This is a genomic window from Corynebacterium sp. MSK044 (assembly GCF_030232825.1).
Classification (GTDB): Bacteria; Actinomycetota; Actinomycetes; order Mycobacteriales; family Mycobacteriaceae; genus Corynebacterium.
This window is the reverse complement of sequence record NZ_JASPJJ010000011.1, coordinates 1-56,942: the sequence shown is the minus strand read 5'-3', so window position 1 is coordinate 56,942 and position 56,942 is coordinate 1. Positions and strand designations below refer to the sequence as shown.

The 56,942-nt window shown below is 59.7% G+C and carries 57 protein-coding genes and 1 pseudogene (1 of these 58 running past the window's edge); 23 read left to right on the top strand and 35 right to left on the bottom strand.

Translation table 11 applies throughout. From position 1 onward, the window contains the following. The 5 genes in view from QP994_RS07755 to QP994_RS07735 are tightly spaced (at most 54 nt apart) and all read right to left on the bottom strand, a layout consistent with a single transcriptional unit that may run on beyond the window. A protein-coding gene (locus QP994_RS07755) for an ATP-dependent helicase (RefSeq protein ID WP_284866015.1) crosses the window boundary here: on the bottom strand, positions 1 to 2,346 show its 5' portion. The gene continues 981 nt to the left of window position 1, outside the view; the window shows 2,346 of its 3,327 coding nt (coding positions 1–2,346); its start codon is at positions 2,344 to 2,346; the stop codon falls past the left edge of the window. 34 nt (positions 2,347 to 2,380) lie between these two features. Further along, positions 2,381 to 5,542: a PD-(D/E)XK nuclease family protein gene (locus QP994_RS07750; RefSeq protein WP_284866001.1), complete on the bottom strand. Its 3,162-nt coding sequence runs from the start codon at positions 5,540 to 5,542 to the stop codon at positions 2,381 to 2,383. Between the two features lie 3 nt (positions 5,543 to 5,545). Continuing rightward, complete coding sequence (locus QP994_RS07745) at positions 5,546 to 6,277, bottom strand: hypothetical protein (protein ID WP_284865999.1); 732 nt, start codon at positions 6,275 to 6,277, stop codon at positions 5,546 to 5,548. Positions 6,278 to 6,302: 25 nt separating this feature from the next. Continuing rightward, positions 6,303 to 7,181 (bottom strand): DUF3152 domain-containing protein, encoded by an 879-nt coding sequence (locus tag QP994_RS07740; RefSeq protein ID WP_284866013.1) that lies wholly within the window; start codon positions 7,179 to 7,181, stop codon positions 6,303 to 6,305. 54 nt (positions 7,182 to 7,235) lie between these two features. Continuing rightward, positions 7,236 to 7,460, bottom strand: coding sequence for a DUF3107 domain-containing protein (locus tag QP994_RS07735; RefSeq protein ID WP_284865997.1), 225 nt, complete (start codon positions 7,458 to 7,460; stop codon positions 7,236 to 7,238). Between the two features lie 103 nt (positions 7,461 to 7,563). Here QP994_RS07735 and QP994_RS07730 point away from each other — a divergent pair, with 103 nt between their 5' ends. Next, on the top strand, positions 7,564 to 8,868 hold the full coding sequence (locus QP994_RS07730; protein ID WP_284865995.1) for a DEAD/DEAH box helicase: 1,305 nt from the start codon (positions 7,564 to 7,566) through the stop codon (positions 8,866 to 8,868). Continuing rightward, the gene (locus QP994_RS07725) at positions 8,865 to 10,091 is read left to right on the top strand and encodes an Rv3212 family protein (RefSeq protein ID WP_284855442.1); all 1,227 of its coding nucleotides are present in this window, start codon (positions 8,865 to 8,867) and stop codon (positions 10,089 to 10,091) included. The genes QP994_RS07730 and QP994_RS07725 overlap by 4 nt, the downstream gene beginning before the upstream one ends. Here the strand turns inward: QP994_RS07725 and QP994_RS07720 are convergent. Continuing rightward, positions 10,088 to 10,579 (bottom strand): hypothetical protein, encoded by a 492-nt coding sequence (locus tag QP994_RS07720; protein WP_284865993.1) that lies wholly within the window; start codon positions 10,577 to 10,579, stop codon positions 10,088 to 10,090. The two genes, QP994_RS07725 and QP994_RS07720, sit on opposite strands and share 4 nt — an antisense overlap. Positions 10,580 to 11,125: 546 nt before the next feature. Here QP994_RS07720 and QP994_RS07715 point away from each other — a divergent pair. Both QP994_RS07715 and QP994_RS11235 read left to right on the top strand, forming a co-directional pair. Continuing rightward, positions 11,126 to 11,383: a WhiB family transcriptional regulator gene (locus QP994_RS07715; RefSeq protein WP_034664433.1), complete on the top strand. Its 258-nt coding sequence runs from the start codon at positions 11,126 to 11,128 to the stop codon at positions 11,381 to 11,383. Positions 11,384 to 11,512: 129 nt separating this feature from the next. Next, positions 11,513 to 11,587 carry a 50S ribosomal protein bL37 gene (locus QP994_RS11235; RefSeq protein ID WP_095066802.1) on the top strand — a complete coding sequence of 25 codons (75 nt, stop codon included), beginning with the start codon at positions 11,513 to 11,515 and terminating at the stop codon, positions 11,585 to 11,587. Between the two features lie 281 nt (positions 11,588 to 11,868). Here QP994_RS11235 and QP994_RS07710 read toward each other — a convergent pair whose 3' ends face one another. Beyond that, on the bottom strand, positions 11,869 to 12,117 hold the full coding sequence (locus QP994_RS07710; RefSeq protein WP_284855444.1) for an anti-sigma factor: 249 nt from the start codon (positions 12,115 to 12,117) through the stop codon (positions 11,869 to 11,871). Continuing rightward, complete coding sequence (locus tag QP994_RS07705; protein WP_284865991.1) at positions 12,117 to 12,722, bottom strand: sigma-70 family RNA polymerase sigma factor; 606 nt, start codon at positions 12,720 to 12,722, stop codon at positions 12,117 to 12,119. Before QP994_RS07705 ends, QP994_RS07710 begins: the two co-directional genes overlap by 1 nt. Positions 12,723 to 12,750: 28 nt before the next feature. Between QP994_RS07705 and ybaK the strand changes: the two genes are divergently transcribed. Continuing rightward, complete coding sequence (gene ybaK, locus QP994_RS07700) at positions 12,751 to 13,221, top strand: Cys-tRNA(Pro) deacylase (protein ID WP_284865989.1); 471 nt, start codon at positions 12,751 to 12,753, stop codon at positions 13,219 to 13,221. On the opposite strand, the gene QP994_RS07695 is transcribed toward ybaK, so the two are convergent. Beyond that, complete coding sequence (locus QP994_RS07695) at positions 13,179 to 13,853, bottom strand: SOS response-associated peptidase (protein WP_284865987.1); 675 nt, start codon at positions 13,851 to 13,853, stop codon at positions 13,179 to 13,181. The two genes, ybaK and QP994_RS07695, sit on opposite strands and share 43 nt — an antisense overlap. Positions 13,854 to 13,888: 35 nt before the next feature. On the opposite strand from QP994_RS07695, the gene aroA reads away from it, so the two are divergent. Next, positions 13,889 to 15,163 (top strand): 3-phosphoshikimate 1-carboxyvinyltransferase, encoded by a 1,275-nt coding sequence (aroA, locus tag QP994_RS07690; RefSeq protein ID WP_284865986.1) that lies wholly within the window; start codon positions 13,889 to 13,891, stop codon positions 15,161 to 15,163. Then, positions 15,156 to 16,220, top strand: a complete 1,065-nt coding sequence (gene rsgA / locus QP994_RS07685; RefSeq protein WP_284865985.1) for a ribosome small subunit-dependent GTPase A — start codon at positions 15,156 to 15,158, stop codon at positions 16,218 to 16,220. The genes aroA and rsgA overlap by 8 nt, the downstream gene beginning before the upstream one ends. A 230-nt stretch (positions 16,221 to 16,450) precedes the next feature. On the opposite strand, the gene QP994_RS07680 is transcribed toward rsgA, so the two are convergent. Both QP994_RS07680 and QP994_RS07675 read right to left on the bottom strand, forming a co-directional pair. Continuing rightward, positions 16,451 to 16,945, bottom strand: coding sequence for a DUF6912 family protein (locus QP994_RS07680; RefSeq protein ID WP_284865984.1), 495 nt, complete (start codon positions 16,943 to 16,945; stop codon positions 16,451 to 16,453). After that, positions 16,945 to 17,355 (bottom strand): HAD-IA family hydrolase, encoded by a 411-nt coding sequence (locus tag QP994_RS07675; RefSeq protein ID WP_284866011.1) that lies wholly within the window; start codon positions 17,353 to 17,355, stop codon positions 16,945 to 16,947. Before QP994_RS07675 ends, QP994_RS07680 begins: the two co-directional genes overlap by 1 nt. Positions 17,356 to 17,488: 133 nt before the next feature. Between QP994_RS07675 and QP994_RS07670 the strand changes: the two genes are divergently transcribed. After that, complete coding sequence (locus tag QP994_RS07670; protein ID WP_284855451.1) at positions 17,489 to 17,923, top strand: hypothetical protein; 435 nt, start codon at positions 17,489 to 17,491, stop codon at positions 17,921 to 17,923. Between the two features lie 60 nt (positions 17,924 to 17,983). Here QP994_RS07670 and secA read toward each other — a convergent pair whose 3' ends face one another. From secA to QP994_RS07625, 9 genes are all read right to left on the bottom strand, one after another. Further along, positions 17,984 to 20,545 (bottom strand): preprotein translocase subunit SecA, encoded by a 2,562-nt coding sequence (gene secA / locus QP994_RS07665; protein WP_284865982.1) that lies wholly within the window; start codon positions 20,543 to 20,545, stop codon positions 17,984 to 17,986. Positions 20,546 to 20,744: 199 nt separating this feature from the next. Further along, complete coding sequence (gene hpf, locus QP994_RS07660; protein ID WP_284855453.1) at positions 20,745 to 21,419, bottom strand: ribosome hibernation-promoting factor, HPF/YfiA family; 675 nt, start codon at positions 21,417 to 21,419, stop codon at positions 20,745 to 20,747. Between the two features lie 110 nt (positions 21,420 to 21,529). After that, positions 21,530 to 22,009, bottom strand: a complete 480-nt coding sequence (locus QP994_RS07655; RefSeq protein WP_284865980.1) for a ComF family protein — start codon at positions 22,007 to 22,009, stop codon at positions 21,530 to 21,532. A gap of 166 nt (positions 22,010 to 22,175) precedes the next feature. Beyond that, positions 22,176 to 23,966 carry an LpqB family beta-propeller domain-containing protein gene (locus tag QP994_RS07650; protein WP_284865978.1) on the bottom strand — a complete coding sequence of 597 codons (1,791 nt, stop codon included), beginning with the start codon at positions 23,964 to 23,966 and terminating at the stop codon, positions 22,176 to 22,178. Between the two features lie 192 nt (positions 23,967 to 24,158). Then, positions 24,159 to 25,823: an MtrAB system histidine kinase MtrB gene (mtrB, locus tag QP994_RS07645; protein WP_284855539.1), complete on the bottom strand. Its 1,665-nt coding sequence runs from the start codon at positions 25,821 to 25,823 to the stop codon at positions 24,159 to 24,161. Between the two features lie 3 nt (positions 25,824 to 25,826). Then, positions 25,827 to 26,510 carry an MtrAB system response regulator MtrA gene (gene mtrA / locus QP994_RS07640; protein ID WP_284855456.1) on the bottom strand — a complete coding sequence of 228 codons (684 nt, stop codon included), beginning with the start codon at positions 26,508 to 26,510 and terminating at the stop codon, positions 25,827 to 25,829. Positions 26,511 to 26,557: 47 nt separating this feature from the next. Continuing rightward, the gene (locus QP994_RS07635) at positions 26,558 to 27,184 is read right to left on the bottom strand and encodes a dTMP kinase (RefSeq protein WP_284855457.1); all 627 of its coding nucleotides are present in this window, start codon (positions 27,182 to 27,184) and stop codon (positions 26,558 to 26,560) included. 39 nt (positions 27,185 to 27,223) lie between these two features. Continuing rightward, positions 27,224 to 28,672 (bottom strand): adenosylhomocysteinase, encoded by a 1,449-nt coding sequence (gene ahcY / locus QP994_RS07630; RefSeq protein ID WP_284865976.1) that lies wholly within the window; start codon positions 28,670 to 28,672, stop codon positions 27,224 to 27,226. Between the two features lie 69 nt (positions 28,673 to 28,741). Beyond that, entirely contained in the window at positions 28,742 to 29,092 is a 351-nt protein-coding gene (locus QP994_RS07625) for a DUF4259 domain-containing protein (protein ID WP_284855459.1), read from the bottom strand. A gap of 168 nt (positions 29,093 to 29,260) precedes the next feature. Between QP994_RS07625 and QP994_RS07620 the strand changes: the two genes are divergently transcribed. Next, positions 29,261 to 30,007 (top strand): hypothetical protein, encoded by a 747-nt coding sequence (locus QP994_RS07620; RefSeq protein ID WP_284855460.1) that lies wholly within the window; start codon positions 29,261 to 29,263, stop codon positions 30,005 to 30,007. On the opposite strand, the gene QP994_RS07615 is transcribed toward QP994_RS07620, so the two are convergent. Then, positions 29,987 to 31,393 (bottom strand): phosphomannomutase/phosphoglucomutase, encoded by a 1,407-nt coding sequence (locus QP994_RS07615; protein ID WP_284865974.1) that lies wholly within the window; start codon positions 31,391 to 31,393, stop codon positions 29,987 to 29,989. The two genes, QP994_RS07620 and QP994_RS07615, sit on opposite strands and share 21 nt — an antisense overlap. A 66-nt stretch (positions 31,394 to 31,459) precedes the next feature. Beyond that, positions 31,460 to 31,930: a DUF3499 domain-containing protein gene (locus tag QP994_RS07610; protein WP_284865973.1), complete on the bottom strand. Its 471-nt coding sequence runs from the start codon at positions 31,928 to 31,930 to the stop codon at positions 31,460 to 31,462. Between the two features lie 96 nt (positions 31,931 to 32,026). Here QP994_RS07610 and QP994_RS07605 point away from each other — a divergent pair, with 96 nt between their 5' ends. Continuing rightward, on the top strand, positions 32,027 to 32,518 hold the full coding sequence (locus QP994_RS07605; protein WP_284865971.1) for a metallopeptidase family protein: 492 nt from the start codon (positions 32,027 to 32,029) through the stop codon (positions 32,516 to 32,518). A 75-nt stretch (positions 32,519 to 32,593) separates the two neighbouring features. On the opposite strand, the gene QP994_RS07600 is transcribed toward QP994_RS07605, so the two are convergent. From QP994_RS07600 to QP994_RS07590, 3 genes are all read right to left on the bottom strand, one after another. Then, positions 32,594 to 32,884, bottom strand: a complete 291-nt coding sequence (locus tag QP994_RS07600; RefSeq protein WP_370687010.1) for a WhiB family transcriptional regulator — start codon at positions 32,882 to 32,884, stop codon at positions 32,594 to 32,596. Positions 32,885 to 33,187: 303 nt separating this feature from the next. Beyond that, complete coding sequence (manB, locus tag QP994_RS07595) at positions 33,188 to 34,276, bottom strand: mannose-1-phosphate guanylyltransferase (protein WP_284855464.1); 1,089 nt, start codon at positions 34,274 to 34,276, stop codon at positions 33,188 to 33,190. 100 nt (positions 34,277 to 34,376) lie between these two features. Next, positions 34,377 to 35,279, bottom strand: a complete 903-nt coding sequence (locus QP994_RS07590) for a glycosyltransferase family 2 protein (protein WP_284865970.1) — start codon at positions 35,277 to 35,279, stop codon at positions 34,377 to 34,379. A gap of 105 nt (positions 35,280 to 35,384) precedes the next feature. Here QP994_RS07590 and QP994_RS07585 point away from each other — a divergent pair, with 105 nt between their 5' ends. Both QP994_RS07585 and QP994_RS07580 read left to right on the top strand, forming a co-directional pair. Then, entirely contained in the window at positions 35,385 to 36,989 is a 1,605-nt protein-coding gene (locus QP994_RS07585) for an LCP family protein (protein ID WP_284865968.1), read from the top strand. A 20-nt stretch (positions 36,990 to 37,009) separates the two neighbouring features. Continuing rightward, positions 37,010 to 37,687: a TIGR03089 family protein gene (locus tag QP994_RS07580; protein WP_284865967.1), complete on the top strand. Its 678-nt coding sequence runs from the start codon at positions 37,010 to 37,012 to the stop codon at positions 37,685 to 37,687. Positions 37,688 to 37,690: 3 nt separating this feature from the next. Here the strand turns inward: QP994_RS07580 and QP994_RS07575 are convergent, their stop codons facing one another. Genes QP994_RS07575 through QP994_RS07565 form a run of 3 tightly spaced genes read right to left on the bottom strand, consistent with a single transcriptional unit; the run spans position 37,691 to position 39,924 of the window. Then, complete coding sequence (locus tag QP994_RS07575) at positions 37,691 to 38,143, bottom strand: YdcF family protein (protein ID WP_350338201.1); 453 nt, start codon at positions 38,141 to 38,143, stop codon at positions 37,691 to 37,693. Positions 38,144 to 38,158: 15 nt separating this feature from the next. Then, a complete protein-coding gene (gene purE, locus QP994_RS07570; protein ID WP_284865963.1) occupies positions 38,159 to 38,659 on the bottom strand; it encodes a 5-(carboxyamino)imidazole ribonucleotide mutase in 501 nt (166 codons plus the stop codon). Between the two features lie 47 nt (positions 38,660 to 38,706). Further along, positions 38,707 to 39,924 (bottom strand): 5-(carboxyamino)imidazole ribonucleotide synthase, encoded by a 1,218-nt coding sequence (locus QP994_RS07565; RefSeq protein WP_284865962.1) that lies wholly within the window; start codon positions 39,922 to 39,924, stop codon positions 38,707 to 38,709. A gap of 358 nt (positions 39,925 to 40,282) precedes the next feature. Here QP994_RS07565 and budA point away from each other — a divergent pair, with 358 nt between their 5' ends. Next, positions 40,283 to 41,008, top strand: a complete 726-nt coding sequence (gene budA / locus QP994_RS07560) for an acetolactate decarboxylase (RefSeq protein WP_284855471.1) — start codon at positions 40,283 to 40,285, stop codon at positions 41,006 to 41,008. Here budA and QP994_RS07555 read toward each other — a convergent pair. From QP994_RS07555 to QP994_RS07540, 4 genes are all read right to left on the bottom strand, one after another. Beyond that, positions 41,005 to 41,943 (bottom strand): nucleotidyl transferase AbiEii/AbiGii toxin family protein, encoded by a 939-nt coding sequence (locus tag QP994_RS07555; RefSeq protein WP_284865961.1) that lies wholly within the window; start codon positions 41,941 to 41,943, stop codon positions 41,005 to 41,007. The genes budA and QP994_RS07555 overlap by 4 nt on opposite strands. Continuing rightward, on the bottom strand, positions 41,936 to 42,832 hold the full coding sequence (locus QP994_RS07550) for a type IV toxin-antitoxin system AbiEi family antitoxin domain-containing protein (protein WP_284865960.1): 897 nt from the start codon (positions 42,830 to 42,832) through the stop codon (positions 41,936 to 41,938). The genes QP994_RS07555 and QP994_RS07550 overlap by 8 nt, the downstream gene beginning before the upstream one ends. A gap of 73 nt (positions 42,833 to 42,905) precedes the next feature. Then, on the bottom strand, positions 42,906 to 43,343 hold the full coding sequence (locus tag QP994_RS07545; RefSeq protein ID WP_284865958.1) for a hypothetical protein: 438 nt from the start codon (positions 43,341 to 43,343) through the stop codon (positions 42,906 to 42,908). A 10-nt stretch (positions 43,344 to 43,353) separates the two neighbouring features. Then, positions 43,354 to 44,085 carry a biotin--[acetyl-CoA-carboxylase] ligase gene (locus QP994_RS07540; RefSeq protein ID WP_284865957.1) on the bottom strand — a complete coding sequence of 244 codons (732 nt, stop codon included), beginning with the start codon at positions 44,083 to 44,085 and terminating at the stop codon, positions 43,354 to 43,356. Positions 44,086 to 44,313: 228 nt separating this feature from the next. Here QP994_RS07540 and QP994_RS07535 point away from each other — a divergent pair. Then, positions 44,314 to 45,612 (top strand): annotated as a pseudogene (locus QP994_RS07535) (hypothetical protein). Positions 45,613 to 45,659: 47 nt separating this feature from the next. Here the strand turns inward: QP994_RS07535 and QP994_RS07525 are convergent. Then, positions 45,660 to 46,163, bottom strand: a complete 504-nt coding sequence (locus QP994_RS07525; protein ID WP_284855475.1) for a roadblock/LC7 domain-containing protein — start codon at positions 46,161 to 46,163, stop codon at positions 45,660 to 45,662. Beyond that, positions 46,154 to 46,804, bottom strand: coding sequence for a hypothetical protein (locus tag QP994_RS07520; RefSeq protein ID WP_284865954.1), 651 nt, complete (start codon positions 46,802 to 46,804; stop codon positions 46,154 to 46,156). The genes QP994_RS07525 and QP994_RS07520 overlap by 10 nt, the downstream gene beginning before the upstream one ends. 170 nt (positions 46,805 to 46,974) lie before the next feature. Here QP994_RS07520 and QP994_RS07515 point away from each other — a divergent pair, with 170 nt between their 5' ends. From QP994_RS07515 to QP994_RS07475, 9 genes are all read left to right on the top strand, one after another. Next, the gene (locus QP994_RS07515) at positions 46,975 to 47,349 is read left to right on the top strand and encodes a hypothetical protein (RefSeq protein ID WP_284855477.1); all 375 of its coding nucleotides are present in this window, start codon (positions 46,975 to 46,977) and stop codon (positions 47,347 to 47,349) included. 81 nt (positions 47,350 to 47,430) lie between these two features. Then, entirely contained in the window at positions 47,431 to 47,679 is a 249-nt protein-coding gene (locus QP994_RS07510) for a hypothetical protein (RefSeq protein ID WP_284865953.1), read from the top strand. A gap of 140 nt (positions 47,680 to 47,819) precedes the next feature. Next, the gene (locus tag QP994_RS07505; protein ID WP_284865952.1) at positions 47,820 to 48,953 is read left to right on the top strand and encodes an ATP-binding protein; all 1,134 of its coding nucleotides are present in this window, start codon (positions 47,820 to 47,822) and stop codon (positions 48,951 to 48,953) included. A gap of 82 nt (positions 48,954 to 49,035) precedes the next feature. After that, a complete protein-coding gene (locus QP994_RS07500; protein WP_284865951.1) occupies positions 49,036 to 50,388 on the top strand; it encodes a DUF7373 family lipoprotein in 1,353 nt (450 codons plus the stop codon). A 5-nt stretch (positions 50,389 to 50,393) separates the two neighbouring features. Further along, on the top strand, positions 50,394 to 50,819 hold the full coding sequence (locus tag QP994_RS07495; protein WP_284865949.1) for a DUF488 domain-containing protein: 426 nt from the start codon (positions 50,394 to 50,396) through the stop codon (positions 50,817 to 50,819). A 199-nt stretch (positions 50,820 to 51,018) separates the two neighbouring features. Beyond that, positions 51,019 to 53,058 carry an ATP-dependent nuclease gene (locus QP994_RS07490; RefSeq protein WP_284865948.1) on the top strand — a complete coding sequence of 680 codons (2,040 nt, stop codon included), beginning with the start codon at positions 51,019 to 51,021 and terminating at the stop codon, positions 53,056 to 53,058. A 133-nt stretch (positions 53,059 to 53,191) separates the two neighbouring features. Next, positions 53,192 to 53,362, top strand: a complete 171-nt coding sequence (locus QP994_RS07485; RefSeq protein WP_284865947.1) for a hypothetical protein — start codon at positions 53,192 to 53,194, stop codon at positions 53,360 to 53,362. 3 nt (positions 53,363 to 53,365) lie between these two features. Further along, on the top strand, positions 53,366 to 54,286 hold the full coding sequence (locus QP994_RS07480; RefSeq protein ID WP_284865946.1) for a restriction endonuclease: 921 nt from the start codon (positions 53,366 to 53,368) through the stop codon (positions 54,284 to 54,286). Positions 54,287 to 54,503: 217 nt separating this feature from the next. Beyond that, entirely contained in the window at positions 54,504 to 56,360 is a 1,857-nt protein-coding gene (locus QP994_RS07475; RefSeq protein WP_284865945.1) for an AIPR family protein, read from the top strand. Positions 56,361 to 56,697: 337 nt separating this feature from the next. Here QP994_RS07475 and QP994_RS07470 read toward each other — a convergent pair. Beyond that, the coding region (locus QP994_RS07470; RefSeq protein WP_284865944.1) for a DNA/RNA helicase domain-containing protein at positions 56,698 to 56,942 on the bottom strand (245 nt) is incomplete at its 5' end.

Genomic DNA, 56,942 nt, shown 5'->3' with positions numbered 1-56,942 from the left:
AACCTTGGCCGACGCGGTGACAATGAGGCGCTTGGCGGCGCGGGTGACAGCGACGTAGAAGAGTCGCGCAGACTCCTCACCCAAGTCCTTGCGCTTCTGATCCAGGTATTCCTTGGTCAGATTCTGAAAATCGGAACGGGTGTCCGCGTGCTCAAATGCATCGAAGGAATCATCCGGCACGTACGGAACTTGGCCGAGGAAGGTAGCCACGGTGGAGCCGTAAGTTTTCTCATCCGCGTGAGCCACGGCAACGGTGTCCCACTCCAGGCCTTTGGCCTTGTGTGCCGTCAGGATATGCACGCGATCCCCACTGGTCACCACAGCGCCAGGTTCCAAACCATCTTCGTGTTCGGCGGCCAAGTCAAGGTAGTTCAGGAAACCTTCCAGGTCCGATCCGGGGTAGGAGAACACCACTTTGGCAAAGGCATCAAGGTGCACCGCGCCCGTGGGGGAATTGCGGGAGAGCACTTCCGTGCGGATGCCAAACACCGAGATGATGTCCGCGAAAAGATCGGGCAACCGCTTGCCCAGGCTGTACTTGCGCAGGTGGCGGAGTTTCGCGGAGAGTTCCTGCAGGCGCACAAGCCCTTCTTCGCTGTAGCGATCTGTCTCACCCAGATCCGCAACCGCATCCGCAAGACCCACGTGACGTTCGTTTTCACCCTTGGTGTTTTCCGCATCCGCAATGAGCTCAGCCAGCTGAACTTGTAGGCGTTCACGCGCGTCCGCATCGGGCCCCAGTTCATCCGTGGCACTGCCATGACGGCGCCCACCGGCGAGGTTCACGGCGCGTTGGGAGAGTGCGCTGATGTCCTTCAGCCCAAGACCGCAAGCCGGGCCGGCAAGGATCCGCAGCGCCGCCGTGGAGTCCTGCGGGTGCACGAGCATACGGGCAACGGCGACCGTGTCGGCGATCTCCGGGACTGTGAGCAACCCGGCTACACCCACGATTTCATAGGGCACACCGCGCTGTTCCAGGGCTTCTGCAAAGCGTGCGGAGTGCCGGTTCTTGCGCACCAGAATCGCGGATTCCACCGCTTCACCCGCGTTGATTTTCTCGGTGTAATCAGCCGTGATCGCATCAGCAATGGCGTCTACTTCCTCCTCTTCGGTGGCAAAGTAGCCGATTTCCACCTGGCCGGGGCTCGCCTCCGGCTTGGGTTCCAGCGGTTCCACTGCTCGTGGCGCACCATCGGGGGAACCAAGCACCGCATCGGAGACAGAGTTCGCCAGGGCCAGAACCTCCGGCGGGTTACGCCAGGATGTGGTCAGCTGCGCTTTCGGTGCCGGGCTTCCATCGGCCAGCGGGAAGTCCTCCACAAAAGCAGCCAAGTTCGCTGCGGTGGCTCCACGCCAACCGTAGATCGCCTGCATCGGGTCACCCACGGCTGTGACGGTGAGTGGATGTGCGTGGCGTTCAGGATCATCGGCGTTGTCCCCGAACAGACTGCGCAGCAGAACGCGCTGGGCGTGGGAGGTGTCCTGGTACTCATCCAGCATGATTACGCGGAAACGGTCGCGTTGGGATGCCCCGACGGCCGCGTGCTCACTAGCGAGCTTCGCCGCCACGGACATTTGCTCATTGAAGGTCACCACACCACGAGCACGCAGCTCCGCGGCGAGTTCCCCGGCCAGCTCCGCGTAGGCTGTGCGGATCTGCTGGGTGTCCACCCACTTCTGCACGTCTTTGTTGTAGTTCTCCCGTGCTTTACCGCGCGGGAGGGAAGCCAGGTTATCGATGAAGGCTGTTGCCTCCTCCTTGATGCGCTCTGGCGGGTAGACCTCATTGCCCATGGAAGTAACCAATGCCAAGAGCGTGTCCACGACCGTGTCTACCGTCGGGTTTTTGCTCACCCCCTCTAGCAGTGCACCGGCGTGATTGGACACCACATCCCAGGCAATCGAATGGAGTTCCGCAGCCGTGATCAAGCGCGCATCCGGCTCAACCGGCACGAGCAGACCGTATTCACGGATGAGGGAGCCCGCATAGGAGTCATAGGTGGATACCGTTGGTGCGATCGCGGTGAGGTTTTCAGCCAGCTGCCCCGTCGGGTCCAGGCGGCGCACCAATTGATCATTAGCGGCAAGGCGTTCCAGGCGCTTACGGATACGCTTGCCCAGTTCTTGCGCTGCTTTGCGGGTGAACGTGAGACCGAGGACTTCTTCTGGGCGCACGTAGCCATTGGCTACCAACCACACCACGCGTGATGCCATGGTTTCGGTCTTACCAGCTCCGGCACCAGCAACCACGAGCAGTGGTCCGGGTTCAGCGCCGATGATTGCTGCTTGTTGATCGGTCGGCGGGAACGCATCGCCCAAGTATTTTGAGAGTGTGCGTGGTGGCATCGGGGTTGCCACGGTATGTGCTGCGTGTCCTGCGTTAACCACGGGTGGTCACCTCTCCTTCGGGCTGTGCGGGGCAAATGTTTTTGATCTGGCAAAAATCACAGTGAGGGCCGGTCACGGCACGTAATTGCGGTCCAGTCATTTCAGCGGGCAGAGGCTTGATCAGTTCCGTGAATTCAGCGCGCTGTTCTTCATCCTTGGGTGCCTGCGTCCGGGTTGTCACGCTGACCGTCTCCGCCGCGGGGTAGACCAGGGTGCCGCCACCAACGGTCAGCGGTGTTTCCCCTTCGGCTGCGGTGACCACTGCCCCATCACGCCACACACCGTGGGACAAGGCCAGCTGGTAAGCAAGCAGCTGTGGATGCTCCTCAATCTCCTTGTTGGAAACCGCGTACTTGGATGTTTTCAGATCCACCACGTGTACGGGGGCAGCGTCATCCGTGACGTCGCCTTCACGCTCCAGCCGGTCAATGCGGCCGCCAATCACCACACCAGGGGCGACTTCCACGTGCACCGGCACTTCCACGCCGAGCACGTCGAAGGTCCCGCGGGTGTCAGCGACCCATTTCGCTGCTCTATCCAGCATCTCCTCAAAGGCAGTCAGGTCATTCGCTCGCTTCCACTCAGGCACGTCGAACAGTTCGGTGTACGCCGTGATCGTGTCCGCGCGGGCAAGTTCAGGGTCAGCGCCACGGCCGAGTGCCTCGAAGAAGTAGTGCACGAGCGTGCCACGGGTCATTGCATCCGTGGATGTGGCCGTGATGTCGCGCTCCAGCACATTCCGCATCGGACACTGCAGCAACCCCTCAATCCGTGAGGGAGAGAGGCGACTGGGTGGATCCATCGCTTCGCTTGTCGACGGATCCCTCACCCCCCACCAATCCCCCGGATCCGCCCCCGGAATGCCTACTTCCGCCATGCGCACGAGCTGGCGTGCAGCCTGGCGGGCATGCTCCTCATCAGCCTCCGGGTCGGTGACAACGCGGCGGAGTTCCGCAATCACATCCTCGACCGCCAAGACACGCACGCGGACATAGCTATACGGGTCTTCCTCATCGGCGGCGTGCTCGGCCTGCGGCGTGTTGGGAATGTCCGCCTCGTCGGGCACAACCATCGTGCGGATTGCACCAGACTGGGCAGCGAAGGCCTCCACGAAGCGGGAAGGCTCGACCACTTCGTCGCCGTCCGGGCAGTCCACGGCGGTGACCAGCACGTTTTCTGTTGCACGGCTCACCGCCATGTGGAACAGGTGGTTTTCTTCTTTAAGGCGGTCCGCGGTGTGGGACACCGGCGTAGCCGGATCAATGCCTTCGTCCACCAAGTCAATGAGGTCTTCTTGGCGCATGAGCGTGCCGGTTTCACTCAACGTGGGCCACGTCAGTTCCTGCACGCCACTGACAATGACGCGGCGGAATTCCCTGCCAGCGGCACCGTGTGCGGTAAGCAATGGCACGGCATCTGGCACTGCGGTACGGCGGTCGCGCACACCGGTGGGCAGCTCTTGTTCCTCAATGTGGGCGATGAAGGAATCAATCGTGGCGGTGGGGCGACGTTCGGTGAAGTCTCCCGCCGCGTCAAACAGAGACATCATCGCGTCCAGATCACGGTCCGCCTGGGAGCCACCGGCGCCACCGCGCAAAGCAATGGCCATGAGGCTGTCCGCCAGCTTCGTCGCCGACCACACAGCCCACAGAACTTCCTCAACGCTGCCCCCAGCTTCCACTTCCGCACGCCCAGCCTCGAGCACGCTGCGCATCCGGGTGAGAATATCCAGTTCCCGCTGCGTCAGCATTGAACCAAAGTCCGGCAGTTCCCTGCGCTGGTTAAGCAGCTCACGCAGAGTGTCCTCAGCGCGTGCTTCGGGCTGCCAGCGGCGCAATCCCCGCAAAAGACGGCGCAGGGTCACTGGATCCACACCACCCACCGGGCCGAGGAGGAGCTGGCGCCATTGCGCCATACTCAAGTGCTCCTTGTCATTGCCATCACTACGCAGCGCGCGCAGGCCCAACAGCATGGCCATGACAATTTTCTGTTCACTGAGCACAACGTCAGTGGGGTTCACTGCGACGGGGACACCGGCCTGCAACAGGGCGCGGCGCAGTGGCTCAATCATGCTGGCGGAACGAACAATCACGGCCATGTCACTCCATGGCACGCCATCACCCAGGTGAGCGCGGCGCAGAGCATCCACCACGGTGGCGTGGTTGAGTGCCTCCGACGGGGCAATGGCCACGGCCGCGGCCGGGTTGCGGCGTGTGGCGCCGAGGTCCACCACGTTCACGTCCATGCCGGTCTGGGCGTGAAGATCGCGTTCAAAATTGGCAAAGAAAAGCGGGGAGGCACCGCGGAAACGGAACACGGATTGTTCCAGGTCACCGCCAACGACAGCGAGGTCCGCCTCGGCGATCAAGCGGGACACCAACTGTCCCGAGGCAGGATCCAGGTGCTGGGCATCATCCACGATGACGGTGTGCCACGTGCGTGGCAGCGGCGCGCGCAGCACTTGATCCACGAGCTCTGAGGCGGAGTAGCTGCGGGCACCGTAAAGAGCCATCACATCCTGGTACTCCGCAAGGAAGTCACCGGCAGCGCTCCAGGTGGGAATGTTGTGCTGCTCCCCCATCTCTTTGAGCTGAGCTGGTGTGAGCGTGCGCTCCACCGCGCGCAGCAAAAAGTCGCGCAACTGGCGGGCAAAGCCCACCATCGGCAGCGCCGGACGGAGCTCTTCCGGCCATGAACCCCCACCGTCTTCCACGTGGCCCTGGAGGAGTTCGCGGATGGCAAAATCCTGCTCCGCACCAGAGATCAAACGGATCTGGTTACTTTCACCACCGTCTTCCGGTTCGGCTGCACGCAGGAGGGCAAACGCGAGAGAGTGAACGGAACGCACGATCGGTTCATCAGCCACAAAACCTAAGGTGGCTAGTTTGTCCGATAACTCCTGGCGGACGCGCGCACCGGATTCCTTAGAAGCAGTGATCACCACCACCCCATTGGGGTCCGCACCAGCGGCAATACGGTCAGCAGCCGTGTCAATGAGGAAGCTCGTCACACCCGAGCCGGCTTCACCGGTGACCTTCCATATGCCGGAATCCGGCAGATCAACAGGCCACGTGCGGTCACGCACCGTGCGTTCACGGCGGACAAGGTAAGCCCGTGGGTGAGGCGGTAGCGCGGGTGTCTGCGGGGAATTCATGCCCTACAGTGTTGCACCTCGGTGCGACATCAGGAGGGAACCCACCCGATCAATATTCGAACTAACGTTCGCTTCTGCCCCGAATGTCATAGCCAGGCTCGTGCGATACTCCAGCGCCCGCTCGCACAAAAACAGCAGGTCCGGGATGTGGGACCAGCGGTTTAGCACGGCGTCGTCGACGGCGTCGGCCAAAAGGCCGTCGATAAGCGTGAGCGCGGCGCTGTACCCGTGCGGGCGGGGACCTTCTGCAGGCACAATGTCTGTCAATGCGGGTGGCAGTGAGCCATCAAAAATGCAGCATCCAAAGAAATCCGCATGGCTGAGCTGGCCACCCTTGACATATTCGGGGTGCGCAGCCCACACGGCACGGTCGGCGCGCGCCCAGGCATCATCGCGGTCGAGTGCGGGGGCAGGAAAGTAGGCCACGGCTTCATCGAAACGCAGGGCCGCGGCAATCGCTTCATCCACGCGGTGACCCGGCTCCCCCTCCACGAAATCGGAGGCACGGTAACCGGCGACGGTGAAACGGCCATCCGTCGTCCGCACGGGGCGCACCACGCGCACTCCTGGCACGGTGACTTTCTCCCGCAACTTGGACGACCATGTGGCATGCGCGGGTGCTTCCGCAATGACCATCCGGCCAAACCGTGTGCCATTGCCCCACTCCGGGCCGAGCGGGCTGGGGTGCGAATCATCGGCCTGGAACGACGTCAGAACATGTCCGGGAATAGTCATCACTTTTACGGCCCTCCTACAGTCTCTACAGCACCGCCGGACGCGGGTATGGCCACGGGTTCGCGCGACACGTATCGTCGTTTTGTGGGTAGACCTCGTCCGGGTTGAGGTCATAGAGCTCCTGGTTATTCAGGCTGAGAGTCTGCTGCATCATGATCGGCGCCAAATCCCCGTTGGCTGGGCACGGCTCATGCTCCGCATAGCCCAGCGCGTGGCCCACCTCATGGTTGATCACGTACTGGCGGTAGCTGCCTAAATCCCCCTGGAAAGGTGCCGCGCCACGCACCCAGCGGGACTCGTTGATGAGCACCCGGTCCCCGTCAACCTCATTGAAAATGCGGCACGACGTTTCCAGCCCCAAGTCATCACCGCAGGTGGAGCGGGCTGTTCCCACGGAGATCAACTGGATGCGTAGATCCGGATCTTCGTCCGAACCCACGTGTTCAAAACGCACATTCGGGTCATTCGTCCAGCCGCGCGGATCCGCCAAAGTGGCATCCACCATCGCGGCAAACGCGTCATCCCCGCCATAGCCGCGGGTATCAATGCCGTCTTCCACCTCAGTGGCAAAACGCACAACCTGCTGGTGGCCTTCACCAATCTGCATGCCAGTGGCCCCCACTGGGCGGAAGGTCCCCTCCCCCTGCTCCGTGTACGGCCCCCCTGGTGGCAGCTCGGTGATACCCACCTCACCGATCGGCATATCCTCCACGGTTTTACGCACAGAGGAACCCTGAACCTCTTCCGGCGCTCGGGACTTACCCACGGTCTCCCCCGCCGGCGTTGTCACAATTGACCACACCACAAGCGCCGTCACCACAACGAGCACCGGAATGGCGTAGGCACGCCAACCGTAGGTGCGCACAAAATTCTGCAATGCGGAACTGGAATGGTTTCCGCTCATGCGCACCTCGGGTTCATCGGGGCTGTAATCCATAGGGCCAAACCTATCGCGCTTTTAGCCAGAAAAGCCGACAGCGCGCGGGGTGGAGTTACCCAATTCGACATAGAGGATGCGCTCCGTACGCACTACATACTTCATGCCGCGCTCGTCTTCGAGCGTGACGGTGGGTGTACCGGATTCAATGGCCCTAGTGATGTGGTCCGAAATCTCGTCCTGGCCTTTCGGCGAGGTGATGGAGAGTTCACGGTGGCTATCTGCCAGACCAATCTTGATTTCCATTGCGGCTATCTCACTGTCCTTTGCTCTATACAGCTCTATACAAATGCTCTACACAAACTGTGCAATAGGCACATTGTAACGGTGGGCGGTTAAGATGTTCACCGTGCCCGATCGCTTTGAACAGTCACCGCCCTCATTCGCCGCGCTTGGCGTTGCCGCGGAGATTGTGGAGGCCTTAGCGCGTAACGGTATGACGCATGTGTTCTCCATCCAGGAGCTCACGTTGCCCATCGCGCTGGAAGGCCGTGATCTCATCGGCCAGGCCCGAACGGGCATGGGCAAGACGTTAGCTTTTGGAGTCCCACTCCTGGATCGTGTTTTTGATGATGCTGCGATCGCCGAGCTTGACGGCACCCCGCGCGCCCTCATCATCGCCCCCACGCGTGAGCTCGCCGTCCAGGTGGGTGAGGATCTCGCGCTCGCCGCACAAGATACGCCTGTTCGCTTATCGACGATTTATGGCGGCCGCCCCTACGACGAACAAATCAACGCCCTGCAGGCTGGCGTTGATGTTGTCGTGGGCACCCCTGGCCGCCTGCTGGACCTCCACCAGCGCGGTGATTTGGATTTGAGCCAGGTGGCCATCCTTGTCCTCGATGAGGCCGATGAGATGCTCGATCTGGGCTTCTTGCCCGACATCCAGAAGCTCTGGGGTGCGCTGAACCAGCCAGTTCAAACCATGCTGTTCTCCGCGACCATGCCAGGCCCGATCCTCGCTTTGGCGCGATCGATGATGAACAAGCCAATTCACATCCGCGCTGAATCCACCGAGTCCTCCCAGGTCCATGACACCACCAAGCAAGTGGTGTTCTGCTCCCACAAGATGGACAAGCCCGAGGTGACCGCGCGCATCTTGCAGGCCGACGGCCGCGGCAAGACCATCATCTTCACCCGCACGAAGCGCACCGCCGCTGATGTGGCCGAAGACCTCGCACGCCGCGGTTTCGCCGTCGGCTCGGTCCACGGCGACATGGGCCAGGAAGCACGCGAGCGTTCCCTCGATGCTTTCCGTTCCGGTGACATTGAAATCCTCGTGGCCACCGACGTTGCCGCCCGCGGTATTGATGTTGATGACGTCACCCACGTAATCAACTACCAAACCCCCGACGACCCCATGACCTACGTCCACCGCATTGGCCGCACCGGCCGCGCTGGACGCACCGGCACCGCGGTCACACTCGTCGGCTTTGATGAGACCCACAAGTGGAAGCTCATCAACGACGACCTGAACTTGGACATGCCCGAACCTCCATCTTGGTTCTCCACCTCCCCCGAGCTTTTCGCGGCCCTAGACATCCCCACCGACGCCGGCCCCACCGTCGGCGCCCCGCGCCCCGTTCACGGTCTGCGCCGGAGGAAGCCTCGCAGTGAGCAATCTTCTGCCCGCCCCCGGAGGCGCCGCCGATGAGCACCAACAAGCCTCTACGCCGCACCCGCGGTGACCTCATTGCCACCGCCGTTATCACCACCGTTTGCCTCGTAGCCCTGCTCATCGCCTACTTCACAGCACCGATCCGCCAGGACCACCTCTCACCAGCAGCCGAGGAGCTCACCGATGCCGGCGCCCTCGCTGCCGTGCCAGACACCCTCACCGAATCTTTCACCCTGCCGGACACCTCACCACAGGCGCGCCCGCTGATTGTCAACGGCGTGATTATCACCTACAGCGACGGCACCATCACTGGCACCACACCAGACGGCACCGAGCAGTGGACGTATAAGCGCAGCGCTGAACTCTGCGGCATGGCCGGTGCCTGGGGCAAAGTCGTGGCCGTGTACCGCACCAATGTTGGCTGCGGTGACGTCGTGGGCATCAATGCACTGACAGGCCAGTACGCCAACACCCGCTCTGCGGGAAACACCCAGGCAGCAACCGTCTTTTCTTCCAATGACCGCGTGGGCATCCTGGGTATTGACCGTGAATATTCGCGCACGGAGCTCTGGCGCTCCGACCTCGTCCGCACCGTCGAATACGGCGATGTCAAAGCCCCGCAAGAACCCGATATGCAGCCACACCCTGGCTGCACGCTGACCTCCGCGCTGACGCGCACGGAACTCCTGGCCATCACCGAGACCTGCGAGGATGGCACGTGGCTGCGCTTCCAGGACACGACCCCGGAGGATTCCCGCAAGCCTGAGATGCACGAATCCGTGTCTATCCCCGAGGGGGCTTACCTCGTGGCCATCAGCCAAGACGGCGCTGCTGTGTACGATCCGGCGGCTTCTACCGTGACGTCCTACTCACAGGACGGCGCACAACTTCACAGCTCTCACGTCCCCGCGTCCAATCTGCTGGCAGACTCCCCCAGCCGGATTCTTGTGCCACAGGTCGCTGATCTCCCCCACAACATGACATACTTCGACGGCCACAATCTACTGCTCCTCGACCCGTCGGAGCTCGCCGTCACCACCATCTACCAGGGTGCTCTCGGCACCGGCGTGGGTGTGGGTGACCGGCTGCTCTACCCCACCGCCGAAGGTGTTGCCATCGCCGACTGGAACGTCGACCACCCCGAGCACACCATCCCCGTTGACCGCGCCGGTTACAGCGGGCCGGTGGCGTTGGGGTCGGCGGGTGCCACGATCGTCGAAAAGCGTGGCGATACCGTCGTTGTCCTCGACGCTTCCTAGAGCTGCCGTGCGCGACGCTCGTCGAAGCTTGCGGTTGCCCAACTTGTGGACGCCGGATGCAACGCACACCCCAACGCCAGCAACCCCGCGAACAACGTGATCACACCAAGCGTGGTTGCACCGCCACTGAACATGTAGACCGAAATGCCCAGGAGCAGCACGTTCAGGAACACAATGAGGCTGCGCCCCCACGTATGACCGCGCAGAATGCCCACGGCGCCGGCGAGCATCGGGCCGAACACCAAAAGCACGAAGATCGCGGTGCCAACACCCACAAAGGCAAACGCCGGGGTATCGGATTCCACCAACGTCTCATCCGTGCCCATCTGCGCCTGTGTGATGGCGAAGTACACGCCACCGGCAATAGCGACGACGCCCTCAAGGATCGCCACAATCGCCGCGACCTTCATCGGCGCCGGGACCGTCCCCACGACAGGAACGCCGGCGGTTGTGCTCTTTGATTCAGGATTAGAAGCGTTAGAACTCACGCACATCATCCTATGGGTTGATAGTGATTTGACGAACTCCCTCCCCCTCCCCCTATCGCCCCACCGCCCCAAAAGTGCAGTTCAAGCAGTTTTCAACACAAACACTTTCCCGACGGTTGACCCCGCTGCCCCCTCCAAAAAGCCTTAAATATGCGCCAATGAATATGAATTGCATCACAATTTGGCTTCTACCCCTAGCGGAGTGTATGTAAACGTGCCATTATTCACGGGTAGCAAAAACAAAGAGCTGGTTACCCAGCCACCAACTCCAGATCACCACGGAGTTAACATCCGGTAAACGGAAGACGGGTCCCGCAACCATCGGGAAGTACCGCCCACATCAGACCGGATCCGCTCAACTTTTCGCACGACCATTCATCACCGGGAAAGCCCCGCGTATTTCACGCGCCTGCCCCGTTTATTGAAGAGCCGTGAGCAAAGCGCGCCGTGGTGTGCCCCGGAGTGCGGTTAGCACCACTTGTTCCACCCCGCTTAACGGCAGCGTTTAGCGCTGCCACGCACCCAGACTTTAAAGGAGACCTCATCATGGATTGGCGCCACGAAGCAGTATGCCGCGACGAAGACCCCGAACTGTTCTTCCCGGTTGGTAACTCCGGCCCTGCACTTTCCCAGATCGCACAGGCCAAGCTGGTCTGCCACCGCTGCCCCGTTACCTCCCAGTGCCTGAAGTGGGCACTCGAGACGGGCCAGGACGCCGGCGTGTGGGGCGGTCTCTCCGAGGAGGAGCGCCGCGCCCTCAAGCGCCGCAACAAGCAGCGCAACCGCCAGCGCGTCACCGCCTAATTCCTTTTACTTGTGCCTAGGCGGGCATCGCCCCGCCTAGGCTGCCGATTTCCATCGCACCTGCCCACCCCGATACAGTGATCAGACAGAGTATTTACTGTCCGTTCCATCTGGCCCAAGGAGGTCGTTATGAGCAAGCGTGGTCGTAAGCGCAAGGACCGCCGCAAGAAGAGCGCTAACCGCGGCAAGCGTCCCAACTCCTAAGCAGAGTTAAACAGCGAAGCACCCCTTCACCTGGTTGTCCAACCGGGTGGAGGGGTGCTGTCTTTGCCGGGCTAATGGAGGTGAAGTAGGGGTTAAGTAGCAGGAACCTGTCTGGACCCCGCCAAAACATAAACCCCAATAAACGTTTTCAAATAAACCAGGATGGGCCACCAGCTTCTTACGAAAACTGATGCGCCCACCTGGTTTATTTGAGTTCATTTATTGCAGTTGATTTATTGCAGTTCATTCATCACGGTTTGTCCCCCCGAGAAGCCAAACCCCTACTTGTAATAGGTAATGGAGATCGACCGCACGATCCGCTGCCGCAGCTGCTCCGGCGCCTGGTCCTGGCAGTTGCACCGGCGGACGATCTGGCGGATCTCCATTTCGGTTTTCAGCCGGGCAAAATTCTCGGGGCAGGTTTGGATGATGGCGCGGATTTCCTCCACGCGGGCCTGCGGGGTGTCGGGGTCGAAGAATTCGCAGAGCAGCGCTTGTGCACGGGTTGGTTCGATGTTGCAGTCACCCATTATTTCTGCTCCTCCAGGCCAGTGCTCTGTTTGTCGGTGCTGTCCAGGCCGATGCCTTGTTCGTTCGCTACATCCTTCAACAGTTCGCGGAGTTGTTTTCTTCCACGGTGGAGGCGGGACATGACGGTGCCGATGGGAATGTCCAGCGCTTCGGCGATTTCCTTGTATGCCAGGCCTTCGACGTCGGAGAGGTAGACGACCATGCGGTAGTCGTCGTTAAGCGAGTTCATGGCGTCCGCAATGGCTGCGTCCGGCATGTTGCGCAGGGCTTCGACCTCCGCGGATTGCAGGCCGGTCGAGTCGTGGGAGCTGGTGGTGTACAACTGCCGGTCGGTCACATCCTCAGCAGAGGTTTCCAGCGGGCGGCGCTGCTTTTTGCGGTAGGTGTTGATGTACGCGTTCGTCATAATCCGGTACATCCACGCCTTGAGGTTGGTCCCCTCTTTGAAGGAGCCGAATGCGTTGAAAGCCTTGAGGTAGGTTTCTTGCACGAGGTCTTCAGCGTCTTGCGGGTTGCGCGTCATGCGTAGCGCACCGCCGTAGAACTGGTCGAGGAGCGGTAGCGCTTCTTCGCTGAAGCGCCGTTCAAGGTCGTTGTCGGCCATGTGGGTCATTCTAGCTAGGCTTGCCGGCATGGCTGCGAAGACTCAAGCACTTGCTGTTTTGGACGCTGCGGGCGTGCCCTACGAGCTCCTGGAGTATGCCGCGCACACGGATCATTTCGGGGATCATGCGGTGGCTGAGCTGGGCATTGATCCTGCGGTGACGCTCAAAACGCTGGTCATCCACCATGAGCGGGATTTCGCGGTGTGTTGCGTGCCGGTGGCGGGTCAACTCGCCCTCAAGAAAGCGGCGAAGGCGCTCGGATGGAAGAACGCAGAAATGGCCGCACCCAAAGATGCGCAGCGCGTCACGGGCTACATCGTCGGTGGTATTTCCCCGCTTGGCACAAAGCAAGCACTTCCAACGCTTGTCGACGCCTCCCTCGCCCCCTCCCCCACCATCTACGTCTCCGCCGGCAAGCGCGGTCTGACTGTGGCGTTGAACCCGCAGGATTTGGCTCAGGTGGTGGGCGCTTCCTTCGCCCCGATCAGCTCCGGATAGTCATTGCGCACGTTGCCCACCTCGCTGGCAGCGGGGCGCCACTCTAAGTCCGAGGCCACCCGCGACGGGTGAATGAGTTCCAATGCCTCCTCAGGCGTGCCATGCACCCACTGCTCCACCTCATCCGCTCTCAAGAACAGTGGCAGGCGGTGGTGCAACCACGCCATGTTCTCGGTGGCATCCGTGGTCACCATGGCGGTGGACAGCCTATCCAGGCCCGTGTCCCACAGCGCTGCCGCGTAGAGCAGCCCGTCGTGAGGGGTGACGTAGTAGGGCTTTTTACCCTTCCCTTCCTGCTTCCACTCGTAGTAGCCATCGAGCACCATGAGTCCCCGGCGCGCCTTGAAGGCTGAGCGAAACGAAGGTTTTTCCGCCACCGTTTCCCCACGCGCGTTGAACAGGGGTGCGCCGGTGTCGTCTTTCTTCCAGGTGGGAAGGAGGCCCCACCGGGCGGCGTCGATAAGCGCTTCGGTCTTGTCTATGCGCACGAGCGGCACTTGCTGGGTGGGCGCGATGTTGTAGCGCGGCGGCGGGGTGCCGTCGGGAGCGTGGACTGCGGTGATTCTGGACAGCGAGCCCACGGCTTCCAACAGTTCGTCGCCGGTGGTGAAAAGAACGAAGCGTCCGCACATGTCCCCCATTATGGCCCGCCGGTATGCTTGGCCGCATGACCTCCCATTTGTGGCCCGCCCCGTTCCATCCTGATCCGTTCGTGCACACCCAGGTTGTGCCCGGCTCCAAGTCGATGACCAACCGCGCGTATGTGCTCGCCGCGTTGGCGCACCGCCAGTCCACGATCATCGGGGCACTCCACTCGCGCGACACGGACCTCATGCGCGCCGCCCTGTCCAACATGGGCGTCGTCTTCACGGAAGAGGCCGAGCGCATCACCGTCACACCCGGTGAATTGGTGGGTGCCACTGTGGATTGCGGATTAGCTGGCACCGTCATGCGGTTCGTGCCCGCCGCCGCTGCGTTTGCTCAAGGCCCCGTGCTTATCGACGGCGACGCTCAAGCCCGCTCCCGCCCCCTCACCACCGTCCTCGACGCCCTGCGCCACCTGGGTGTTTCTGTGGACGGCAATTCCCTACCGTTCACCGTCAACGGAACCGGCAGCGCCCCTGGCGGACGCGTGGAAATTGATGCGAGCTCCAGCTCCCAATTCGTCTCCGCCCTCCTCCTCGCCGGCGCACGCTTTGACCGTGGTCTGACCGTGGTTCACACCGGTGGTCGCCTGCCCTCCATGCCCCACATTGAGATGACCGTGGACATGATCCGTGAGGCCGGTGTCAAGGTTGATGTCAAACAAAACGAATGGACCGTTCACCCCGGCCCCATTAGCGGCAAAATCTGGGTCATCGAGCCAGACCTGTCCAACGCCACCCCCTTCCTCGCGGCCGCAGCCGTCACCGGTGGCTCAGTGAGCATCCCCTACTGGCCACAGAAAACTACCCAGGCCGGTGACTTCATCCGCCTCATCCTCGAGCGCATGGGCTGCGAGGTCGAACTCATCGCCGATGGCCCCTCCTACACGCTGACCGTCACGGGGCCACCGCGTGGCCAGCTGCAGGGCATCACCCTGGACATGAGTGACATCGGGGAGCTAACGCCAACGGTGGCGGCGTTGGCAACGCAGGCGACACAGACAAGCATGCTCACCGGTATCTCCCACCTGCGTGGGCACGAGACCGACCGCCTCGCCGCGCTGAGCCAAGAGATCAACAAACTGGGCGGTAAGTGCGAGGAGCTTCCGGACGGCCTCCGCATCACCCCCGCTCCCCTCCACGGCGGCGTATGGCACTCCTACGCCGATCACCGCATGGCCACCGCCGGTGCCATTATCGGCCTGACCACCGAGGACGTGGTTGTCGAAGATATTGAGACCACCTCAAAAACCCTCCCCGGTTTCGCCGACATGTGGACAGGCATGGTTAATGGCTAAACGCGCAGGCAGGGATTTCTCCAGCTACGACGAATCCGACGTCAAAGTCCGCCCCGGCAAAGGCTCCCGGCCCCGCACTAAGGACCGGCCCAAACACGCTAACGCCGTCGTCGGCCTGGTAATCACCAAAGACCGCGGCCGGTGGGGCGTCGTGCTGGAAGACGGCACCCGTGTGGTGTGTATGCGTGCCCGCGAGTTGGGCCGCACCTCCATCGAAGTCGGCGACCGCGTCCGCGTGGTGGGTGACACCAGCGGGCGCAAAGACACCCTCGCCCGCATCGTCGGCCGCGAAGACCGCACTTCCGAACTGCGCCGCACCGCCGATGACACGGACCCCTATGAGCGCATCGTTGTCGCCAACGCCGACATCCTCCTCATCGTCTGCGCAGTGGCCGCCCCACCTCCGCGCACCGGGTTCGTCGAACGCGCCCTCATCGCCGCCTTTGTCGGCGGCGTCACCCCTGTGGTGTGCCTGACTAAATCCGACCTCGGCGACCCCGGCGCCTTCGAACAGGAACTCGTCGACCTCGACGTGGATGTCCTCCACACCGGCATCGCAGACGACCTCGACCCCTTGTTGGGCCGCATCACCGGCCAACTGTCCGCCGTCATCGGCCACTCCGGCGTAGGCAAATCAACCCTGGTCAACCGTCTTGTCCCGTCCGCCAACCGCGAGACCGGCGAAGTCTCCGGCGTAGGCAAGGGCCGCCACACCTCGACCCAGTCTGTGGCCCTGGAGCTGCCGGGTAAGAGTTCTGGCGCTGGTTCTGGTTCAGGGCCCGAGCACCCCGGCTGGATCATCGACACCCCTGGTATCCGCTCCTTCGGCCTCGCCCACGTCTCCCCCAACGACGTGCTCGATCCCTTCCCCGAACTCGCCGAAGCCGCCGAGAACTGCCCCCGCGGCTGCACCCACGCCGGCCCACCTGCAGATCCGGAGTGCGCCTGGGACGACCTCACCGCCCGCGATGGCCAGGACTCCGTGATCGGCCGCCGTGTTCAGGCTGTCCGCCATCTACTTGAGGCGCTCCGTATCAACGAGACCACCTACGACTAGAGCCCCTCACCGGCCCCAGGCCCCCACCGGTCCCGAGCCCCTCACGCGACTAACCGCGTGTAAAACTTTACATTGTAGCGGTAACTATCAAGTGGCATAAATCCACTACCAGGGGTTTTAGAAACTCCCCATTTTAGCGATGCATCCGTTTACACACGCCCAACCATGAAAGGTCCGGAAAGACCCAAAACGGGCCCCACCCAGGCCAAAGCCAGACCCAAACCCGGCTTCTACATCAACTCCACCAGGAACGGCAGCTCGGTCGGGTCATAGAACGCCATGTAGTTGTCCTGGGCATCACCGACAGCGAGTTCGGCGTCTTCGTCGCCGAGGTCGGCGGCGTCGATAAGCTCGACGGCACGGCGGGTGGCGGGCTCAGCTTCTTCGATGTCGATGTGAATGGCGGCCACATCCTCAAGCGCGATGGGGCCTGAGACTTTGACCACGGATTCGCCCATGTCAGAGTGCTCCACGGCCTCCACATCCGCTGAGATGACCACCCGGCGGTGGGGATAGTCGGGTTCGTCGCCGATGGCGAGGAGGCGGAGAGAGGCCAAGGCTGCGTCATCAAACGCGATGAGCTCAATTTCTTCCTGGTCCCCGGAGGTGAAAAATGCGACGAGGGCGGGCGTGGCGGCGAAGCCCCAGCCACTGCGGGCGTGGATTCGCCCGTCGGCGTTGAGTTCCTTGAGCATGGCGTATGTCGCCGGAACGTACACGCGCATTAGAACTCGCCCTCGATGCCGAAGAGGGATTGGATTTCTACGACGGTGCGGTCAAACGCGGTATGCAGGATGCCGATCATGCCGGATTCGACGGCACCGCGGACGTTGAGGATGTCGTCGTCGATCATGGTGCATTCGTTGAGGGGCACGCCGATGGCGTCGGCGGCGGCTTGGAATGCGGCGGTTTCGGGTTTTTCGGCCCTCACTTCGCCGGAGAGTACGACGGCGTCGACGTGGCCGCGGAATTCCCACTCGCGGATGGGGTCAGCTTCGTCGCCGCCGGGGACGTTGGAGAGGATGCCGGTGGCAATCCCGGCCGCGCGCACGGCGGCGAGGAGTTCTTGCCAGCGGCGTGCGTCTTCAGCGTCGCCGTCGAGCACACCCGCGTAGTCCAGAATCAAGCCTTGCATCTTCATTTCCTCCAGCATTTTTGCTTTTCGACGTTCATTTCCCAGCCAATCCGGCCCAGTCCTGGCACAATGATACCTAGCCATTGACCCGCCTGCCTTGAGGAAAACGTTCTGCTTTCCAAGGAGGCAATAAGTGTACTATCCCGTTCCCGGCCATTCGCACCTCAAAGTCCTGGTGCCAGATGTTCCAAAGCCGGTTGATTCGCGCCCGCTGGGGCGCTCCCCAGGCCGTTTATCCCAGGCCGCCTTGTCCGGGAAGATTGGTGGTCCGGCGCCCGATCCTTCTGAGCTTGCCGCGGTGTCCCCGCTGGTACGAGTGGCGTTGGATGCAGCTTTTGGTATCCGCGATATCCGCACCTTACAGAAGCGCAGCTTCAGTTATGGTGTGCGGGCGCATGTGCGGGCACGGCGCCGGACCGGGGCACCACCGACGGGGGCGGTGCGCGTGTTGAGTGCGCATGCCCGTGGTGAGGGCGAGTACCACGGCACCGCAACCTCAGAGGGACGCAACTATGCGTGGGTGGCACGCATGAAGGACGGCCGGTTGCACGCCTTTAGGGTGCTCTAGCGCCCAAAAGCGGGCGCTAGGGGGTGCTAGGGGGCGCTAGGAAGTGGATGAGGCGGAGGGTTAGCTCTCAGCGCCCTCAGCTGCTGCCTCCTGCGCTGCCGCCTGCTGCTCAAACTGCTTGCGCAGCATGAAGAGCTGGCGGACGGTTTCTTCCTTGATGCCGTCGTTCATGGCGTGGAACATGTCGCCACCCTCCTTCTGGTACTCCACCAGAGGGTCGCGCTGCGCCATGGCGCGGAGGCCAATGCCTTCCTTGAGGTAGTCCATCTCGTAAAGGTGCTCGCGCCACTTGGCGTCGATGATCGGAAGGATGACCATGCGCTCAACGTTGCGCATCTGCTCTTCACCACCGATGGCGGCGACGTACTCTTCGAGTTTGTCGTATTGGCGGTTGGCGTCGTCAACAATTGCTTGGCGCAGCTGCGCGCCGGTGAGTTCGCCGGGGGAACCGTAATCGGAGCCGTCGATAAGCTCATCCGGGCTAAACGACGGGCCGTAGAGAGAATCCAGCGCATCCCACAGCTGGTCCAGATCCCAGTCCTCGACGTAGCCTTCGCTGGTGGCGGCGTCGACGTAAGCGGCGACGGTGTCGTCGATCATGCCACGGATCTGGTCCTTGATGTCCTTGGCTTCCAGGATCTCCAGACGCTCGCGGTAGACGACCTTGCGCTGCTCGTTGAGAACCTCATCGTATTTGAGGACGTTCTTGCGGGCCTCAAAGTTCTGGTTCTCCACCTGGGACTGGGCACCCTTGATGGAGCGGGACACCATGCCGGCCTCAATCGGGACGTCGTCGGGGACGTTGAGGCGGTTCATCATGTTTTCCATGGACTGGCCAACGAAGCGAACCATGAGGTCATCGCGCATGGACAGGTAGAAGCGGGTTTCACCCGGGTCGCCCTGACGGCCGGAGCGGCCGCGGAGCTGGTTGTCGATGCGGCGGGATTCGTGGCGTTCGGTGCCCAGGACGTAGAGGCCGCCGGCGTCACGGACTTCGTCGCCAAGCTTCTTCGAGCGATCCTTGGCCTTGGGCAGCTCTTCGTCCCATGCTGCCTGGTATGCCTCTTCATCCTCGAAGGGGTCCAGACCGCGTTCCTTGAGCTTGTGCTCCACGAGAATTTCGGGGTTACCACCCAACACGATGTCCGTACCACGGCCGGCCATGTTGGTGGACACGGTCACATTGCCGGGCAGGCCAGCCTCGGCGATGATGCGGCCTTCTTCCTCGTGGTGCTTCGCGTTGAGCACGTTGTGCTTGATGCCCTTGCGGGTGAGCAGCTGGGAAAGGTACTCGGAACGCTCGACGGAAGTGGTACCCACCAAGACAGGCTGGCCCTTCTCCACGTGCTCGGCAATATCCTCGGCGACGGCGGCGAACTTGGCTTCCTGAGTTTTGTAAATCAGGTCGTCGTGGTCCTTGCGGATGTTGGGCTTGTTCGGCGGGATCGCTACAACGCCGAGCTTGTAAATCTGGTGGAGCTCAGCTGCCTCGGTCTCAGCGGTACCGGTCATGCCGGCGAGCTTGTCGTAGAGGCGGAAATAGTTCTGCAGGGTGACGGTGGCCAGGGTCTGGTTCTCGTTCTTGATCTCCACGCCCTCTTTGGCCTCGATGGCCTGGTGCATGCCCTCGTTGTAGCGGCGGCCCGGCAGGATGCGGCCGGTGAAGGAGTCAACGATGAGGACTTCGCCCTGACGAACGATGTAGTCCTTGTCGCGCTCGAAGAGTTCCTTCGCCTTGATGGCGTTGTTCAGGTAGCTCACCAGCTGGGAGTTTTCGGGGGCATAGAGGTTGTCAATACCCAGCTGATCCTCAACGAATTCCACGCCTTTCTCGGATACACCAACGGTGCGCTTGCGCTGGTCCACTTCGTAGTGGATACCCTCACGCATGCGCGGGGCAAGCTGGGCGAAGACGGGGTAGAACTCACCGGAGGAGTCGGTGGGGCCGGAGATGATGAGGGGGGTCCGGGCTTCGTCAATAAGAATGGAGTCAACCTCATCCACGATGGCGTAGTTGTGTCCACGCTGCACCATCTCATTGACGGACTTGGTCATGTTGTCGCGCAGGTAGTCAAAGCCCAGCTCGTTGTTGGTGCCGTAGGTGATGTCAGCGTCATAGGCCTGCTTACGTTCCGGCGGGCGCATGTCGGAGAGGATCACGCCGACAGTGAGGCCGAGGAAACGGTGAACACGACCCATCATCTCCGCGTCACGCTGCGCCAGGTAATCGTTCACGGTGACAATGTGGACACCCTTGCCACCCAGGCCGTTGAGGTAGGCCGGCAGAACGGAAGTCAGGGTCTTACCCTCACCAGTTTTCATCTCCGCAACGGAACCGAAGTGGAGGGCGGCACCACCCATGATCTGCACCTTGTAGTGCTTCTGCCCCAGAACGCGCCAAGACGCTTCGCGGGCAGTAGCGAATGCGTCCAGCAGGATGTCATCCATCGTCTTGCCATCGGCGAGCGCTTCCTTGAACTCCTCGGTTTTGGCCTTGAGTTCTTCATCGGTCAGCGCTGCGTACTCGTCCTCGAGGGCGATAACATCGTCTGCGATCTTGGCGTAGCGCTTAACAGTGCGGCCTTCACCGGCGCGCAGCAGCTTGGACAGTCCTCCGAACACGTGGTGCTTCCTTCTGTAGCGGTGCGTGAGTTACTTTCCGCGAGCACAAGGCCCGCTATTCAAACCGCTATTCTACGCACATACAGCTTCGGCCCTACTTCCGGGGACCTTGGAGGATGGTGGGAGCCTCGTCCGAGACGAGAAATCCCGCCCACCGGCAACAAACCAGTGGGCGGGAGATGCGACTCAAAACGCAGGTTTACTCTGCATCCTCCGGCACGAGGGTGATCAGGCCGTAGTCATATGCGTGACGGCGGTACACCACCGACGGACGGTTCGTCTCAGAGTTGATGAACAGGTAGAAATCGTGGCCTACCAGCTCCATCTCGGACAGAGCATCGTCGACGGTCATCGGGGTTGCCGGGTGCTCCTTGGTACGCACAACGTGGCCTGGCACGTGATCCTCAACGGTGTCTGCGTACGGATCAGCCGGTGCTTCCTCAGCCTTCGCGCGTGCCTGTGCGGCTTCTGCAGCGAGCTCTGCTGCGATCTCACCAGTGGACTTCGGCTTACGGTGGCCGCCCATGGAGATCTCGCGGCGGACCTTCACCTTGCGCAGGGAGCGCTCCATCTTGCCAACGGCGGACTCCAGTGCGGCATAGAAGCTGTCTTCCTTCGCCTCGGCGCGGGCGAGGTGGCCCTTGCCGGTTGCGGTGATCTGGATGCGGTTAGCCTGCGCTTCGCGGCGCGGGTTCGGCTCGTGCTGCAGCTCAACGTGGAAGAAAGTCAACGTCGGGTCGAGCTTCTCAATCTTGGCCAGCTTGCCATTGACCCGTTCCTGGAAGTGCTCCGGAACCTCAACGTTGCGGCCGGTGATGGTCACCTGTGCTGAGGGGCTCAGGACGTCTTGGGGGCGGTCGTCTGCAGAGGTCATCTGCTTCCTCCTTGCATTCAGTGCCCGCGAACTGACGGCGGGCTAGGGAACGGTTCCACTAAGAATTATACCGGTGTCGTTTCGGCTTCTGCTACGAGTTCGCCCCTGGCTTACGCCGCCGCGAGAACCACGCACGCCACGGGGTTTCCGCCATGCACAAGAAGCTTTTCGACGCTCGCCTGCAACGTCGCCCCCGTCGTCACCACATCATCCACCACGATGAGTGGGCCATGTGGAACAGCGCTGATCTGAACATTGCCGGTGAGGTTGCGGCGGCGGGCGGATTCGTCGAGGGAGGCTTGGTCCGGGGTGGCGTCGATAAGCGAAAAGACGTCGTGTGTGGGGTGCCCGCTGGCGTGGCACACAGCTGAGACAGGATCGCCTCCGCGTGCACGTGCTGCGCTGGGGCGTGTGGGTGCGGGGATGAGATGCGCGCCTGGAGTGATCTCGCCGCGTGCCTCCAAGTAGTCGAGCGCGGCAGCGAGGACTGCGCCGATGTGACGGCGGACGGCGAGGTTCTTTTTCTCCTTCATTGCCAAGATGACCCCGCGGTGCGGCGCGTCGTAGGGGCCGAGTGCGAAGACCGGCACGTGCACGGACAAGTTTGGGATGTGCTGAAAAGGTGGCGTGGCCAGGCCCTTCTTGCACGTGGAACATAGCAGATAACCCGGCGCGCCACAGCCTGCGCACGCGCGCGGGAGGAGGAGCTCCCCGAGTTGGTGTGCGAGACCTGTCATGAGCCTGTTATTCCGGACACTACGGCTTAGGCAGGACGGGAGCCGCGCGCACGCCTTGCAGGCCGGGGACCTCGCGCCAGTTCAGCGAATCGCGGGTGGAGGTGGGCATGCGCATGATCACCTTGGAATCGGTGATGTACATCATCGAGCTATTCGCGCCGACGGCGACGACGGGGCCACCGATATTGCCCGACGGCAACGTGGTGGTGGAAAAACCGTCCTGGTCCACGCGAACGATCGGCGACTGGCGGTTGGAGGTACCCACGAGGAGCGAGCCGTCCGGCTGCCAATCCGCGGAAACCGCCGAGCCATCCAAGTCGGCGGCGTACTTCACGGTGTTGACGATGGCGCGTTTGCCATCCTCCTGGCGCTCCACCACACCGACCACGAGGTGTCCGTCAATCACCATGGCCACGCGTGCACCTGTGTGGGACAGGCGCAGCACGGTGATCTCCCCGGTGGCGTCGCGGTCTTCCCCATCGGCGTCTTGCGCGTTTGCGGGGATGAGTCCATCAGGCAACGTGAGGGCAACGTCACTGACCACCACGTCCCCGGTTGCAGCAGAACGCACAGCACGCACGACACGCTTGCCGTCTTCTACCACCCAGGCGCCACTGTGATCCGGCTCCAAACTCGGACGGGTGAGACTGCCGGCTACGAGCACCTCTTGCGAATTTCCACCCACGCTGCCCACCACGAGGGACTGATGCTGATCATCCACGTTCACAGCCGCGGCGTAGAGGCCATCATCCCCGATATCAATCTGGGAGATGTTGCCCAAAGAATTCAGGCCAGAAACCTGCTCCACCTTGGCTGGCGCCACGCTATCTAGATCCGTGACGGCGGAGACAGTCCCGTTGGACAAGGTGTACAAATCCGGCCCGGCTTCGGCGATGGGCACCGGGTTCAGGTTCTCAAAATCATCGGTGCTGATGTCAAAGCTATCCCCGATAAGACCTGCCCCGTCGGCGGAGACGGAATAGGGCCCAACTTCCCCAGCGCCCTGCAGTGTCCAGGCGATCTGCGCGGCGAAGCGGGCGCGGGTTTGTTCATCCGCACCAGCCAGGCCGGTGAATTGGTAGACCCCGTCCTTCATGCCGGTGTAGGCCACCGTGGGGGAATCCTCCGGCAGCGCCGGAGTAAGAGCGGGTGCGATGCGCTCAGAAGGACCTGAGACAAGCATGGACAGCAGTGTCGAACCAATGGAGTTCACGCGGGAGTACACCCAACGGCGGTCCGCGACAAGACGCTGGCCTGTGCTGTCGTAGAAGTACAAATTGCGTGGCTCGTAATGGTTGCGCAGATCCGTACGATCCACCACCACATCATTGGGCAGGTTAGACACACGCCACTGGCCGTCTTCCTGGGTGAGCTCCATCGTGGCCTCATAACCGCGATGCGCTGGGGTGAAAGCGCCACCCGGCTGAAGTGTGCCAATGATCCGGCCGGTGACCACATACGCGCGGGTATTCGGCTCTGCGGTGGCACGCGAGGTCATCTCAAACGTATCCAACACAATCGTGGACTCACTGGGCTTCCACTCCTTGCCCATCTCCTGGGTCAAGTACTTGCGCGCCACCTCAAAATTGCCCGTGGGGTTGGCTGAAGCCGCGAAGAACTCGCGCAACAACAAGTCCGGCTCCATGCCATCTGGCGGGGCTTGCTCCAACACCGTGTCCTGGCGCTGCTCAAACGTGCTCAAAGCATGCGGTTCTGTGCTGGTAGGCAAGGTGGCGCACCCAGCAGCAAAAAACAGCACCGGTGCAGTGACCACTGCGACAACCGTGGTGCGGAAGTTCAAGGCTCGCATTTATGCCTCCCCCTTCACAGTTTTCTCTGTATTCTCTGCCGTTTTCGCGCCTGACTTTGCATTGAGGTTTGCTCCAAGGGCCGGCGGCGCGCCCGCGGGTACCCCTGTCGGCGATCCTATGACAAAACCTGAATTCGCCTCTGGCACAGCGGCCACGGCGACACACGTGGTGCGCAGGTTACCTCCTCGCATTCATGCCTCCCCCTTTTCTGCTGTTGTCGCGCCGGGTCCTGAATTCAGGTTTGTCTCTAGGCTCGCGGGAACCTTTGTCGGCGCCCCCATGTCCAAACCTGATTTCGCCTCTGGCACCGCGTTTGGCTCCTGAACTTGCAGAGCTACGGGCTCGTGGGTGAAGCCGGCCTCGGGGTCGCGCGGCAGGATGAGGCGGAACTGGGAGCCAACGCCTGGGGTGCCGGTGGCATCCAGGATGCCGTTGTGCAGCTGGGCGTCTTCGCGCGAGATGGCCAGCCCCAGGCCGGTTCCACCGGAGTGGCGCTTGCGGGAGGAATCCGCGCGCCAGAAGCGGTTGAACACCAGCTCTTCCTGGCCTGGTTTCAGGCCCACACCACCATCGGTGACGGTGATGGCCACGGCGTCTTCTCCCTCCACCAGAGCAAGGGTGACGGGGTTGCCTTCGGAGTGGTCGATCGCATTGGCCAGCAGGTTGCGCACGATGCGCTCGATACGGCGCGGGTCCCCCACCATCGGCACCGAGTGGTCCGGCACATCAAATTCAACGGCCACATCGAGTTCTTCCGCCAAGTGGCTGGTTTGCGCCCAGGCGGATTCGATGGGGCTGCGTGCGTCGATGTTGGTAGCGGAGAGTTCGGCCACGCCGGCGTCGTGCCGCGAAATTTCCAGCAGATCCGCAAGCAAGGCTTCGAAGCGATCCAACTCGCGGATCATCAACTGTGAGGCGCGGCGCGTATGGGGTTCCAGGCTGTCCTCATCGTCCGCGATCATGTCGGCGGCCATACGCACGGTGGTCAGCGGGGTGCGTAGCTCGTGCGAAACATCGGAGGTGAACTGCCGCTGCAGGTCACCGTATTCCTCCAGCTGGTTGATCTGGCTGGAGAGTTTGTCTGCCATGTCATTGAAAGACAGGGCCAGGCGTGCCATCTCGTCCTCACCTTCCACGGCCATGCGTTCACGCAGATGACCAGCGGCAAGGCGCTCCGCAATGCGGGAGGCGGAACGCACCGGGGCAACCAGCTGCTGGGAGGAAATCCAGGCGATGCCCACCAGCAGCACAACCACCACCACACCGGCAGATGTAAGCAGACCACGCATGAGGGCCAAGGTTTGGCGCTCCGGTTCCATGTCCATGACGAGGTATAGCTGCAGGTCCGGGATGTCAGAATTGGTGGGTGTGCCGATGATGAGGGCGTTGAACGCCCGCCCCTCATGCTGCGTGGGCCAGAACTGGTATGCCACCTGGTCCTGGGAGACAAAGTCCACCAGGCGTTCTGGGATAGCAAAGTTCTCCGGTGAGGTCACCGTGCCCGCACTGGTGGGGGCCAGCAGCACGATCTCATAGGAGCCCGTTGCGGATTTGTCCTGTTGAGAGCGCTGCGCCAGGGCCGCACGCGCGGTGTTGAGGCGCCCTTGAATGGACGTTGTGGTGGTGGAGTTACTCAGCTGCTCTTCCACTTGGGCGCGCACGCGGACGATGTCCGTCTCCGCGTTGGAGATCTTCAGATCCACCAAACGCTGGGTCACCACTGATGCTAAGGCGAGGCCCAGCACACCCATGACAATCGTGGACACCAGCAAAATAGTGGCCACGAAGCGCACTTGGAGTGAGGTACGCCAACTATGGGCGAACCTCTCCCGCGTTGTGCTGAGGAAGTTAGCCAGGATTTACACCCCCGCGCGCCCAGTCTTGTAGCCCACGCCACGGACGGTGAGGACGATCTCGGGGTTTTCCGGATCGCGTTCAATCTTGGAACGCAGGCGCTGCACGTGCACGTTCACCAGGCGGGTGTCGGAGGCATTGCGGTACCCCCAGACGGACTCAAGCAGCTCCTCACGCGTGTGTACTTGGTGCGGTTTGCGGGCGAGTTCCACCAGCAGGTCAAACTCGAGTGGGGTGAGGTTAATTTCTTCGGAGTCGCGGGTGACGATGTGCTGGGGAACGTCGATAAGCAAATCCCCGATCTCCAGGATCTCGCTCGGCTCCTCCGCCGTCTGGCGCAGGCGAGCACGAATACGGGCGATGAGTTCGCGTGGTTTGAAGGGTTTGGTGATGTAATCGTCCGCCCCCGATTCCAAGCCCAGCACCACATCGACAGTGTCTGTCTTGGCGGTGAGCATGACAATCGGCACATTGGATTCCTTGCGGATCTCCTTGCAAATGTCCACGCCACTCATGCCGGGCAGCATCAGGTCCAGCAGAATGAGGTCCGGGTTGTTGCTGTGGAATGCCGGTACAGCTTCCATGCCGTCCATCACGGGGACTGCTTCGAACCCTTCTGCTTCCAGCACGATGGTCAGCATCTCTGAAATAGCGGGGTCGTCGTCGACCACAAGAATCTTGGGCGTCACCTTCGCTCCTTACAACAGTGAACCGTGGGGTGGCTGGGGATAAAGCTTTATCGCAGTGCCTTAACAGCTTGAATGATAGGCGCAGATTCGCAGGCACGAATCCACCGACCCTCCCAGCCCGTATCCGCCATGTCCGCGTAGGCTGCAAAAGTCGTGTCTTGGAGGGCGGTGTCGCGCTCGTATTTATCGCGTGTGCGGGAGGCATCCAGGCTTTCGCGTTTCGCGGCACGTTCGCGCGCTGTCTCCGGCGCAGTATCCACGAGGACCTGCAGGTCCGGCCGTGGCAGACCCAGCTTGTCAAATTCCAGGTCCGCCACCCACGCGCGGTCCTCCACGTTCCCGGTGCGCGCGGATGTGTACGCCGCATTCGAGGCCACGTAGCGGTCAAGCAGGAGAATATCGCTTGTCGACGCCGCCCACTGCCCCAACTCCTCCCCCGCCCCAGCGCGGTCCAACGCGAACATCACTGCCATGCCATGGGCGGAATCCACCAGGTCCCCCATGTTGCCGTGGAGTGCCTCTGCAGCGATCTGGGCGTGGATGGATTCGTGGTAGCGCGGGAACGACATGGTGGCCACACCAGTAATGCCATCCATTTGTGCAAGCTCACGGATGAGCGCTTGGACCAGCGTGTTCTTCCCGGCACCATCGATGCCTTCGAATGCAACGATCAACTGGTTCTCCTTCCTAGCTAGCTGTCTAACGACAGCTAGCTAGTAGCGGTAGTGTTCCGGCTTGTACGGGCCGGCGACGTCGACGCCGATGTACTCAGCCTGTTCCTTGGACAGTTCGGTGAGGTTGCCGCCGAGGGCTTCCACGTGGATGCGGGCGACCTTCTCGTCGAGGATCTTGGGCAGGCGGTACACCTGGTTGTCGTAGTTGTCGCCGTTGGTGAACAGCTCGATCTGGGCGATGGTCTGGTCGGCGAATGAGTTGGACATCACGAACGACGGGTGGCCGGTGGCGTTACCCAGGTTCAGCAGGCGACCTTCGGAGAGCACGATGATGGAGTTGCCGCTGGGCAGGGTGAACAGGTCAACCTGTGGCTTGATGTTGTCGCGGGTGACGTCCTCGCGGTGCAGGAGCGAGGCCATGTCGATTTCGTTGTCGAAGTGGCCGATGTTGCCCAGCACGGCGTGGTCCTTCATCTTGAGCATGTCGTCGAAGGTGATCACGCCTAGGTTGCCGGTGGCGGTGATGACAATGTCCGCGTCGGCAATAGCCTCGTCGACAGTAACCACCTTGTAGCCGTCCATAAGTGCCTGGAGAGCATTGATCGGGTCAACCTCGGTGACCGACACGATGGCGCCCTGGCCGTCGAGCGCCTCAGCCACGCCCTTACCCACATCGCCGTAACCGCAGACGAGGGCCTTTTTACCGCCGATGAGCATGTCGGTACCGCGGTTCAGGCCATCGAGGACGGAGTGGCGGGTGCCGTAGCGGTTATCAAACTTGGACTTGGTCACCGCGTCATTCACGTTCATCGCTGGGAACGGCAGGGTGCCCTCGTTGGCAAAGTGGTAGAGGCGGTGGACGCCAGTGGTGGTTTCTTCAGTCACGCCTTTGACGGCCTCGGCCGTCAAAGACCACTTTTGAGGTTCAGCTGCCAGGGTTTCGCGCAGCATGTTGTAGAAGGCCACCTGCTCATCCGAGTCTGTCTCATCGTTGCTCGGCACAGCGCCGGCGTTTTCAAATTCGGCGCCCTTGATCACGGCCATGGTGGCATCGCCGCCATCATCCAGAATCATGTTCGGCAGCACGCCCTCGCCCCAGCTGAAGATCTGGTTCATGCACCACCAGTACTCGTCGAGGGTCTCGCCCTTCCATGCGAAAACCGGTACGCCCTGCGGGTTCTCCGGGGTGCCGTCTTTGCCCACGACGATGGCGGCAGCAGCCGGATCCTCGGTGGAGAAGATATTGCAGGAGGCCCAGCGAACCTCCGCGCCCAGGGCGGCCAGGGTTTCAATGAGCACAGCCGTCTGCGTGGTCATGTGGATTGCACCTGCAATGCGCGCGCCCGCCAGCGGCTGCTCATCAGCGTATTCACGGCGCAGCTGCATCAGACCGGGCATCTCGTGTTCAGCCAGCTCGATCTGCTTGCGGCCGGACTCGTACAGGCTCAGGTCAGCGACCTTGTAGTCGTTGGGGCGAAGCTGGGTCATGTGGGCACTCTCCTCGTTAGGCCTCATTGGGTTTTGCTACCCCACGAGGATACGTGCCCGCCGCTTGTCTTAGGACAGTGCCTCGAGGAACTGGTCTACGTCCTGCTCCGCGTCGATGGACTCGAGGATGCTCACCGCGGCGTCAATAAGCTTCTCATCCAGCTCCACAGACGCACCGCGCAAGAAGCTGTAGGAGCTTGCGATCTCGCCGGCGGAGAACGGTGCGCCCGCCCAGATCGCCGCGATGGTAGCAGCAGCTTGGCCGTTGAGGATCTCGTCTTCGGAGGCCGCATCATCCACTGCCAGCAGGCACGCGTCGCGCACTGCCTCTGCGGTCTCGTCGGGCTCCAGCCCAGCGAGCTCATCAAGGAAGTCAACGTTGACGTCTTCGCTGAAGATATAAGTGTCCCAGGTGCTCATGTCTCATTTCTTAGTGCGTCATGCTCGCTCTGTCCACAAAATGAGCGTTTTGCTTATCCTCCTCGCCCCTTTTTCCCCACCAAGGGTGGCGCAACACGTCTTTCACCTGGTAACTTGTTATCAAGTTGTTACCCACAACGGTTGTGCAACAGATGAGGAGACCCCGGCATGGAATTGACCGGCCGCAGATTCGCCGCCTTCATGGCCATTGGCCTGGGCTTGGCGGTTGTGCTCGGCTTGGTCGTGTGGAAGTTGCCGGATTCGGGCGTGAGCATGGCGTCTGATAAGTCGGACTATGCCGGCCACCCCGTCACTGCTGCTGATGCTTCGAAGGAGCAACACACGGCGCAGACAGAAAAGACGACGCCACGCGCAGAGCAGACCACGAGCCACCGCAACAACGGTGCTTCCACTACGCTTGCTGCATCACCACGGTGGGATTCGGGTTCCCCGCGTGATCCGCTTGCCCCGCACAACGCCAAGCTAAATGGCACTGCTGGTCAGGCAACGCGTGAGCAGGCGGAAGATATGTACCGCCCGCCCAATGCCGCACCGCAGAACCGTCCGCGTTTCAGCGACAGCGAACGCAGCGATTCCCCCTCCGCGCGGACAACGCGTCAACCCTCCCCGTCTGTTGTGGAGAGCACCCCGTCTGAGCCAATACCAGACACCACGAACCCGGATGTTCCGACAGACGGCACCCCAACCCCAGGTGGTGGCACGACCCAGAACCCCACCACCCCAGCGGAGGGCCAGTCGGGTGCGGATCAAGGAACCGTAGACAACTCCGAGCCCAACACCCCCAATGCCGGAGGTGCAGAGGATTCCCCGGAACCGAAGCCTCGCCCGGAGGATCCTTTCTCCGCCTCCACACGGGAGGCAGAGGCTCCGAGCTTAACCCCGGATAATTCCTAGAACTTCGCTGACAATCGCGTCGACTTCTTCTTCAGTCTCCGCTTCAACGTTGAGGCGCAGCAGCGGCTCGGTGTTGGATGCGCGCACATTGAACCAGGCCTTCGTGTTGGCCAGGGAAACAGTGACACCGTCGAGGCGATCCACGTTCTCCGTCCGGTCGGCGAAGGCTGCCACCACAGCGTCCATCGCAGCCTGCTGGTCGGCGACTTCAGAGTTGATCTCGCCGGAGGCGGCGTAGCGGTTGTACTGCGCCATGAGTTCACTTAGTGGCTTGTCCTGCTCCGCTAGCGCGGCCAGCACGTGGAGTGCAGCCACCATGCCGGAGTCCGCGTTGAAGAACTCGGCGAAGTAGTAGTGGGCAGAGTGCTCGCCACCGAACAACGCACCCTTATCCGCCATCTGCGCCTTGATGTAGGAGTGCCCCACGCGGGTGCGCACCGGCACGCCACCCTTGGCCTCCACGAGCTCCGGCACCGCGCGCGAGGTGATCGCGTTGTAAATGATCGTCGCCCCCGGCGCCTGCTCTAGGGTCCGTTCCGCCACCAGCGCGGTAATCGCGGACGGGGACACTGGATCCCCCTTCTCATCAACAACGAAGCAGCGGTCCGCGTCCCCATCAAAAGCAAGGCCAATATCAGCTTTTTGCTTCACGACGAATCCCTGCAAGTCCACCAAATTCTTCGGATCCAGCGGATTGGCCTCGTGGTTGGGGAAGGTGCCGTCCAGCTCGAAGTAGAGCGGGCGTACATCCATGTCATCCAGAACGGCCGGCACAGTGTGGCCGGCCATGCCGTTCGCGGCGTCCACAGCGATGACCAGGTTGCGGTCCGTGTTCACCGGCACCAGCTGGCGCAGGAAGGTGGCATAGTCCGCCAACACGTCGCGCTTTTCGGTGGTGCCGTGGGTGCCGGAGTAGGAGGGGACGCCATGAATAAGCATCTGCGTGATCTCGGCGAGACCGGAATCCTGCGAGACCGGCGTAGCACCCGTGCGGCAAAGCTTGATGCCGTTGTACTGCGCCGGGTTGTGGGAGGCAGTGAACATAGCCCCTGCACACCCGATGGTGCCGGCTGCGAAGTAGAGCTCATCCGTGGAGGTCAACCCCAAGTCCAGCACGTTGAGACCCTGGCACATCACACCCTGGCCGAACGCCGCGGACAACGCCGGGGAGGAAGGACGCATGTCATAGCCGACGGCAATGGTGGTCTCCCCTTCCTCGCGCAAAATGGAGGCGAAGGCGGCACCGGCATCAAAGACAAAGTCCTCATCCAGCACGGCATTCGGGTAGGGCTCCACGATGCCGCGGACGTCATAGGCTTTCACCGCGGACTCCACAACAGCGCGGGCACGAGTGCGGGGTGAGGGATTCTGGGTTGGCTGATTCATGGCAATCGATCCTAGACGATAGCCTGGGCCAACCCGCGCAGGAACCGCTGGTAAACAGCTGCTAACTTAGTCCTCTTCTGAGGGCTCTACCTGCTGATTCTCTGGATCCGGCACAACACTCAAGTGCGCGCGACGCGCTGCCTTATGCTCAGCCAGGTGCTGCCCCACCCGCTTCGTGCGGTAGACGGGGTGGTTAGAGGTCTGCGGGTTAGTCACATCACGGTTCGCATCAAACTCAATGGGGTCCTGAGTGGTGTCCACCAGTCCCGTGGTCACACGCCCAGCCTCACGCACTGCCTCGGCCAGAGCGGTCAGCTCCTCCTCGTCGGAAAGCTCAATCGCGTCAATGCGCACCATCTCCCACCCCACCGGAGCCGTGATGTGATCCGAGTGGCGGTTGCACAGATCCCACGCGTGTGGGTCCGTGGTTGGGGAAAGCGGGCCAACGATGGCGGTTTTATCGGGGTACGCATAAACAAGCGTGGCGGTAGCAGGGCGACCACACCCCGGACGGCAACAACGACGGAAGGTACTCACGGTGCACCAGTGTAGGCCCGCGCCCGCAAATTTCTTCCCGCGCCACGCGGCGCGCCGTGGACTCGGCCCCGCAGTGGCGGGCCTACATTAGGCCATATGACTAACCAAGCCCCCTCCCCCGGTAGCGGACCAACGCACCTGCCACCGCGGCGCGACCGCCACGGCCGCGGCACACGGGGGCCACTCCTCCCGGTCGCTGTTCCGCGGTACCGGACACGCTCCACATCCTTTGACCAAGCGGTGTTGGAGGCCTATGCCCCACTGCAGAACGCCTACTTTGAGCAGCTCGCCGGCGTTGACTTGGCGGTGGACACCATCCCACGCATGCGTTTGCGTGCGGATATGGCGGTACTGCCCGATGAGATCTTTGCGGACGGCCCCGTGCCTTTGGGGCGTGTGCTCCAGGCCGGTGTTGACCGTGCTGGTCGCCCCACGCGCGCCCGCATTGTCATCTTCCGCATGCCGGTAGAGCAGCGCACCAACTCTACGGTGGAGCGCCATGAGCTGCTCACCATCATCCTCACCGCACTCGTAGCGCAATACCTGAATTTGGACCCGCGGGATATTGACCCGGGTTTCAACTGGTAAACGCGCCACCAGCAGAAACGCAAACATGGCAAAACAAAAACCCGGGTGAAGCCGGGTCTGAATTCAGGTTTTACTCTAGCCAATCTGGCGGCGTAGGCGGCGGCGCTCACGATCGGAGAGACCACCCCATATACCAAAGCGCTCATCGTGCTCGAGTGCGTATTCAAGGCACTCATCACGGACGGCGCAGGCCTGGCAGATGCGCTTAGCCTCACGGGTGGAGCCGCCCTTCTCGGGGAAGAAGGCTTCCGGGTCCGTCTGCGCGCACAGCGCTTGGTCCTGCCACTCCTGCTCGACGGTGCCAAAGAGTTCGTCGAGGGTCATTCCGCCCGCGGCTGCGCCGCGGAGAATGGCGTTGTCAACCATGTCTTCCACGCCATCCCCTTTCTATGTCGGTACTTCCTTGCCCTTGGCGCCCTTGTGGCACTGCCGGTAACCGTGGATCGGTTAGTTACACCTTTGTTATTAGAACCCGTGGCCCTAAATAGCGTCAACATAGATGTTGCAAAAAGAAGTGTTTTCCGCAGGAATATTGGTTGACCCCCTTGTGGGGCACCACATGAGTCACATTAGTCACAGCTCTTTTTCACCGGGGGTAGGTAGCGGGGGTACTACATGTAGTAGGCGCTCCAAGTCGGGGCAACTAATCGGCTGGTCCTCGGCGTGTCGCTACGCATCCGGGGAGAAACGCACTCCCAGATCCGGGATGCTCACGCCCGGCCAAATACGCATTCCACCCTGCAACTCACAACGCGCACCAATACTCACGCCATCACCGATGACGCAGTCCTGGATGCGGGCATTCGCGCCGATCGTTGCACCCGAGGCAATGATGGAATCACGGATCACCGCGCCCGGCTCCACCGTCACACCGTCGAAGATCACACAGTCATCCAGGCGGCAGCCCGCACCGATCGTGGTGCCACGGCCCACGGAGGTGCCACCGACGAGGATGGCGCCGCTGGCGATGCCGGCGGAGTCGTCGACAAGCGATTCTCCCGCGCGACCTTCCAGCAACGGCGAGGGCGCGATGCCGCGAACGAGATCCGAGGAGCCTTGCACGAAATCACTCGGACGGCCCATGTCACGCCAGTAAGACATGTCCACGTGCCCCCACACACGCGCACCGGACTTGAGCAGGCCAGGGAAAGTCTCACGCTCAACGGAGACCACGCGACCAGCCGGGATCTGGCGGATAACATCGCGCTGGAAGACGTAGCAACCAGCGTTGATCTGGTCCGTCGGCGGCGCCTCAGTCTTCTCCAGGAAGGCCTGCACACGCCCCTCCCCGTCCGTGGGCACGGACCCGAACTGGCTCGGATCAGGCACGCGCACGAGGTGGAGGGTGACATCAGCTTCATGCTCAGCATGCGTAGCCAGCACGGCATTCAGGTCTGCGCCGGAGAGCACATCACCGTTGAAGATCATAGCCGTCTCATGGCGCAGGTACGGCTCCACATTGCGGATCGCACCGCCAGTGCCCAGCGCTTCTTCCTCAACGACGTAATCGATCTCCAGCCCGAACTCGGAGCCGTCACCGAAGTACTCCTCAAACACCTCTGCTTTGTAGGAGGTGCCCATGACCACGTGCTGGATCCCCGCCGCCTTGATGCGGGCCAACAGGTGCGCCAGGAACGGGTAGCCCGCCGTGGGCAGCATCGGCTTCGGTGTATTCACCGTCAGTGGGCGCAGCCGCGTACCTTGGCCGCCAACCAGAACAACGGCGTCAACCTTTGACGGATCAATGCTGTGTGCCATACGGCAAGGTCTCCTTCAACACAAAGCTTTTGGTGTTTATGGTTTCTCGGTTAAACCTAACCCGCCAACGCACGCAACCCGGCTATTGACGGGGCCAGATCTACGCGCCGCGCCCCAGCACGCGCAACAGCAATGCCCGGCCTTTGAGGCCCGCCCACAATGCGGCGCGGACGGGGGCTTGCCACCAGTGCGGGAGGCGGTCCGCCTGGAAGCGGTAGGCAGAATCATGGTGTGCGGGCACAGTAACAGCAGAATATTTCTTCGCTGAATGCCCTTGATCATGCGCAATAATCGCGTCCGGGGTAAAGATGTTCTGCCACCCGGCACGGGTGAGCCGATCACCGAAGTCAATGTCTTCGAAGTACATGAAGTAGCGCTCGTCGAAGCCACCGATTGCGTCAAAAGCCTCCCAGCGCACGAGCAGACAAGAGCCGGAAAGCCAGCCCGCTTCTCTGCGTCGACTGAGGTCTTCTCCCGCCTTATACGCCTGGGAGAACGGATTGCCCGGCCAAAACGGGTAGAGCACGGCGTGGCCGATGCCGGTGACCAAGGTGGGTACTTCGCGGGCGGAGGGGTACGCGGAACCGTCTGCCTCCTCAATGCGTGGTCCCACTGCCCCGGCGCGGGGGCTGGCGTCCGCGCATTCAATGAGGCGGTCGATGGAACCGGGCATGAATTCCACGTCCGGGTTGACCACGAGGACGTAGTCGGTGTTGATCTCACCGGCAGCGCGCTGCTGCGTCAGCGCCTGTGCCGCGGCGTTGATCGCCGGACCGTAGCCAATGTTGCCACCAGTGGGCAGGTACACCACGTTGTCCTGCTGCTGGGCTAACTGCTGGGCGGCGCCGTCGGTAGAACCGTTGTCCGCGCACACGAGCAGAGTGGGGTGCCGGGTTGCCGCGCCCAGGGACTCCGCGAGCGCCAGCAGGTGCCGGCCTGGGTTGTATGTCACCGTGACTACGGCCAACGGTGCTGGATGCTTCGTCCCACTCGGAGTATTCACAGTGCGGAAGTGTAGAGCATTGCAACACGGAAATGGGCTGTGCTTGCCGTATACTCCTAACCTGATTTCATCCCACCAGCACCACGACATCAAGGGCGGCGTTCTGTGAGCGATAAGTACAGGCCTGTGCGCGACATTCAACCGGCGCCGTCGCGCGTGAAAGACTTGTCCCAGGTCGGCCACCCGCTGCTCAAAAGCGCGCTGGCGGCAATCGCCGTGCTCATCCTCGCGGTCACCGGCATGGGCTACTACTCGGTGGGCACGTTGGGTTCCAACCTTGCCGGTGCGGACCTGGAACTCGGCGGCAAAGACGGCAACAAGAATGACCTCAAGGGCTCTGACGGTGCAGTGGACATCTTGCTTGTCGGCTCCGATTCCCGCGCGGATGCGCAAGGCAACCCACTCACCCAAGAGGAACTCGCACGCCTTAACGCGGGTGAGGCCGATGGTGAGCTCAACACCGACACGATCATCGTGGTGCGTGTGCCTAATGATGGCTCCCGTGCCACCGCCGTGTCCATCCCCCGCGACACCTACATCCGTGACCGCCGCTTGGGCAATACCAAGATCAACGGCGTGTACGGCGAGTACGCCCTGCAGAAGCGCGAGGAACTGGTCAACGAAGGTGTGGAAGGCCGCGAACTCGAAGAGAAAGTCGCTCAGGCTGGCCAGCAAGGTCTGATCAATGCTGTAGCGGACCTCACTGGTGTGGAAGTTGACCACTACGCCGAGGTGGGTCTGCTTGGCTTCGTCCTGCTGACGGATGCTGTCGGCGGCGTGGAAGTCTGCCTCAATGAAGCCGTGAATGAGCCACTGTCCGGCGCGAACTTCCCCGCCGGTCGCTCCACCCTCGATGGTGCACAGGCCTTGGCCTTCGTGCGTCAACGCCATGACCTGCCGCGCGGTGACTTGGACCGCATCGTGCGCCAGCAGGTCTTCATGGCTTCGCTGGTCAATGAGATCATCTCCGCCGGCACCCTGTCCAACCCGAACAAGCTACGTGAACTGTCCACGGCGGTGGAGCGTTCCGTCACCGTGGATAAAGGCTGGGACATCATGTCCATGGCCACGCAGATGTCTGACCTGGCCGCCGGCAACGTCACCTTCCAAACCATCCCGGTGACCTCCATCAACGGCGTGGGTGATTACGGCGAGTCCATCGTCACCGTCGACGTCGCCCAAGTGCACGCCTACATGGAAACGCTTTCGCGCGAGCAGGAGCAGAACAGCGACACCAGCGACGCCAACGACAGGAATAACAACCAGGACAACACACCAACCGAAGCCCCCGCCGAGTTGAACGGCAAGACCGTGGACGTGCTCAATGCTGGTAGCACCTCCGGCCTGGCCGCGGGTGTCGGCGCATACGTGAAGGAACACGGCGTCACGGTGGATAACGTGACCAACGCCATGCCGGGTGTCTACTACGAATCCCAGATCGTTGCCGCCCGCGCGGATGACCCGGCAGCAATTGAGCTGGCGCGCATGCTCGGTGGCCTGCCTATCACCGTGAATGAGAGCCTGGACAGCACCTCCCTCATCGTGGTCACCGCCGACGATTACGTCGGCCCGACCTCCGAAGCGGTTGACCTGCCACAGCCCTCGACCTCTTCCTCCAACACCGTGGGCACACCGGGCGAGGATTTCGGCACAGCCGAGGTGGCGCCCGAGTTCAATGCCGGTGGCTCAGGCCCGCGCTGCGTGAACTAAAGCCTCTACTATGGGGGCGCATGAGCATGCTCGCCCCACTCCTGGCCACCGACCCCGCCGCCCCACGCCTCACCGTCTACGACGAAACAGCAGGCACGCGCGTGGAGTTCTCCGCCATCACGTTGGACAATTGGGCCAACAAGATTGCCAACATGCTTATCGACGAATTCGATGCCCCCACCGAAATCCTCCTCGACCTACCCGTCTCCTGGCAGGCCGCCGTCTTGCCCATCGGGATCTCCACCGCCGGGTTGAGCACCACTGTGGATACGGCACAGAACAGCACCCCCTCCGCGGAACCCCGCCTGGTGTTCACCACCACTTCACGTGCGGAACTGTGGGCCGATGCCGGTGTCGCCGATGTGGCTGTGGTGTCCGATGATCCTTTCGGTCGTGGCGTTGTCGAATCCGGTGGCCAGCTCCCCTTAGGCGCCGTTGATTTCGGCCCCACCGTGCGCTTCTACGGCGACCAGTACTACGGCGAGACTCCTGATCTTGCCCAGTGGCGCAACCCGGAGATCACCGATACCCCGGAACGCCTTCTCATCCCCGGTTGGCGTGACCGCGAGGAATTCGACCGCTACGTGCTTGCCCCGCTTGCTGCCAACGGCTCCGTCGTCGTTGTCACCGGCATGACCTCTGCCGAGCGCCTTGCCCACATCGCGGAGACCGAAAAGGTTACCCGCCAACTCACGTAGGCCTTACCGGTCCAACCAGTGCAACAGCCGCCGCCACGCCACCCGCGCTGCCGAATGCGGCACCGCGATGATCTCCCGCGCGTAGTTTTTCACCCGTGACCTACGCGGGGTCGGCGCCGCCACCACCTCAATGGGAATCCCCAGGTGCAAAGCCCACACCCGCGTGCGCCCCACATGAAAACCGTTAGTCACCACCGTCAGCTTCTCCGCCTCCGGCAGCAGCGCGCGGGAACGCTCGAGATTCTCGTTCGTGGACGTCGCCCATGGCTCCTCAATCACGTCCGCCGGGTCCACGCCCCGCTCCACGAGCCACTGCGCCATCACCGCGGACTCCCCCTTGCCCGTCACCACAACAGTGCGTGGCCGCGTCGCCCGATACAGATCCAGGCCCGCTTGCAGGCGCGCCTCAAGCATTAACGACGGCTCCCCGTCCCTCACCCGCGCCCCCAAAATCACTAACGGGTGTGGCACTTACTCACCAAGCAGACGCTTCCGTAGAGCCTCATCCTTGCGCTCCACCTCATTAGCCATGTTCACCTGGTAGTCCACCATCTTCTGACGCATCTGCGCATCAGCCGTGCCCAGGATGCGCGCCGCGAGAAGGCCCGCGTTCTTCGCACCACCGATGGACACCGTGGCCACCGGGACACCACCCGGCATCTGCACGATGGACAGCAAAGAATCCAGGCCATCCAGATCAGCCAACGCACGCGGAATACCAATCACCGGCAACGGCGTCGCCGCAGCAACCATGCCCGGCAGGTGTGCAGCGCCACCAGCACACGCGATGATCACCTCAAGGCCACGCTCATGCGCGCTCTTGGCGTACGCCAGCATTTTCTCCGGGGTGCGGTGCGCGGACACAACACCCACCTCAAAGCGGATGCCAAACTCAGCCAGGACCTCCGCCGCGGGTGCGACAGTGTCCCAGTCCGAATCCGAACCCATGATGATTCCAACCTGCGGTTGCATAGCTTTCCTCCCAGCTCACTCAGTTCCCACAGTGCTATTTCGCAGTGCTATTTTGCAGTTCCGTTCACAATGATCTCAGCCGCTGCCTTCGCCCGCGACAGAACCGTATCCAGATCAGCGCCAGCCACATTGACGTGACCCATCTTGCGGCCCGGGCGGTAGCCCTTGCCGTACAAGTGGACCTTCGCCTCAGGGAACTGACGCATGACCTCCATGACGCGCTCTTCCATCGGCTGCGCCGGCTCTTCGTCCGAGCCCAGAGTGTTCACCATGACGGTGTAGTTAGCCGTGGTGTCCACCGAGCCCAGCGGCCAATCCAGAACAGCACGCAGATGCTGCTCAAACTGGCTAGTCACGCAGCCGTCCTGCGTCCAGTGACCAGTGTTATGTGGGCGCATGGCTAGCTCATTCACCGTGACAGCTGGTTCACCGGAGGCGTCCGTGTGGGCGAAGAGCTCCACGGCCAAGACACCGGTGACGTCCAGTTCGGAAGCAATCTTCGTGGCCAGCTCCTGGCAGAACGCAGCTTGCTCAGCCGTCATGTTCGGAGCCGGCGCGATCGTTTCAACGCAGATGCCATCCCGCTGGCGGGACTCCACGACAGGCCAGGCCTTGATCTCACCGGAAGGTGTGCGCGCGACCATGGCGGACAGTTCACGGTCGAAGTTGATCTTCCGCTCAGCGTAGAGCGGGGTGCCCTTGTCCAGCAGATCGCTGACCAGGGCGCGCGCGTCTTCTTCGGTCTTGGGGAACCACACTCCATGTCCGTCGTAGCCACCGCGCGTTGCCTTGAGGCACATCGCACCATCGACGGAAGTGAAGAACTCGGCGGCATCATCAGCACTATCAATGGGAGCGAACTCCGGCAACGGGGCGCCGATCTCCTTCATCTTGCGACGCTGCTCCAACTTGTCTTGAGCGAAGATCAAAGCGTGCGGCTGTGGTTGCACGCTCACGCCCTCAGCGATGAGCTGGTCGAGGAACTCATTGGGCACGTGCTCGTGGTCAAAGGTTGCGGCGGTCGCGCCAGCACACACGCGTTTGACGTCATCGAGGTTTTTGTAATCCCCGATCTCCACGTCACCGAAGACCTGGGCGGCGGACGAGTCCGGCGCACCAGCAAGCACGCGGGGTGCAAGACCGAGCTCGATGGCTTCGGTGTGCATCATGCGCGCAAGTTGGCCGTCGCCGATCACGGCAAGAACGGGCATGCCCTGCGCGCCGCGGGTGGCATCTGACTTCGGATTCGACTTCGCGTTGCTCACGAGTGCCTACTCTACTGAGCAATCGCTGCACTCGGCCGGATGACCTCCCCGAATGGGTCTAGCAACGTCTTAGCAACGTTCTAGCGGAGTGGGGCTGCGGGGTATATGGCTGGAGGGAATGTGGACAAATGTGTCCGATTGTGGCGTGGTGAGGGTGTGAGCTGGGGCTTTGGTGCGTGGAGAAACGGACGCAGAGTGTGTCCGCTTGTTTAGCGGACATCGGCACAGGTCAACGACGGCAAGAAGTGGGAAGTGGACAAGGATGTCCGCATCGTCTGTAGCGTTATACACCGCGGCCAGATTGCGGGTCCGAGATGGTCCCGGCTCGCATCGTGGAAGTCGCGCTACCATCGGGATCATGACTTCTTTGGGCCGCCACACAATTTTTCAGAATTCACTCATGTCAGCACTGCTCGATGGGATTTATGACGGGGAGATGACCATCGGGGAGATTCTGTCGAAGGGCAATTTCGGCCTGGGGACTTTTGACGGACTGGATGGAGAAATGATCATCCTGGACGGCACGTGCTACCAGCTTCGCAGTGACGGTTCGGCGACGATTGCGGATTTGGACCAAGTGAGTCCGTTTGCGCAGGTGACGAATTTTGTGCCGAAGATCGTCGTTAAGGCTCCGAAGGGCATGAAGCGCAGCGAGCTTTCCAAGTTCATTGATGGGGTGGAACCTTCGGGCAACTACTTTCACGCGGTGCGGATTCGTGGGACGTTTTCCAACGTGGTTACGCGAACGGTGACGAAGCAATCCAAGCCGTACCCGCCAATGCGCGATGCCGTGGGCGATGACAAGGAGATCACCTTTGACAATGTGCGCGGGGTCATCGGTGGGTTTCGTACGCCGAAGTACGCGAAGGGCATTGGGGTGCCTGGCTGCCACGTCCACTTCATCAATGAGGAGCGCACGTCCGGCGGGCACGTGCTTGATTACACGGTGGAAGACGCCGTGATTGAACTCTGCCCTGGCACGGACATGGAACTGCGCCTCCCACTCACGGCCGACTTCGCTGCGGGCAACCTTTCCCCCGATGACATTGATGAGCAGATTCACACCACTGAGGTGAAGGGCTAGTTTCGTGGCTTCCAAGAGGACGTCAGGGGATCCCAGACTCGGCCACGCACACGAGAATCGTGGGCTAGTACTGGATCAAGAAGCAGCCTCGTAACTTCCAGTGCCTTCTCAAAAGCGTTCAGTCCGTCCTCATGCCAGCCAAGTGCTGCAGCCTTCTCTTCGTAAATCCGTCCCCATCCGGGTTCTGGTTCTCTCACCACATCAGGGAGAGTTACCCCACGTAATCTGCTTTGCTGTTCGAGAGCACCCCGCAAAGGATCAGCGCCTACTGCAAGCCTTGTTGCCATTAGTGCGACATCAAAGAAGTCGTGGTAGCGCGTCGATGCCTTGCCTGGTGATGTGTCCCCATAGCGGTCGTACATTGCTGCGACCTTGTCAGCAATCTGGTTTTCCACTGGGTAAGCAGTGACCTGGTAATCCTGAGGCAGAAAATCGGTTCTCACATCGAAACTCGCCCGCGCTGTCACAACCTCGACTGGACTACTGACCTCGAGATCACCACTCACATCAATATTGAATTCGGTGAATTTTAAATTTGCACCGTAGAAAACAATGACCTTGATGCGCTCATTCTCCACTGGCCCTGCCATTGTCTTCCGGGAAGTCAGTTCTAGAAGGAAGGTGTACGGGCCTTCCTTGAGGCCATTCATCACTTCAACAAGCAACTCCGCCGCGCTAAGCGCAGAAGTTGGGTCTACGTGGCGGTACAGATCCAAATCCTTGGTGTGACGAGCACCCGGAATCCGACAGTAGACATTGGTCCCACCTTTCAGGACCCAACCATCACCTAGTCGCATGAGGGCATTGAGAAAAACCTCACGAAGAAACTGGTTGTAGGCATTGTTAACGTCAATACCACGGATCCGAGCCTCTTTCTTGAGTGCGTTCGCAATCTGATTATGTGTACGCCTAGCCCTCTCCGGTTGTTCACCCATCTTCGAGCAGCGCTCCCCACTTCGACTGAAAGGCTTGGCCAATTTGTTTCTGGATATCGGTCGCCCCCAGGAGTGACTGATTAAAGGAGTCAGTCACATTTGTCATTGCAGCCTTGACTTCTTTCGACATCATTGTGTCGCTCCAGATGACATAAGCTAGTTTGCCCATCGATTCCCTCAGCGGTTGGAGTTGTTGCTCCAATGCTTTGGAAACCAGAAGGTCAATTTCAGTTGTGCGAAGGCACTCCGACAGGAGTTTGTGCAGCCCGTTCTCATCCCTCGCATCTAGGCCAAAAGCTTCTTCCTTCCCTTTGAGTGCGATAAACAATTCGTGGATGCCAACAAGGTGCTTATTTCCTGCATCAGTGACCAAACTCAGTAGATGTCCGGACTCATGGCCGTCGTCCGCAAGGTCTGCAATGGTTCGGGCTGCAGATGTCACGGGGAGACCCACTTTCGGGTGAATTTGCCACTCGTCGTCTGCTAAGTCTGCGCGATGGAATTGGACTTCCGGTTGGCGGCTCCGACGACGTTGCGGAACCGTGAAGTGATAACCATCTGCCCACAGGTCCCCAATCCCCCAAAGTTCAGCTGCGGTTGTGTGTGAAACGACTGCTTCGCACGCCAGGATTTCATCTCGCAGTCGGTCAGCTGCCATCATGTCGGGCCGAAGGGATAGCCATTGCGCTTTGAGCTCGATCTCCGGGGACAGTACTGTTCCCGCGATTGCATACACTCCGTGTCGCACGCGTTCTAAAATCCCCGCCCTCTCAACCCGCAGAAGATCTGGCGATGTCACCTCAATGGTTCTGGCCTGCGCGGTCGTGAAAAGCCCCCATTGCTGGGAGGCGAGATCTCCCACCAGTTCTGTAACTTCAGAGCTTTTCATGACTCAAAACCTACCAAATAGATAAGTTTTTCGCCACAGCATATGCATTAAGTGAAACGAAACTTATTTTTTGCTAGGGGAGTTGGCGGCGGATGAGGTCCTCGACGCGCTTGGTGCGGCCCACGTCTGGGAAGTACACCGGCTGGGCGTAGCCGAATATGCCGATGCTGATTCCGCCGCGGTGGCGGTGGGCGCCGCGGATTTGAACGAACGGAATGGACTCAATAGACCGGCCGTTCATGGCCACGACGCGCTTATTGGTCACCACGAAGCGCTGGCGGCGGAGGCGAAGAACTGGCTTTAGGAAACGCCACAAAGCCAGGATCGCCCAAAGCAACACCACGATGTTGCGCAGCTGCGCATCCATACCGTGGACATCCATCCAGCCGATGAGCATCCAGGACAGCGCGGTGAGGATGATCAGCTCTAAAAACGGGAACACTAAAGCGCGTAGTGGCGGAGCCATGTCCGCCAGTACGACTTCTCCCCTACCGAGTCTGATCTTTGCCACGGCCCACAGGTTAATCGGTGGGGCGTAAATGAGTCACGTCGCCAGTTGAGTAGCTTGTTCCATCCACGACGATCTCCCCACGCTCATCCACGTCATCGACCACCCCGACGACGTCTCCGCTGTACGTTTCCAGGCGGACGCGCTGGCCGATGGTGGCGGAGGTGTCGCGGTAGTCGCGCATAAGCATTGTGTCTTTGTTGCGCCACTGCATGAGCCGCTTGCCCAGCGCGCGGAGCAGATTGATGGTGAAGTCGTCCCAGTCGACGGTGATGCCTTGGAGGTTGAGCGCGGTGGACCAGTCCGTGGGCAGGCAATCTTCTTCCCAGTCGATGTTGACGCCGAGGCCGACGACCAGCATGGGGGAACCGTTGCGCATATCAATCTCCCCCAAGATGCCCACGAATTTCTTGCCGTTCAGTAGCACATCATTCGGCCACTTCAAGCGAGCCTCCGGGACCACGTCCACGACCGCCAAACCTGCGGCGAGGGAGACCAAGCCCAGGTCATCCGTGCGCGGCAGATCAATAGCCACGCTCATGAGCAAGCTCGCACCCGCGGGCGCTTCCCACACGCGTCCCAGCCGGCCCTTGCCGCTGGTTTGCTGGTCCGCAATGAGCACTACCCCCGGCGCGCCCGTGGCAAGGAGCTCTGTGTTGGTTGACTCTGACACGTTCACGTGTCGGACCTCCGACCAGTGCTCCGCAACGGCTGCTTGAATCCGCGCCACATCCTGAACAGTCATGTTCCTCAGCGTAGACGGGGCTTGTTGCGGACTCCGCAATGCGCATCAGCAAAAGCCCAGGGAGTCCGCAATGCGGACTGTTTTCTCAGGTTCACTCATACCCTTAAATAAACAGCTCTGTCTACATTTTCAGACACCTATGAATCTAATTCTGGCCAATAAATCAGCAGTACACATAGCCTGAACCGCACACAAACGAACACCATATAGACAGAAGGGTCTACTTTCATGGCTGATCTCCCACTGCTCACACTCACCGACAAAGACCGCGAAAACTTGGACCGCCTAGCGCAATTCCCTCTCTTGGATGCGATCAACGGACGCCGCTCCCGTCGCTTCCCTCTCGGCGGCAAGGTGCCAGCCGGTCCGCTGGCGTATACGAGCAAGCACGACACCCAGCCCTTGAGCGATCTGGAACGCGCCATCGTCTTGGCCACCATCGCGGGCGTGACGGGCTGGCATCACAGCATCACGCACCACCCCGGCTACGCACCGAAGCTGCCGGACTACTCCGGTAGCGCCACTGGCCGCACGTTCCCGTCGGCAGCCGGCTTCCACATTGCGGACTTCTTTTTCACCGATGACTCCGGCACCTACGCACTATCCACGCGCGATGCCACACCGGAGGTGCCCTTCAATGAGAACGAAGGTTTTACGGAGGCCCGCCTCAACTCGGTGCTGCGCAACGTGCGCAAGCTTAGCGACGAGCGCATCTGGATCCCCCGCGAAGAACCGTACCTGGAGGGACACAACACGTGGATTGCTAACTATCCCGGCTCGCTTCTCATCGCACCGGTCTCTGACCTTGCGCAGCACACCTTGGCCAACCTGGCCTTCTTCACACGCAACAGGTACGTGATCTACGACGACATCAACGGCCGGGAGATCCCCGGCATCAAGGAGTTCAGCGACATCGCGCGCGTCAACGAACCATTGCCGCTGTCGTTCTTGGAGCAGTACTCGCAAACAGAGGCCACCGCAGAACTGATGTCCTCCACGTTGCTGGGCCACCTTGTGCTCGGCGCGCTCGGCCTGGGTGGGTGGAGCTTCGACGGCATCGACCGCCTCACCTTCCTCGGCGGTTCCGGGCGCGAGGACGTCCCGGGCCTCGGCTCCGACATCCAAGAAGACGACCGCTGGTCCCTGCCCAACGCCACCGGCAAGAAAGGCATCTTTGAAACCTACGCCCCGCCGTAATACGACACCATGGCCGACGCCGTCGACGCCTTCTTCGAGCGCAAGTACGGCCCCGGCGGCCCCTTCCACCCGGACACACCGGGCCCTTGGACGGAAAGCCGCGCCATCCGCTCCCAAGCAGCCAAACCGGATGAGCGCTTCACCGAGCTGATGAAGCTGCAGGCCACCTACATCTATGAGACCTTCGGCAAATTCCCCGGGACAATCCCCACCGTCTGGATCATAAACTACCTCCAAGCCCAACACCTGGACACCGACTACTACGACGAGATCTTCGCCCCTGGCGCGTACCTGTCCACCCACGCCGAGCATCAGAAGCACTGGCACTAGGTCACTGCCAGAATGACTAATTTACTCCGGATAAGGCTCCGCCGTAACTAGACTTCTGCGAGCCACTCCGCCATTTGAATGGCGGAGTTCCGGGCGTGATAGACAACCATGCCTAGCTGGGTGTCTCGAGCAAACAGTGTCATGACCAGGTGCCCCACCGGCTCATGCTCAACTTTTACAAGAGCCATGCACTCATCATCAGGACGGGCCACTGTCACGATGGCAGGTGGCGCAGACTCATCAGCCTCTGCCTCAAGCAAGTTTGCCTGCGCTTCCGCCACTCCCAGCATGGAGGCGCTCAGAGCAGTGATTTCGGATGCTACGAGAGAGTCTGGCAGGCCAAGTGAACACACATGCATGCCATCACCGGTACCCAACGCGATAGCGTACAAACCTGGAACACTATGGCGCATGCGTGCCATTGACGGCAGGATCGCTGCGGCCAAATCATTAGTGGCAAAATCCTGGCCACGCACCCGACGGTGGCGCCCGATTTCTACCTTCCAATCGGGGTCATCCTGGTTAAAGCCGTCCAGCAAATTCACTGACATTCTTCCACTCGTTTCAGCGCAGCCTCAGCGATGTCCGCCACGTCAAACACATTCCGCGGATCAACCATTTGCACTGGTACATCCCTCTGTCCATGATCCTGCAGCAGCTGCTTGATCCGCGGTATCGGATCTTCCTGTCCAGGAGCCAGGAAGTTTACTCCGATGACGGTTCGGTGCAGCGCCCGCTTTTCCCCCAATAACCCTACCCATTCTTGTACTTGGTCTTTGAGCAAGTGCTCATACCCAAACAGCATAAGGACAATTCCTGCTTCTGGGTTAAGCGCCGGAGTCCGCGAAGCATCAAAGCGATCTTGTCCGGCGGTACCGTAAAGCGCCACGCGTTGACCGTTCAGGCGTTCCCACACGCCCATTTCAATGCCGACGGTGGTGGTTTCCTTGCCTCCCACAATGAAGTCATCCGTGGTGGATGCCTTCACTTCAGAACTAACCGGCGTGGATGTGGAAAGTGCACGTACTGCGGTTGTTTTCCCAACCCCGACCGGACCAACGAACACGATCTCTGCATGCGAATGGGCACCAATGATCGCGTCCTCTGGCATGACCAGCGTGGAGTCAACATCTTCTGGCGTGAGCTCCTCTGGCTTGCCGTGTCGCGGAGCATATCTCGCTTCGACATTCATAACATTACCTCCGGCTTCTGCCAGGAATTTCTACATCATTATTGATGACATTTCAACAGCTGAGTATTCTCATGGTGTCTTGTGCTACTCGCTCGCGACTATCTCGACTGGAAAAACTATCCAAGATCGGTGATGATCGTGTACACCATCAACTTGAAAGGAACCTAAGCATGACTCAGCAGGACTCCCTGAACGGCTTCCTCGAGGCTCTCTCGACGGATCTGAACGGCTTCATCGGCGCTTCCGTCGTCGACTTGGACACCGGTATGTCCCTGGCCTCCAACTCCAAGTACCCGGACTTTGACCTCGATGTCGCGGCCGCGTACAACTCCGAGATGGTTAAGTCCAAATTCAAGACTATGGAGGCTCTTGGCATCACCGGTGGCCTTGAGGATATGTTGCTGACCCTGACGGATCAGCTGCACCTGATCAAGATCCTGGACAACAACATGTTCGTGTACCTCGCCGTGAACTCCTCGCAGTGCAACCTTGCTCTGATGCGCCGCGCTGTGATCCAGCACACCCGCGAATTCAATCTGGCATGAAGAACTGAGGGCGGAGCCTTCCCGTTAAATTACGGAGAATGGGCAGATCAAGTTCCACCGCAATCACTCGATGAGGAGGCGGTGGACGATCCTGCATCGGGCTTCAACCCCTCAGAAGAACATCCCCCTGTCAGCCCCGATGATGTAGACCCCACGGACATGAGCGACGAAATCGCTGAGGACTACGAGACCTACATCGTCTACGAGGAGGGAGAGCCGGAAAGCGACGACGCTCCCTCCGAAACCTCAACTGCATATCCTCACGAGGAGAACCCAGGATTCTTCACCTCACTTGCGCGCCTCTTTGGGGTTTCCAAAGATAAGCACTAAGCGAGAGCACTAGGAGCCGGGTTTCTCCTCGTTGCTTATTTTTAAAGCGTTTTACGCGCCAGTTTGAACACTAAGACGAAAACTATCAAAGTATCAAAAGCGAGAAACTATCAAAGTATCAATTCGCTACACTGTTCCCCATGGATGCGCTCCCCCACACCAGCAACCCCTTCCGCCCGACCTTCGGCGTCAGCCCACTGATTTGGTCCGGCAGGCAAACCGTCCTCCTCGAATTCGAGAAAGCCATCCTCAGCCAACCTGGCAATCCCGGACGATCCATCATCGTGTCCGGGTCCCGTGGCATTGGGAAGACAGTCTTACTTAATGAGGTTGAGGATATCGCTCAACGCAACGGTTGGATTGTTCTTCGGTTATCTGCACGTGAGGGTATGGCGCAGTTGCTTACGGAGTCGCTGGTTCCGGAGGCCGTCGAAAAGCTAGAGCCCTCGCGCAAGCACCACATTGAGCACATCTCCGTTGCGGGCGTGGGCTCCATCGGCTGGAACAGCGATGAGACGCAGATAGCGCCGCGCCTAAGCACTCGCCTCCGAGAACTTCTGTCCCTTCTGAAGGACACTGGCGTGCTGATCACGATTGATGAGGTCCAGGATTGTGACCCCCAAGGCCTCACGACAATAGCTATCTCTTTCCAGGATCTTGTGCGTGACAATGAGCACATCGCCATAGCGATGGCGGGCTTAACCGTTGGTGTGAACAACCTGCTCAATTTGCCGGGCACCACCTTCCTCCGCCGCGCACGCCACTACGAGCTCGGTCCGCTTACGATCGCTGATGCACGCTCCAACCTGGTCGAAACCGCCGCTGGATCAGGCAAAGAATTCAGCGAGGAAGCTGCGGACTACGCCGCCAGTTTCACTCAGGGCTACCCGTATCTTGTGCAGCTCATTGGTTTCCTGTCGTGGGAAAAATCAGACGCAGCGATCACGCTCGACACGGTAGAGGAAGCTCGGCCGGAAGCCATTCGAATCTTGGGCACGAACGTTCATCAGCCTTCCGTCCGAAGCGTGCCCGCGCGCCAGCGCGAGTTCCTCGACGCCATGGCCGACCTTGAGACAACATCGCCCAACGGAGAAATTTCCATCAGCGACATCGCCTCCTCCCTGGGCAGAAAACTCAATGAGATCTCCGATTCGCGCGCCAAACTGATCAACCGCGACCTCATCGTTTCCGCCGGCCACGGCAAGCTCGAATTCGCCCAGCCCTACCTCGGCTCGTACTTGCGTAGCGACGATCGCCCCATCCGCGTCAACTAACCCCACGCTTCGCCATTTTCCCAAAAGACAGCAGAGACCCGTCAACGCGTGTATGTTTGCGTAACCAAAGAAAGGTTTCTTAATGTCTTCTAAGTTTTTTACTGTCGTTGCCTCCACCGCCGTTAGCGCGTTGCTCCTGACGGGCTGCGGTGGCGTAAACATTCCCAACCAGGATAAACAGGACGATTCCGCTGATCAGACCACTGGAGCCGAGTCTGCCTATGACACGGGCTTTTACAATGCCGAGCCCCATCCGGGCTGGCGCAAGAAAACTTGGGAGTCTCTCAGCCTGGTGACGGAGACGAACCTTGTCGCCGCCTACACGCTGTTGCCGTATGAGGTGGATGAAGCGTTTTCCGGTGCCCGTAATCCATTGCGCAGCGATTCCTTCACGGATTTCCAGGCAGGCATGCCGGATCAGGTGGCAGAGAAGCTCAACCATCTGGAGCAGAAATGGTTGGGTGGCTACACGCAAGAAGCAGTGGATTCCGCGGGCAAACGTGGTGCAGAACATAGTGTGCACCGCTTCGAGTCCCCGGAGGATGCACAAGAAGCAGCTCAGCTCATGCACGATGCGTATCTTGCGGAGGGCGGAACTGACTACCTCGGCGACGCGAACTACCCACTGGAGAATGTAGACATCGCCGGCGATCCTAAGGTTCTGGCCGCCAAGGACGAGCAGCAGCAGGAGCAGATAGCCATCACCACCAAGGACGAGTACTTGATGGTGGCTAAAACACACAATGACAAACTCGACGAGAACTCTGCAGTCATCCCGCATGGTCCGGATTCGATGGATTGGATGAGCGGGTACGGGCGTGCCTTCGCGGATAAGCAAGCTGAGCTTCTCAGCGACATCCCGTCCCACAAGACCGCCAAAGGCTACGGCCAGACGGATGATTGGCTTCCGCTGGACCCGGACGACATTTTGCGTTACACCCTCATGCCACCACGCCAAGGCCAAAGCGTGGGCACCACTGCCCTACCGTTGAACGCCCGACTGACTGCCAGCCGGTTTGTTTCTACGCCGGAAGTGTTGAGGTTGTACGAATCCTCTGACATCGAAGCCGCTGGCGTCGCGGAAACACTCCTGCTGCGCGCATCTAGCCCCGAGCAGGCTGAGCACATCGAGTCCGAATTCACATCCATCGACGCAAACTCTGGGCTCTTTGAAACATTGGAGCCTTACGATGACCCGCAGAACGTCCCCGGCACCAGCTGCTACTCCTCCCCACAAACCAGTAGCACTTTCTACTTCTGCTACGTGCGGCACGAGAACTACCTTGCCTACGCCTCCTTCATGGACCACGCCCCCGTTGAGTCCGACTCCGCATCAGACGAACCGGAAGTGGACGGGAAGACGAAGTTGTCCCAGATGGTCGCCGCCCAGTACCTCATCCTGCAGGAGGCACCAACCAGTTCTCAGGCATCATGACAAACATGAAGCTCTACACCATCGGCTATTCAAAGAAGAGCGCGGAGGAATTCTTCGACCTGCTGCGTGACAATAACGTGAAGCGTGTCGTGGACATCAGGCGCCACAACACAAACCAGCTCGCCGGATTCACCAAACAAGACGACCTCGCGTGGTTCCTCAAAGTCATCGCCAACATCGAGTACCAGCACGTCCTGGAACTCGCGCCAAGCGAGGACCTCATGCACGCCTACCGGAAAGAGCACCTGCCTTTCGACGAGTTTGCGGACCAACTCCGCACACAATTCAACGAACGCGACATGCCCACGAAAGCCACCTTCGACCACGCCGCCCTGCTGTGCTCTGAAGCCGACCCTTCCACGTGCCACCGCCTCATCGCCGCGCAGTACCTCGCCGAAAAGTGGTCCGGGGTGGAAATCATTCACCTGTAGCTGGTGCTCAAGCGTAGGGCGCTCCACCCGCATCAACCCAACCCAGCAAAACCCAGGGAGTGAACTACTCTCACTAGTCGGTAACTGCTTTCTCCATCCAACTGATCGGGAGCAATTCTGTTCAACCTCATTAGAGCCAAGCACTTGGGTTGCCCGTGATACACGTCCTTAAGGAAGACACAATTGATAATTTGGATACATGCGGATCAAACGTCTACAAATCGAAAACTTCAGGGCCATTAAAAATTTCGACGAAGAAATAGGTCCATATACTGCATTTATTGGATACAACGGCAGTGGTAAATCATCGATCCTTCACGCAGTCAAATGGTTCTTTGAAGATTTTCCACTCACTACCACGGACATCTTTTGCCAAGATGATCGAGAAAACAGTCTAGAGCCACTCTCCAAAGTCAAGGTGACTGTCACATTCGACAACATCACAGATCGCGATCGTGAGAATTTTGGCCCCTACGCTAGAGGCGAAGAAATGGTGCTTACTCGTATCAACGGAGCAGACGAGGTTTCTAAGCTCTACGGCGATCAGATGGTTTACCAGCCGTTCCAAAAAATTCGAGACGCAAATAGCGTAAGCATCAAACGCCAATTGATCCAGAAGCTTATGGAAGCAGACCCTGCTGTTGCAGATTTAGATATTCCCGAGAAAGCGCCCGCAAAGGAAATTGAAGCTGCTCTTGAAGCATGGGAGAATGATCCAATCAATCGAGGGCACCTCGAACCGATTAGAAACGAGGATGCGAATCATTTCTTCGGCGCGGTAGGATCAGACAAACTCAAGATTCACTCGGGCTTCGTATTTATCCCCGCCGCTCCAGATCTGACAGGACAATTTGATGTTTCAGGAAAAGGTTCTGCTCTCCAATTATTACTTGGCGACATCCTTAAAGGCGCTGTAACAGATTCCATTAACGAATGGACCGAGAAGAACCAAAAAGTACTCAACGAACTCGAACTAACGGTAAAACAGGCTGCACAGCACAGCCTGACGGACCGAGCCACACGAGTCAATCACCATCTAAAAAATTACCTACCGAATGTTCAGATTGACTTTGAAGTTGGATTGCAAGACTGGACCCCCAAAGCAAGCCCGAGTGCGCAGTCAAAATTGCGAGATGGAGAACGGGATTTTGTCATTGAAAGACAAGGACATGGAGTACAGCGAGCAGCACTGCTAGCACTGCTTCAAGCTACGGCGGATATACGAACCGAGCTTAAGCAGGACACCATCGACAACGCCAACCCAGAGTCCACGAAGATCGATCCTCCAAGTGATCCCCTTATCGTTTTCATTGAAGAGCCTGAGGTATACCAGCACCCCGTTCAGGCTCGCATGATGGCGCGCAGCTTCGTCAAAGCCGCACGCGGATCAAATATTCAGTTCGTGCTAGCAACTCACAGTCCCTACTTCCTTGACCCTACTCAGATTGATCACACGTTTAGGGTAGAGAGCGCTCCAAATGGTTCAACTGTTTATCGAGCAAAATTCTGTGATGCATTATCCCCTAAACAAAAAATGGGGGAACTAGACAAATATTTTCTAGAAACTGTGACCGAGTGTCTCTTTTCCCGGGCAGCCCTAGTTGTCGAAGGCGATACTGAACGAGCAATCTTTGATTCCATGCCATGTGACGCTAACGGAACGACACTGCGTGACTTAGGAGTCGCTGTCGCAGTAGCAGGTGGTTCAAAGACTTTGCTGGATATGGCACAACTGGTTCATTCTTTTGGGGTTCCCGTCATTGTTGTGAGAGACGGTGATTCGGATTGCGGGATCGCACTGGAATCGGCGAAAAAACGTGTTGAGCATCAAATCAGAAAAGAATTTGGCTGCGCCCCTGATTTCAAAGTGGAAGAACACTTTGAATTAGCTCGTCAGAGGTGCGATCAAAAACTCAATAGTTGGAAATCAGACGTCATGGAGTTCATAAAGAAGGCAAGCGAGATAGGTTTTGGCGGGGGACTTGATGAGTTCGAATGGGGTGGCGGTCTCCAGCAAGGTGACTGCATTGTCGTTCTTCCCCATGATCTGGAATCCGAGCTTGAAAAATGGCCGTCTTTCATGAACTCAGCCGACAATTTCGGACTACATAAAAATACGTTGCGGGACAATAAAAAAGCCGGAATCCTCGCCCGTATAGCAAGTCAATCACGATCAGAAGACATGCCTGAAAGCTTGCGAAAAATCATGGAGAAAGTATCGAACCTTGCCACTCATTAGTCCGCTGGAATCGTCAGATCAAACAATAGAAGCATTTGTGACACATGTCATGTGATGAGCCGTATCACACCATGAGCCTTGAATTCTAGGCCAGAAGCCTGCGAAGGAGCCAAGCAGTCTTCTCCAGCTTCGTATGGGCGCTCTAGAATTGATGCCGGCTGATATTCTCAATCAATTTCTCATCAACCGGCGTGAAGCACTTTGCCATCTTGTGGAAAAAGCCATTGGCAAAACCGTCCAACGCGATATTTCCATCGGCATCGCCGAAGAAGACTCTGTTCATTTCGAAGAGGAAGAGATCTAAGCAATGCGTCCTTTGCCCACGTGGGATGATTTTCTGATTCCTAGTCTTCGTGTGTTGAGCGATGGAGAGGTTCACCGCCGGCGCGACATCGTTCAGGAAGCTGCCGCGGAACTCAAGTTCACAGGGGAAGAAAAGCTCCACACGATTCCTTCCGGTCAGCAAACCTATGTGAACCGCGGAAACTGGGCTATCACCCACTTGGGTAAAGCCGGCCTGGTTACCTCTCCTGGTCGAGCTCAATGGAAGATCACTGACCGCGGCCGTGACTTGCTACAGCGGTTCCCGAACGGAATCACTGAACGTGAGTTCAAGGAGGAAATGGCTGAGGGCGCATACGCAGATTTCCTCAAACCAAGCGTTCCCTCCTCGGCTGAAGAAACAGTAATCCAGGAGCCTGAAACCGGGACGCTGACCGCTCTCGAATACGTGGAGATCGGCCAAAAGAAAAACGAGGAAATGGTCGGCGGCGAACTTCTCACCCGCCTCCGGGAAAACGACCCGGCTTTCTTCGAGCAAGCAGTTCTGGATCTCCTCATTGCCATGGGTTACGGCGGATCTCTTGGCAAGGCGACCCGCACCCAGCTCTCAAACGACGGTGGCATCGATGGGGTCATCGACCAAGACGCCCTCGGCCTGTCCCGCATCTATGTTCAGGCAAAACGCTATGCGCACGGGCACTCCGTTGGCCGCCCTGAGGTCCAGGCCTTCGTCGGCGCTCTCCACGGTGCTCAAGCAAATCAAGGCGTGTTCCTAACCACGTCGACGTTCACCCCGGGCGCCCAGCAATACGCTGACTCTGTTCAGCTCCGCGTCGTGCTCATCGACGGCGCCCTGCTCACCCGCCTCATGATCCGCCACGGCGTGGGCACGCAGATTGAACGAACAATCAACATCGTTGAGATTGATGAGGATTTCTTCGACTAACTTGCTCTTCGGAGGACAGATCCCGGCCGTGTCAGATGCGAGTTTTTGGTACCGGTGTTCCGGAGACCCGGTACTGCCGTGTTCCGGATAGTTGGTACCCCCGTTTCGACAAATCGGAGCTTCACTCAAAAAATTTTCTGACGGCCATCCCCTGCAAACCTTCAGACGGGCTAATCTGAACCTAGCATCGAATCGCGACCTTGAGGATGGACCACACATGTCAACCGGCAAAGAAAAGGCTATGCTTCCAATCTTGAGAGGATGGTTCAATAAGTTTTGTGATGAGTGGTACGACAAACCAGCAAAGAATTCACAAGATGAAGATCTAAGGTTCGAGGCATTTTCCAACTACTACGTCATCAATACCCATCAGCGTTCTAACGAACCGCCATCGAGCTTTTGCACGAACGAGTCTATCGACGACCTAGCAGACGATCGTCACATCGATGGGGTTGCAGTGTTCATCAATGGTAGGTTCTGCGCCTCTGAAGAGAGTGTTGCGGATTTCGCCGAACGCAATACATCTTTGGACGTGAGCGTACACTTGCTGCAGGCCAAGAACGGTTCAAAATGTATTAACAGCGGGGATCTACAGAACTTCCTTGCCGGCGTAAGAGATTATCTTGATGAATCACCGTGGGGGGCCGACCACTCCAATGTCAGCGACACGTTGATCGAAGCACAAAAGATTTTCGCCGCCTGCTTCAACCACGGTCTAACCTCCAAGCCAAAGGTGTACCTACATTGGTGCGTCTCATCCCGAGACGATGCCGAGCAATTTAAAGAAGACATCGCCGACACATTCTTCGGCACACTAGAAGATCTCAAGCATTCAAAGGGGGATCTCGTAAGTTCAATAGACTTTCAGTTCCTTGGGGCTACGCAGTTAATTAACAAGGTGACGCGCTTTTCCGCGAGCAACGAATGTAAATTGAAAATTCCATCTCAGGGCCGATTGGATTTCCCGTCAAACGAAGACTCGACGTCGAATTCATTCTTTGCATTCGTCGAAGCAACCGAATTCATCAAGCTCATCGCACCCGGCGGCAGCTTAGATACGCGGGTTTTTAGTGAGAATGTGCGCGATTTCCAAGGCGAGAATACGGACGCCTACCAAGGAATGAGTGCGACGCTTTCCGATCCCGAGCAGCGGGCTGAGTTTGCGATGCGAAACAATGGAATCACAGTCATTGCTGAATCAATTGACGGCACTTCAATGTGCACGTTAAAGAACTACCAAGTTGTAAACGGTTGCCAGACTTCAAACGCCTTATACAACCATCGCCACAGCCTGGCAGGCGTATACGTTCCGGTGCGCTTTATACAGGTCTCAGACGAAGATTTCCTCGACCGAATAACTTACTCGACCAACAGTCAAAATGAAGTTAAATCCTCTGATATGGTCGCTCGTTCAAAGCTAGCCCGCGAACTCGAACAGCATTGTTCGCGACCGGATGTGAAGGATCCAATTGTGTTTGAAAGACGGGACGGTCAATTCCTAAATTCGTCTGCGCCTGTGCCGAAGAATCGAATACTGAAAAACAAAGATTTTACTACGGCATACGTGGCATGTATTCTCGGGCGGCCCCACCACGCGATTGGATATTATGATCGCTACATGCATGGGAAGAAAGATGACATCTGGTCGCGCAATGAACCTGCGGACCTTTTGTTTGCTTGCGGATATCTAGCCAATCGGATTTTTCGGCTTCGGCTCATTCCCGGCACGTTTTCTGCCCTTAAGTACCATATTCTGTGGGAGGTCTTTCATAGTCAGTGTCCGACTTTTGAGCATGAGTACTCGAAATACGAGTCTTCAGACCTCAGCCCAGCGGACCAAGCCAAACGGAAGCACTTAATCGAAAGAGTAACTAAGAAGATAATCGCCTTAGCTGACGACGACGACAAACTTAGGGAGCGTGTGCAAAGAGGTGTGTTGGTGGCGAAGAATTTGACAGACCTACCAGATTTTGCTCTTGACTCCGAGAATGCGAAAATCTCGCGGTCAAAAACTAAGAAGGAGAACTCGACCACCGAGTTCAAACGGCTTAGCAAATCCATCGAAGAAAACTAAATTAAGAGCCGAGCTATTGAGCGCGAGCATCCACCAACAATAATGGCCGGTATCGGCTGACACGCTGATGCTGAACAAAGAGTCCGTCTAAAGTGAACTCGACGTTATGATTAGTTCTCGGGAAATCGGAGCGATAGACATGTGCGATATGTAGCAACATTTCAAAACCGAACACTAGCGGGTTAGTTCCTAGGTGTCCGACTTATCTTGAATTGTTGCTAATGCTCAGCACGTCACCCAAATACAGGTCAACTCTCCCCTTGTAAGCTGTGTCACCCCCAGAGCCAAAGATAAAGCCGATCGGTTTGGGGCAAAACCAGAAAGCGTTCCCTCTCACCTAACAGACCCAATCCTCTTTCTTAGCTGCTTTCTTGAGCTCTTCCCTGAGTTCTTCATCGACAGCGTAAATTCCCATGCCGCGGACACCGCGGGTCAGAAGAACGTTGAGCTGGTTGCGTAGAAGCTCCTGGCTGACGTCGAGTTTCTTTTCTTCTCCGTCGATCTCCTGTTCAGACCACCGATTTAGTAACGCCATGGTGAGGATCGAGTAACGCCCGGGTGAGTATCCAGTAACACCCGGGC

Excerpts from the sequence above, each read along its gene's own strand:
- QP994_RS07505 (WP_284865952.1), top strand. The coding sequence starts at position 47,820 with ATGGATGCGCTCCCCCACACCAGCAACCCCTTCCGCCCGACCTTCGGC.
- QP994_RS07605 (WP_284865971.1), top strand. The coding sequence starts at position 32,027 with ATGACTAACCAAGCCCCCTCCCCCGGTAGCGGACCAACGCACCTGCCA.
- ybaK (WP_284865989.1), top strand. The coding sequence starts at position 12,751 with ATGGCTGCGAAGACTCAAGCACTTGCTGTTTTGGACGCTGCGGGCGTG.
- QP994_RS07490 (WP_284865948.1), top strand. The coding sequence starts at position 51,019 with ATGCGGATCAAACGTCTACAAATCGAAAACTTCAGGGCCATTAAAAAT.
- budA (WP_284855471.1), top strand. The coding sequence starts at position 40,283 with ATGACTTCTTTGGGCCGCCACACAATTTTTCAGAATTCACTCATGTCA.
- QP994_RS07680 (WP_284865984.1), bottom strand. The coding sequence starts at position 16,945 with ATGCGCGTGTACGTTCCGGCGACATACGCCATGCTCAAGGAACTCAAC.
- QP994_RS07580 (WP_284865967.1), top strand. The coding sequence starts at position 37,010 with ATGAGCATGCTCGCCCCACTCCTGGCCACCGACCCCGCCGCCCCACGC.
- QP994_RS07515 (WP_284855477.1), top strand. The coding sequence starts at position 46,975 with ATGACTCAGCAGGACTCCCTGAACGGCTTCCTCGAGGCTCTCTCGACG.
- QP994_RS07745 (WP_284865999.1), bottom strand. The coding sequence starts at position 6,277 with ATGACTATTCCCGGACATGTTCTGACGTCGTTCCAGGCCGATGATTCG.
- QP994_RS07500 (WP_284865951.1), top strand. The coding sequence starts at position 49,036 with ATGTCTTCTAAGTTTTTTACTGTCGTTGCCTCCACCGCCGTTAGCGCG.
- QP994_RS07495 (WP_284865949.1), top strand. The coding sequence starts at position 50,394 with ATGAAGCTCTACACCATCGGCTATTCAAAGAAGAGCGCGGAGGAATTC.
- QP994_RS07555 (WP_284865961.1), bottom strand. The coding sequence starts at position 41,943 with ATGGGTGAACAACCGGAGAGGGCTAGGCGTACACATAATCAGATTGCG.
- QP994_RS07540 (WP_284865957.1), bottom strand. The coding sequence starts at position 44,085 with ATGACTGTTCAGGATGTGGCGCGGATTCAAGCAGCCGTTGCGGAGCAC.
- rsgA (WP_284865985.1), top strand. The coding sequence starts at position 15,156 with ATGGCTAAACGCGCAGGCAGGGATTTCTCCAGCTACGACGAATCCGAC.
- QP994_RS07520 (WP_284865954.1), bottom strand. The coding sequence starts at position 46,804 with ATGAATGTCGAAGCGAGATATGCTCCGCGACACGGCAAGCCAGAGGAG.
- aroA (WP_284865986.1), top strand. The coding sequence starts at position 13,889 with ATGACCTCCCATTTGTGGCCCGCCCCGTTCCATCCTGATCCGTTCGTG.
- QP994_RS07615 (WP_284865974.1), bottom strand. The coding sequence starts at position 31,393 with ATGAATCAGCCAACCCAGAATCCCTCACCCCGCACTCGTGCCCGCGCT.
- QP994_RS07715 (WP_034664433.1), top strand. The coding sequence starts at position 11,126 with ATGGATTGGCGCCACGAAGCAGTATGCCGCGACGAAGACCCCGAACTG.
- QP994_RS07620 (WP_284855460.1), top strand. The coding sequence starts at position 29,261 with ATGGAATTGACCGGCCGCAGATTCGCCGCCTTCATGGCCATTGGCCTG.
- QP994_RS07525 (WP_284855475.1), bottom strand. The coding sequence starts at position 46,163 with ATGTCAGTGAATTTGCTGGACGGCTTTAACCAGGATGACCCCGATTGG.
- QP994_RS07710 (WP_284855444.1), bottom strand. The coding sequence starts at position 12,117 with ATGGGTGACTGCAACATCGAACCAACCCGTGCACAAGCGCTGCTCTGC.
- QP994_RS07550 (WP_284865960.1), bottom strand. The coding sequence starts at position 42,832 with ATGAAAAGCTCTGAAGTTACAGAACTGGTGGGAGATCTCGCCTCCCAG.
- QP994_RS07600 (WP_370687010.1), bottom strand. The coding sequence starts at position 32,884 with ATGGTTGACAACGCCATTCTCCGCGGCGCAGCCGCGGGCGGAATGACC.
- QP994_RS07675 (WP_284866011.1), bottom strand. The coding sequence starts at position 17,355 with ATGCAAGGCTTGATTCTGGACTACGCGGGTGTGCTCGACGGCGACGCT.
- QP994_RS07705 (WP_284865991.1), bottom strand. The coding sequence starts at position 12,722 with ATGGCCGACAACGACCTTGAACGGCGCTTCAGCGAAGAAGCGCTACCG.
- QP994_RS07750 (WP_284866001.1), bottom strand. The coding sequence starts at position 5,542 with ATGAATTCCCCGCAGACACCCGCGCTACCGCCTCACCCACGGGCTTAC.
- QP994_RS07740 (WP_284866013.1), bottom strand. The coding sequence starts at position 7,181 with ATGAGCGGAAACCATTCCAGTTCCGCATTGCAGAATTTTGTGCGCACC.
- QP994_RS07480 (WP_284865946.1), top strand. The coding sequence starts at position 53,366 with ATGCGTCCTTTGCCCACGTGGGATGATTTTCTGATTCCTAGTCTTCGT.
- QP994_RS07485 (WP_284865947.1), top strand. The coding sequence starts at position 53,192 with ATGGGCGCTCTAGAATTGATGCCGGCTGATATTCTCAATCAATTTCTC.
- QP994_RS07625 (WP_284855459.1), bottom strand. The coding sequence starts at position 29,092 with ATGAGCACCTGGGACACTTATATCTTCAGCGAAGACGTCAACGTTGAC.
- QP994_RS07725 (WP_284855442.1), top strand. The coding sequence starts at position 8,865 with ATGAGCACCAACAAGCCTCTACGCCGCACCCGCGGTGACCTCATTGCC.
- ahcY (WP_284865976.1), bottom strand. The coding sequence starts at position 28,672 with ATGACCCAGCTTCGCCCCAACGACTACAAGGTCGCTGACCTGAGCCTG.
- QP994_RS07695 (WP_284865987.1), bottom strand. The coding sequence starts at position 13,853 with ATGTGCGGACGCTTCGTTCTTTTCACCACCGGCGACGAACTGTTGGAA.
- QP994_RS07650 (WP_284865978.1), bottom strand. The coding sequence starts at position 23,966 with ATGCGAGCCTTGAACTTCCGCACCACGGTTGTCGCAGTGGTCACTGCA.
- QP994_RS07475 (WP_284865945.1), top strand. The coding sequence starts at position 54,504 with ATGTCAACCGGCAAAGAAAAGGCTATGCTTCCAATCTTGAGAGGATGG.
- QP994_RS07735 (WP_284865997.1), bottom strand. The coding sequence starts at position 7,460 with ATGGAAATCAAGATTGGTCTGGCAGATAGCCACCGTGAACTCTCCATC.
- manB (WP_284855464.1), bottom strand. The coding sequence starts at position 34,276 with ATGGCACACAGCATTGATCCGTCAAAGGTTGACGCCGTTGTTCTGGTT.
- hpf (WP_284855453.1), bottom strand. The coding sequence starts at position 21,419 with ATGACCTCTGCAGACGACCGCCCCCAAGACGTCCTGAGCCCCTCAGCA.
- purE (WP_284865963.1), bottom strand. The coding sequence starts at position 38,659 with ATGCAACCGCAGGTTGGAATCATCATGGGTTCGGATTCGGACTGGGAC.